The 57671-nt window shown below is 29.8% G+C and carries 54 protein-coding genes (1 of these 54 running past the window's edge); 5 read left to right on the top strand and 49 right to left on the bottom strand.

Annotated features, from left to right (window positions below; translation table 11 throughout):
- The 8 genes from G324_RS07975 to G324_RS0103965 all read right to left on the bottom strand — a co-directional run.
- On the bottom strand, positions 1–1485 hold the 5' portion of the coding sequence (locus G324_RS07975; protein WP_162146888.1) for an ABC transporter ATP-binding protein. It extends 348 nt beyond the left edge of the window; the window shows 1485 of its 1833 coding nt (coding positions 1–1485); it begins with the start codon at positions 1483–1485; its stop codon lies off the left edge, out of view.
- Positions 1486–1741: 256 nt separating this feature from the next.
- Positions 1742–2965 carry a helix-turn-helix domain-containing protein gene (locus G324_RS0103995; protein ID WP_025725110.1) on the bottom strand — a complete coding sequence of 408 codons (1224 nt, stop codon included), beginning with the start codon at positions 2963–2965 and terminating at the stop codon, positions 1742–1744.
- A 115-nt stretch (positions 2966–3080) separates the two neighbouring features.
- Positions 3081–3722, bottom strand: a complete 642-nt coding sequence (gene nth / locus G324_RS0103990) for an endonuclease III (RefSeq protein WP_162146887.1) — start codon at positions 3720–3722, stop codon at positions 3081–3083.
- On the bottom strand, positions 3723–4334 hold the full coding sequence (locus G324_RS0103985) for a DnaD domain protein (protein ID WP_025725108.1): 612 nt from the start codon (positions 4332–4334) through the stop codon (positions 3723–3725).
- A gap of 3 nt (positions 4335–4337) precedes the next feature.
- Positions 4338–4994 (bottom strand): ribonuclease III, encoded by a 657-nt coding sequence (gene rnc, locus G324_RS0103980; protein ID WP_025725107.1) that lies wholly within the window; start codon positions 4992–4994, stop codon positions 4338–4340.
- A complete protein-coding gene (plsX, locus tag G324_RS0103975; RefSeq protein WP_162146886.1) occupies positions 4987–5991 on the bottom strand; it encodes a phosphate acyltransferase PlsX in 1005 nt (334 codons plus the stop codon). Before plsX ends, rnc begins: the two co-directional genes overlap by 8 nt.
- 29 nt (positions 5992–6020) lie before the next feature.
- The gene (locus G324_RS0103970) at positions 6021–7970 is read right to left on the bottom strand and encodes an ATP-dependent DNA helicase RecG (protein ID WP_025725105.1); all 1950 of its coding nucleotides are present in this window, start codon (positions 7968–7970) and stop codon (positions 6021–6023) included.
- Positions 7971–8327: 357 nt separating this feature from the next.
- A complete protein-coding gene (locus G324_RS0103965; protein ID WP_025725104.1) occupies positions 8328–9473 on the bottom strand; it encodes a hydroxymethylglutaryl-CoA synthase in 1146 nt (381 codons plus the stop codon).
- A gap of 105 nt (positions 9474–9578) precedes the next feature.
- Here G324_RS0103965 and G324_RS0103960 point away from each other — a divergent pair, with 105 nt between their 5' ends.
- Positions 9579–10805 (top strand): hydroxymethylglutaryl-CoA reductase, degradative, encoded by a 1227-nt coding sequence (locus G324_RS0103960; RefSeq protein ID WP_025725103.1) that lies wholly within the window; start codon positions 9579–9581, stop codon positions 10803–10805.
- Between the two features lie 25 nt (positions 10806–10830).
- Here G324_RS0103960 and G324_RS0103955 read toward each other — a convergent pair whose 3' ends face one another.
- The 12 genes from G324_RS0103955 to G324_RS07260 all read right to left on the bottom strand — a co-directional run bounded on the left by G324_RS0103955 (position 10831) and on the right by G324_RS07260 (position 20841).
- Positions 10831–11817 carry an aromatic acid exporter family protein gene (locus G324_RS0103955; protein WP_025725102.1) on the bottom strand — a complete coding sequence of 329 codons (987 nt, stop codon included), beginning with the start codon at positions 11815–11817 and terminating at the stop codon, positions 10831–10833.
- The gene (locus G324_RS0103950; RefSeq protein WP_025725101.1) at positions 11817–12803 is read right to left on the bottom strand and encodes a chorismate synthase; all 987 of its coding nucleotides are present in this window, start codon (positions 12801–12803) and stop codon (positions 11817–11819) included. Before G324_RS0103950 ends, G324_RS0103955 begins: the two co-directional genes overlap by 1 nt.
- Positions 12796–13578, bottom strand: coding sequence for a shikimate dehydrogenase family protein (locus G324_RS0103945; protein WP_025725100.1), 783 nt, complete (start codon positions 13576–13578; stop codon positions 12796–12798). The genes G324_RS0103950 and G324_RS0103945 overlap by 8 nt, the downstream gene beginning before the upstream one ends.
- On the bottom strand, positions 13575–13829 hold the full coding sequence (locus G324_RS0103940; protein ID WP_162146885.1) for a chorismate mutase: 255 nt from the start codon (positions 13827–13829) through the stop codon (positions 13575–13577). Before G324_RS0103940 ends, G324_RS0103945 begins: the two co-directional genes overlap by 4 nt.
- The gene (gene aroA, locus G324_RS0103935; protein ID WP_162146884.1) at positions 13826–15070 is read right to left on the bottom strand and encodes a 3-phosphoshikimate 1-carboxyvinyltransferase; all 1245 of its coding nucleotides are present in this window, start codon (positions 15068–15070) and stop codon (positions 13826–13828) included. Before aroA ends, G324_RS0103940 begins: the two co-directional genes overlap by 4 nt.
- Positions 15070–16068, bottom strand: a complete 999-nt coding sequence (gene aroB / locus G324_RS0103930; protein ID WP_035357334.1) for a 3-dehydroquinate synthase — start codon at positions 16066–16068, stop codon at positions 15070–15072. Before aroB ends, aroA begins: the two co-directional genes overlap by 1 nt.
- The gene (locus G324_RS0103925; RefSeq protein ID WP_162146883.1) at positions 16043–16882 is read right to left on the bottom strand and encodes a prephenate dehydrogenase; all 840 of its coding nucleotides are present in this window, start codon (positions 16880–16882) and stop codon (positions 16043–16045) included. The genes aroB and G324_RS0103925 overlap by 26 nt, the downstream gene beginning before the upstream one ends.
- Positions 16879–17901, bottom strand: coding sequence for a 3-deoxy-7-phosphoheptulonate synthase (aroF, locus tag G324_RS0103920; RefSeq protein ID WP_162146882.1), 1023 nt, complete (start codon positions 17899–17901; stop codon positions 16879–16881). The genes G324_RS0103925 and aroF overlap by 4 nt, the downstream gene beginning before the upstream one ends.
- A 271-nt stretch (positions 17902–18172) precedes the next feature.
- Complete coding sequence (locus tag G324_RS0103915) at positions 18173–19024, bottom strand: DegV family protein (protein ID WP_025725094.1); 852 nt, start codon at positions 19022–19024, stop codon at positions 18173–18175.
- Positions 19014–19556, bottom strand: coding sequence for a large conductance mechanosensitive channel protein MscL (gene mscL, locus G324_RS0103910; RefSeq protein WP_025725093.1), 543 nt, complete (start codon positions 19554–19556; stop codon positions 19014–19016). Before mscL ends, G324_RS0103915 begins: the two co-directional genes overlap by 11 nt.
- A 74-nt stretch (positions 19557–19630) precedes the next feature.
- Positions 19631–20074, bottom strand: coding sequence for a 23S rRNA (pseudouridine(1915)-N(3))-methyltransferase RlmH (locus G324_RS0103905; RefSeq protein WP_035357372.1), 444 nt, complete (start codon positions 20072–20074; stop codon positions 19631–19633).
- The gene (locus G324_RS07260) at positions 20071–20841 is read right to left on the bottom strand and encodes an MBL fold metallo-hydrolase (protein ID WP_162146881.1); all 771 of its coding nucleotides are present in this window, start codon (positions 20839–20841) and stop codon (positions 20071–20073) included. Before G324_RS07260 ends, G324_RS0103905 begins: the two co-directional genes overlap by 4 nt.
- Positions 20842–21007: 166 nt before the next feature.
- Here G324_RS07260 and G324_RS0103895 point away from each other — a divergent pair, with 166 nt between their 5' ends.
- Positions 21008–24250 carry a hypothetical protein gene (locus G324_RS0103895; protein WP_025725090.1) on the top strand — a complete coding sequence of 1081 codons (3243 nt, stop codon included), beginning with the start codon at positions 21008–21010 and terminating at the stop codon, positions 24248–24250.
- 85 nt (positions 24251–24335) lie between these two features.
- Here G324_RS0103895 and G324_RS07690 read toward each other — a convergent pair whose 3' ends face one another.
- The 3 genes from G324_RS07690 to G324_RS07245 all read right to left on the bottom strand — a co-directional run bounded on the left by G324_RS07690 (position 24336) and on the right by G324_RS07245 (position 28590).
- Positions 24336–26351, bottom strand: coding sequence for an HD domain-containing phosphohydrolase (locus tag G324_RS07690; RefSeq protein ID WP_025725089.1), 2016 nt, complete (start codon positions 26349–26351; stop codon positions 24336–24338).
- A gap of 189 nt (positions 26352–26540) precedes the next feature.
- Positions 26541–27440 (bottom strand): HD domain-containing protein, encoded by a 900-nt coding sequence (locus G324_RS07250; protein ID WP_035357331.1) that lies wholly within the window; start codon positions 27438–27440, stop codon positions 26541–26543.
- A 1-nt stretch (position 27441) separates the two neighbouring features.
- Complete coding sequence (locus G324_RS07245; RefSeq protein WP_051457524.1) at positions 27442–28590, bottom strand: CCA tRNA nucleotidyltransferase; 1149 nt, start codon at positions 28588–28590, stop codon at positions 27442–27444.
- Positions 28591–28703: 113 nt separating this feature from the next.
- Between G324_RS07245 and G324_RS0103875 the strand changes: the two genes are divergently transcribed.
- A complete protein-coding gene (locus tag G324_RS0103875; protein ID WP_162146880.1) occupies positions 28704–29297 on the top strand; it encodes an IMPACT family protein in 594 nt (197 codons plus the stop codon).
- Here G324_RS0103875 and G324_RS0103870 read toward each other — a convergent pair.
- The 9 genes from G324_RS0103870 to G324_RS0103830 all read right to left on the bottom strand — a co-directional run bounded on the left by G324_RS0103870 (position 29277) and on the right by G324_RS0103830 (position 36148).
- Entirely contained in the window at positions 29277–29492 is a 216-nt protein-coding gene (locus G324_RS0103870; protein WP_025725087.1) for a DUF1146 family protein, read from the bottom strand. The genes G324_RS0103875 and G324_RS0103870 overlap by 21 nt on opposite strands.
- Positions 29492–30118: a uracil phosphoribosyltransferase gene (gene upp, locus G324_RS0103865; RefSeq protein WP_025725086.1), complete on the bottom strand. Its 627-nt coding sequence runs from the start codon at positions 30116–30118 to the stop codon at positions 29492–29494. The genes G324_RS0103870 and upp overlap by 1 nt, the downstream gene beginning before the upstream one ends.
- Before the next feature lies 1 nt (position 30119).
- Positions 30120–30560 carry a ribose 5-phosphate isomerase B gene (gene rpiB, locus G324_RS0103860; protein ID WP_025725085.1) on the bottom strand — a complete coding sequence of 147 codons (441 nt, stop codon included), beginning with the start codon at positions 30558–30560 and terminating at the stop codon, positions 30120–30122.
- A gap of 81 nt (positions 30561–30641) precedes the next feature.
- A complete protein-coding gene (gene typA / locus G324_RS0103855) occupies positions 30642–32468 on the bottom strand; it encodes a translational GTPase TypA (RefSeq protein WP_025725084.1) in 1827 nt (608 codons plus the stop codon).
- Positions 32469–32562: 94 nt separating this feature from the next.
- Positions 32563–33111, bottom strand: a complete 549-nt coding sequence (locus tag G324_RS0103850; RefSeq protein WP_025725083.1) for an L-threonylcarbamoyladenylate synthase — start codon at positions 33109–33111, stop codon at positions 32563–32565.
- Positions 33108–33956 (bottom strand): peptide chain release factor N(5)-glutamine methyltransferase, encoded by an 849-nt coding sequence (gene prmC, locus G324_RS0103845; protein WP_162146879.1) that lies wholly within the window; start codon positions 33954–33956, stop codon positions 33108–33110. Before prmC ends, G324_RS0103850 begins: the two co-directional genes overlap by 4 nt.
- Positions 33953–35017: a peptide chain release factor 1 gene (gene prfA / locus G324_RS0103840; protein WP_162146878.1), complete on the bottom strand. Its 1065-nt coding sequence runs from the start codon at positions 35015–35017 to the stop codon at positions 33953–33955. The genes prmC and prfA overlap by 4 nt, the downstream gene beginning before the upstream one ends.
- Positions 35018–35028: 11 nt before the next feature.
- On the bottom strand, positions 35029–35595 hold the full coding sequence (locus G324_RS0103835) for a chromate transporter (protein WP_025725080.1): 567 nt from the start codon (positions 35593–35595) through the stop codon (positions 35029–35031).
- Positions 35585–36148, bottom strand: coding sequence for a chromate transporter (locus G324_RS0103830; RefSeq protein ID WP_162146877.1), 564 nt, complete (start codon positions 36146–36148; stop codon positions 35585–35587). Before G324_RS0103830 ends, G324_RS0103835 begins: the two co-directional genes overlap by 11 nt.
- Positions 36149–36242: 94 nt before the next feature.
- On the opposite strand from G324_RS0103830, the gene G324_RS0103825 reads away from it, so the two are divergent.
- Positions 36243–36677 carry a Dps family protein gene (locus tag G324_RS0103825; RefSeq protein WP_025725078.1) on the top strand — a complete coding sequence of 145 codons (435 nt, stop codon included), beginning with the start codon at positions 36243–36245 and terminating at the stop codon, positions 36675–36677.
- 45 nt (positions 36678–36722) lie between these two features.
- On the opposite strand, the gene dnaB is transcribed toward G324_RS0103825, so the two are convergent.
- From dnaB to G324_RS0103780, 9 genes are all read right to left on the bottom strand, one after another.
- Positions 36723–38072 (bottom strand): replicative DNA helicase, encoded by a 1350-nt coding sequence (dnaB, locus tag G324_RS0103820; protein WP_025725077.1) that lies wholly within the window; start codon positions 38070–38072, stop codon positions 36723–36725.
- Positions 38069–40534, bottom strand: coding sequence for a 50S ribosomal protein L9 (rplI, locus tag G324_RS0103815; RefSeq protein ID WP_162146876.1), 2466 nt, complete (start codon positions 40532–40534; stop codon positions 38069–38071). The genes dnaB and rplI overlap by 4 nt, the downstream gene beginning before the upstream one ends.
- Before the next feature lie 156 nt (positions 40535–40690).
- Positions 40691–40930, bottom strand: a complete 240-nt coding sequence (gene rpsR, locus G324_RS0103810) for a 30S ribosomal protein S18 (RefSeq protein ID WP_025725075.1) — start codon at positions 40928–40930, stop codon at positions 40691–40693.
- Positions 40931–40944: 14 nt separating this feature from the next.
- A complete protein-coding gene (ssb, locus tag G324_RS0103805) occupies positions 40945–41388 on the bottom strand; it encodes a single-stranded DNA-binding protein (protein ID WP_025725074.1) in 444 nt (147 codons plus the stop codon).
- 2 nt (positions 41389–41390) lie between these two features.
- Positions 41391–41678: a 30S ribosomal protein S6 gene (gene rpsF / locus G324_RS0103800; RefSeq protein WP_025725073.1), complete on the bottom strand. Its 288-nt coding sequence runs from the start codon at positions 41676–41678 to the stop codon at positions 41391–41393.
- Between the two features lie 98 nt (positions 41679–41776).
- A complete protein-coding gene (locus G324_RS0103795; protein WP_025725072.1) occupies positions 41777–42238 on the bottom strand; it encodes a CinA family protein in 462 nt (153 codons plus the stop codon).
- Positions 42235–43326, bottom strand: coding sequence for a S1C family serine protease (locus G324_RS0103790; RefSeq protein ID WP_162146875.1), 1092 nt, complete (start codon positions 43324–43326; stop codon positions 42235–42237). Before G324_RS0103790 ends, G324_RS0103795 begins: the two co-directional genes overlap by 4 nt.
- Position 43327: 1 nt before the next feature.
- Complete coding sequence (locus G324_RS0103785; RefSeq protein ID WP_025725070.1) at positions 43328–44083, bottom strand: serine protease; 756 nt, start codon at positions 44081–44083, stop codon at positions 43328–43330.
- Positions 44080–44838 carry a TatD family hydrolase gene (locus G324_RS0103780; RefSeq protein WP_162146874.1) on the bottom strand — a complete coding sequence of 253 codons (759 nt, stop codon included), beginning with the start codon at positions 44836–44838 and terminating at the stop codon, positions 44080–44082. Before G324_RS0103780 ends, G324_RS0103785 begins: the two co-directional genes overlap by 4 nt.
- A gap of 185 nt (positions 44839–45023) precedes the next feature.
- Between G324_RS0103780 and G324_RS0103775 the strand changes: the two genes are divergently transcribed.
- Positions 45024–46130 (top strand): AI-2E family transporter, encoded by a 1107-nt coding sequence (locus G324_RS0103775; protein WP_025725068.1) that lies wholly within the window; start codon positions 45024–45026, stop codon positions 46128–46130.
- A 380-nt stretch (positions 46131–46510) separates the two neighbouring features.
- Here G324_RS0103775 and tuf read toward each other — a convergent pair whose 3' ends face one another.
- The 8 genes from tuf to rpoC form a co-directional block, all read right to left on the bottom strand.
- The gene (gene tuf / locus G324_RS0103770; RefSeq protein WP_025725067.1) at positions 46511–47698 is read right to left on the bottom strand and encodes an elongation factor Tu; all 1188 of its coding nucleotides are present in this window, start codon (positions 47696–47698) and stop codon (positions 46511–46513) included.
- An 86-nt stretch (positions 47699–47784) separates the two neighbouring features.
- Complete coding sequence (gene fusA, locus G324_RS0103765) at positions 47785–49857, bottom strand: elongation factor G (RefSeq protein ID WP_025725066.1); 2073 nt, start codon at positions 49855–49857, stop codon at positions 47785–47787.
- A 17-nt stretch (positions 49858–49874) separates the two neighbouring features.
- Complete coding sequence (gene rpsG, locus G324_RS0103760) at positions 49875–50345, bottom strand: 30S ribosomal protein S7 (protein WP_025725065.1); 471 nt, start codon at positions 50343–50345, stop codon at positions 49875–49877.
- A 58-nt stretch (positions 50346–50403) separates the two neighbouring features.
- A complete protein-coding gene (gene rpsL, locus G324_RS0103755; RefSeq protein WP_025725064.1) occupies positions 50404–50832 on the bottom strand; it encodes a 30S ribosomal protein S12 in 429 nt (142 codons plus the stop codon).
- 225 nt (positions 50833–51057) lie between these two features.
- Positions 51058–52173 (bottom strand): GGDEF domain-containing protein, encoded by a 1116-nt coding sequence (locus G324_RS0103750; RefSeq protein ID WP_162146873.1) that lies wholly within the window; start codon positions 52171–52173, stop codon positions 51058–51060.
- A gap of 61 nt (positions 52174–52234) precedes the next feature.
- Positions 52235–52507, bottom strand: a complete 273-nt coding sequence (locus G324_RS0103745; RefSeq protein ID WP_025725062.1) for a GNAT family N-acetyltransferase — start codon at positions 52505–52507, stop codon at positions 52235–52237.
- A 436-nt stretch (positions 52508–52943) separates the two neighbouring features.
- Positions 52944–53540: a hypothetical protein gene (locus G324_RS0103735; protein WP_025725061.1), complete on the bottom strand. Its 597-nt coding sequence runs from the start codon at positions 53538–53540 to the stop codon at positions 52944–52946.
- Positions 53541–53656: 116 nt separating this feature from the next.
- A partial coding sequence (gene rpoC / locus G324_RS0103730) for a DNA-directed RNA polymerase subunit beta' (protein WP_025725060.1) occupies positions 53657–57671 on the bottom strand: 4015 nt, incomplete at its 5' end.

Here is a 57671-nt window from a genome sequence, read left to right as displayed (position 1 = left end):
AGATAGTGTTGTACCTTTTTCACCAACCATCGTTTCATAACCTTTTTTAAATGTATGGATATCATTATCTAGTGCTGCTGTTTGAGCTGCACTAATAATTTTATCTTTACTTGCTTGTCTATTTGTAATGGCTATATTTTCATATACACTTCTTGAATATAAAAACGGATCTTGTAAGACAGCACCAATTGCTTTTCTAATGTGTTGCTTTTTAATATCACTTAACTCGGTACCATCAATCGTAATGGAACCTTCATAAGGATACATACGCATAAGTAAATTAATAATAGTTGTTTTACCACTACCTGTTTTTCCAATAAATGCAACCGTTTGTCCGGGTAATATTTCAAAATTAACGTCTTTTAGTAAATAGTTTTGGTCATCATCAAATTTAAAACTTACATTGTTAAATATAATATGTCCTTTGATTTCAGGTTCTAATGTACCATCAACTTCATATTCTTGTTTTTCTTCAAAAATATGATTAATTCTTCCAATTGCAACAAATGCTTTTGTAAATTCATTAATAAGTCTACCTAGTCCTCTTATTGGCCACACAAGAAGTCCAATAAGCATGAGTGATGCTACAAAACTAGCACCGTCCATCGTTCCATTTCGAACAAAGGAAATCGCTAATACCGTTACAAGTGCATACTGAGTCATTGATACAAAATCCATGCTTCCCCAATAAAATGCGACTACTTTGTTTGCTCTAATATTACTGTTTGTAAATTGTAGGTTTTTTTCTTCCATTTTTTCAATTTCAAAAGGTTCATTAGCAAAAGCTTTAACAACTTTAGATGCAGATATATTTTCTTGAATAGTTGTCATCATTTCAGATTCATCATGTTCAACTTTCTCAAATATCTTTTCAATCTTCATAAAATAGAAAATTGATGAGATTGCATATAATGGTATAACTGCCAAACAAACCCACATAATTGTTGTATTAATATAATACATTTGGAATACACCACTCAGTAAAGATGAAACAAGACCAACAAGTTGCATCATTTGTAAAACGATAAATCCTGTAGTGGTTTCAACATCTGATGTGACTCTTTGTATCAAGTCCCCACTATCTGAATTGTTATGATATTTGTAACTTAAGTTTTGAATATGATCATATAACCTAACTCTTAAGTTTTTAGCAATATTTTCTTGAATTTTACCTCTTAAATATAATTCAAAATACATCATTAAATATCTAATTGCTTGGAAAAATACAAGTGATATTGCAATCAATAATATAATTTCTATTACATTACTTCCTGAATCAAAAAAATTAGTTACCACTTTAGGTAAATTAACTGGTTTTATATTAGGATTTAATGGATCTAATTCTACATATAGTGTTCGAATTAAATACTGAGTAAATAGTGGTACATAAGAATATGTGAACCTATGAAAAATGGTTAATAATATGAGTACGATATAGCCCCATATATGGCCTTTAGCTAGTTTCATTAGTGATATAAATTTCATGAAAGTTCTCCTAAACTGTTAATTTTAAAAGAAAAAGAGGGCATATGCCCTCTTATAAATTACATATAAAAATATGCTTAAATAGATGAAGGGCATAATAAATAAAAATTGCCTTCATTATAGTTTCTAAGTAATTATGATACCTCGATCTATAATGAAATGGTGGTTTTTTGTAGATTTCATTTTTACCTCCTTCTTCATTTTAAAAAATATATTATTTTTCTAATCCTTAATATTGTATCACAGTTTTTTTAATTTAACTTAAAATAGTCATTACATCCATCATTTTTCTAAAAGCTAGTTGATTGAGTGTTGTTGCATCCTTATAAAAGCCTTGTTGGGTAAATGTTTCATTGCCTTCTTCATACCAAAACATTAAGTAATCTAATCTGTCAGGAATATCATGTGTTTTTAATACTTGATTTTTTATAAAGTTGGGTCCTTCATGATCTTTATTATAATATTTACTTTCTAAGTATTTTATTATCACCTCTAAATTTATATTTATATTTACTGGATGATTTTTAAGTAACTTTTCTAAAGATCTATGATTTCTTAATTTATTTAAAGTGAATAGTGAAAGCTCAAAATATAATATATCATGAGTTTCTTTATCCTTTAAAATTTGATAAGCCTCATCATATTTCATATTTAAATAATGATGTTTCGCCTTTAAGAAGTCTTCTTGATGTTTTTCAAAATGTCTTGAGTTTTCTAGTTTTTCAACTAATTGATCAAACGTTAAAAATGGTAAGAAATATAGTAGATACATATATTTAATATCATGGGTAATATGGTAATGTTCATCATTAATGAGTGATTTTCTTAATTTTTCATAATTTAGAATAATATATGTATGGTGATTCATCATACATGCTAATTTAATTAATTGAGACTTAATTAAAATACTTAATTTGTTATGATCATATTTATCTTTTGACATTTGAAGTGTTTCAAATGCATCTTTAATTCTGCCATCATTAATTAATATTTGACTAGTTAAATATAAATAAAACATTAATTCTACGTTATTAAAATTCTTAATATATGGATTTAATTTAAAGTATTCTTTTTTAGCTTGTTTAAAATTTTTTATAGAAACTAAGTATCCAAAATAACAAAGTTTACTGTAATAATCAAATGCTTTGAATTGTGTTTCATCCATTAAATTAGATGTATTATAAAAAAGTACTTCAATCATATCATCCATTAGTGTATCTGATTTACTTTTATCCAGTGATAAGTCTATATTATATTTTTCTTGAAACTGTAGTAGATATTTATCTGATGGTCTAATTAAATTGTTTTCAACTTTAGATAAATAGCTTATACTACAAATGTTTTCTGCCCCTTCTTCTAGTGTTAAACTTAACTTTAACCGATGATGTTTTAGCATTGAACCTATATTATCAGTTGTATATCTGGGTAAATGCTTCCTAAGTCTAATTTGATTTTGTAAATATTTTGTATGTATAAACATGTTTTTAATATCCCCTTTGTTAATTTTTTTATATTATAAAGGAATCATGTTTTTAAATCTAGCAGTTTTTTCATGGAAATATAAAAAGGTGAATATAATCATTTTTTGATTATATTCACCCTTTAATTTCATTTTTAAAAAATGGACATATTGACTGCATTTTACATTCATCACACTTAGGTTTTCTAGCTGTACAATGATAACGTCCAAAGAAAATTAGTTGATGGTGTAGCTTATGCCAAAGTTCTTTGGGGAATTGTTTATTTAATTTCATTTCAACTTGATATGCATCATCACTATCAAGTGCCAAACCTAATCTTTTTGATATTCTTAAAATATGTGTATCTACTGCTAGTGCAGGTACATTAAAGGCATTAGATAAAACTACATTAGCTGTTTTTCTACCAACACCTGGTAAGGATTCTAAACTTTGTCTGTTATTTGGTACCTCACCATTAAATTCTTCTACTAATTTTTTTGATAAGTTAATGATATTTTTTGCTTTTGTTTTATATAAACCAATGGATTGAATGATTTGCATCACATCATTAAGCTCTGCATTCATTAGCTCATATGGTGATTTATATTTACTAAATAACTCTTTAGTAACTTTATTTACTGCGATATCTGTTGTTTGAGCAGATAAGACAACAGCAACTAAAAGTTCAAAGTTATTTGTAAAATCGAGTTCGGCTTTTGCATCTGGAAAAAGTTCTTCTAAATAGTTACTAAAAAATATTCTTTGACTTTTGGTCATTTATATTGCCTTAAAAATTGCATCAATGACTTGATCAGCTTTTTCATCAATTGGGTTACTTTTGAGTTTTTCTCTATTTAAGTTTCTTTCTAAAAATTTAATTGAAAATCTTCCTGATGGTCCTAATTCTTCTATTTTAGAAATAATTGATTCATGGGTATAAAGGGATTCATCATACCAAGAACGAATAATTTCTAATTCCATACTTGATAATGCTTTGCCTAGATGTTGTTCTAACATTTCAATAGTCGTTGAAATCTTAGATTCATTCTTTTCTTGTTTGATTTGTTCTAAATCAGATTCATATAATTCTGTAATTTTTTTAAATGTTCCTGTTAAATCAAAAACCTCAACTTCCTTTTCATTTCTAGTCTCTAGATTTAAATTTAAAAAACCTTTATTAATTAATTTATCTACTGCTTTTCCAATATCATTACTAGATAGTTCGATTTTTCTTGAAATACTTAAAATTGAAAATGTACGTCTTTTATAATTTTGGAAGAGCGTCTTTAAAACAACCACTTCATTAGGGCTTAATTTTAGTCTTTTACTTTCTTTAGTTAATAGTGCATCGATTTCTAGAAAATGATCTTCATATAGTTTTTGAATCATGGGTTATACACGCTCCTTAACCACTTTTGATAGAGCTTCTTTAGCAGCATTTTGTTCGGCTTCTTTTGTTGAAGATCCATTACCATAACCAAGTAAGATGTCTCCTTCAAGATAGACCTCAGATTTAAAGGTTGGTTTATGTGATGGACCACCGGTTTTAAATGTTTTATAGGTTAAACTTTTTCTTTCAAGTTGAATAAATTCTTGAAGCTGTGTTTTATAATCTTTTATATTTTCAACTAATTTTAAATTAGGAATCACAACATTTAAAAAAACTTTATACGTTTCTTTAAAGCCTAAATCTAAGTACATTGCTCCAAAAAGCGCTTCAAAAGCATCTGCTATCATACTAGGCTTTGGAGTGGTTTCTCCATTACCTAGTTTCATATAGTTAGTCAAATCTAATTTTTGAGCATACAAAACAAGTGCTTCTTCACGCACACTTTGAGCACGTCTTTTTGTAAGAATACCTTGATCAGATAAATCATTATTAAATAAGTATGTACTCATCATTAATTCAATTACTGCATCTCCTAAAAACTCTAATCGCTCGTTATGTTCTGTTTGATTTTCATGTGCATAAGATGTGTGGGTGAGTGCTTTAACATATATTTCTGTGTTTTTAGGTTTGATGTTTAGTTTATTAAATAACTCATTCATCTTTGTTTCCCAAAACCTTTTTAACTTTACCAATTACATCTTGACTAACCATAGTTTTTGCTTGTCTAATTGCATTCATAAATGCATATGCATTACTTGAACCATGTGCTTTAACTACAACTTTATCTAAACCTGATATTAATGCTCCACCAACTTCATCAGCAGACATTGATTTTTTAAAATTTTTAAGTGGTTTTTTTAAGAATAATACAGCTGCAAGCTTTGCCCAAAAACTTGATTTTATTTCTCGTTTTAATATTTGTCCTAAAGCCTTTGCAGTACCTTCCATAGTCTTCATTACAATATTTGCAGTAAATCCATCAGATACTATTACTTGTGCTTCTGAGGTTAATATTTCTTTAGGTTCCAAGTTACCATAGAAGTTTATTTCTGGATGAGCTTCTAATAAATTAAATGTTTGTTTATCTATTTCTCTACCTTTTCCTTTTTCAGTTCCAATATTAATAAGACCTACTTTAGGGTCTTTTACTCCGTAAACTTCTTTTAAAACAATCGTTGAAAACACAGCAAAATCTACTAAATGCTCAGGTTTGGCATCGATATTACCACCAGCGTCTAGTAGTATTGTTGGTTTACCAGCAACACTTGGAATCATCGGTGCAATCGCAACCCTACTCATTTCCTTCATAGGTCTTATCATAAAAAATGATGCAAAAATAAGTGCTTGTGTTGGACCAGCACTTACAAGCCCATCTGAAAGTCCTTCTTTGACGTGATTTATTGCCATTAACATAGATGTATCTTTATCTTCTCTTAATGTATGACGTCCAATATCTTTAACACCCATGTCAAAATATTTTGGTGTGTGAACAACTTTTAATCTAGGATGTTCAATCAAAAATGGTTTCATTTTTGACTCATCACCAAAGATTGTAAGTTCGATATCATCAAAAGTTTTTAATGCTAAAATTGATCCTTCAACGATTTCTTTTGGGGCATAATCTCCACCCATTCCATCGATTGCTAATTTTATCATATACATTACCTCTATTCTTGTTATATTGATTATATCACTATATTAGAAATTAGTTTTTTCAAATAGGTATATTTATCAATATTTTTTTTATAGTATTTTACATCAGGTATAAGTTCTTGAAGAATTTTTAAATCCGTTTTTAAGTCTAGATATTTAAAATTAAATTGTCCGCTTTGTGTAATAGATGAAAATACTCCTGGTCCTCTAAGTTTCAAGTCATATAAACTTAAATTAAATCCATCATGGTGCTCTAATAATAATTTTAATCTTTCGGTATCTGTTTTACTTGAAACAAAGTAACAACTTCCGGATTTATTACCTCTACCCACACGTCCTCTTAATTGGTGAAGTTGAGATAATCCAAAGTATTCAGCACCCATAATTATAATTGTAGTTGCATTTTTTACATCAATTCCAACTTCTATAATTGTTGTTGAAAGCAGTATTCCTTTAGGATTATTCATAAAATCATCCATTATTGATTCTATTTCTTCAAATTTTAGTTGTCCATGAATTACATATAAATCAGCAGAATTAAAAAATGGTTCGAGTTTAGTAAATATACTATGAATAGAATGTTTAATACCTGCATCCATTATTGCAGGTACTACAATAAAGCTTTGTTCAAATTTTATTTGTGTATCCTTTAAAATTGATATTACTTTATCAAATTTTTTATCATCTAATAAATAACTTTTTATTGGTGTTGTATTTCTTGGTTTTTCTTTAATATTTGACACATCTAAATCACCAAAAAAAGTTAGTGATAAACTCCTTGGAATTGGCGTTGCAGATAGATAAATTGTATCACCTGTAATTACTTTTTTAATTAAATTATCCCTTAAATCTACACCAAATTTATGCTGTTCATCAATTATAGCTAATCCGAGATTATTAAAAATTGTTTGATCAGAGGATAATATGTGCGTTCCAAAAATAATTTTTGTATCGCCTGTTTCTAATTTTTTTAATATGTCATTTTTATTTTTAATTGAAGATGTAAGTAGTTCTGATTTAATATCAGGAAAATGATTCTTAAAATTTTCATGGTGTTGGCGTACTAATATTTCTGTTGGCGCTAAAAATGCTACTTGATATCCTGCTGAAATCATACCAAGTGCAGCAATAAATGTAACAAATGTCTTTCCTGTTCCTACATCTCCTTGAATAAGTCTGTATGTAGAATAATTTTGTTTATAATCTATAAATATATCATTGGTGGCTTCTTTTTGATCTTTTGTTAAATTATATGGTAACTTCTTGATTTGAAGTTTAACCCAATTAATATCATAGTTAATAGGTCCTCTTAATTTCCTTGGTGCTAAACTTAAGTGGTATTTTAATAAATGTAAAAATGCTTCTTCATATTTAAACCGGTTATAGGCATCATTTAACTCATTATAATCATATGGTAAATGCATGGTTTTAAGCGCTAATTTTCTATCCATTAAGTTATGTTTTTTTATTAATTTTGTAGGAAGTGTTTCATAAATTTCAACTAAATGATTCAGAAATATATTTTTAATGATGTTTGAAAATTTAGGATCACTTATATTTTCCATTTGATAAATTGGTTTAATATCAGGAACTTTTAAATTTGTTGATATATAATCAACGTTTATTTCATTGTAAAAAAGGTTATATTTTCCTTTAACTATAACCTCATCTCCTAATTTAAGTTGTTTTGTTAAATAGCTCCGTCCAAATATTGTTAAATTAACTTCATGTAAATCACTAGTTAATATACTTGTATGTATAATATGCACCTTTTTATGAGTTACTTCTAGTGATTTAGATATCTTACCAATTATAGTAGCTGTTTCTAAATGATTTAATGAATCAAATGATTTAACACGAAAATCACTATATGATTTAGGTAAATAATTAACTAAATCATATATGGAATAAATTCTTTGCTGATTCAGATATTTAACAATTTTTGGACCTATTAGAGGAACGTCAATTAGTTCTTTTTTCATAGATAAATTATACTACAAATCACTAGAAATGATAAGGTTTCATTTTATATATCAAATTTATATTATTAAAAAATATAAGTGTATAATATAATTGAAATAATAAATATATACACTTTATTTATTCATAATTATTTGAATCTTTATGTTTCTGTGGAGATGAAATGTTTATTTCAAATGATTTGGTAATATATCTAAAAATATAAAGAAAGGGGATTTACCATGGCTGCTCCAGTAAAACCAGCTTCAAAACAAGCTCCGGCTCCTAAAAAACCAGTTAAGAAATAACTTCTAGTTATTATCGTATTTATGTTATTTAAATATATAAGCGTATACTTCTCCAGTATACGCTTATTTTGTTTAGATATTTATTTTATATTTTCTTTGGAAATTTAGAATACTTTCTAGTTGAACCCTTCCATGTGTATCTTTATCTAAGATTACTTCTTTAGGTGTTTTATTCGTTATTAAATACTCATACTCATTTATTTTAAGTTCTGTTCGTGAATCTAGTATTTTTTTATGTAACATAGGTAGTAAATGCGCTTTATAGTCACTAACCATAGTACCTACAAAAAATTCAGCAACTGCACCTGATCCATATCCAAACATACCTACCTTATCTGAAGCTTTTAAATTGCCAAACTCAAATAATGCAATGAGTGATAAGAAAAGGGAGCCTGTATAAATATTTCCAATTTCTTTGTTGTATATAATAGCTTTATCAAAATTATTAAATAGTTGTGGATAAGTTGACTTTTCTGCAACCAACTCTAAACTTCTTAATCCTATTTTAGAATATGGAATATGAAATGTAAGTGCACTAAAATCTGAGATTGATGATTGAGTTTTTGTTAAATAGTCATTATATGTTTTTAAAAAGAATTTTTTATATTGTTCGTTAGAATATTGGCCATCAACCATAGCATAATCAGATCCATCTGGTCTCCAAAAATCATAGATATCTTCCGAATAGATTCCATATTCATTTTCTAGTACCATTATATTGGGATCTTTTGATACTAATATAGATACAGCACCTGCACCTTGAGTTGGTTCACCTGGTGATTCTAGACCGTATCTTGCAATATCAGATGCAAGTACTAAAACCTTTGAATTTGGGTTTTGTAATATATGACCTTTGGCAAAATATAGTGCTGCAGTTGTTGCATAACATGCTTGTTTTAATTCAACTGCTCTTACATCATTTCTTAATCCTAATATACTAATTAAATGTGTAGCTGCTGATTTTGAATAGTCTTGACCTGTTTCAGTTGTAAATAAAATTAAATCAATATCTTTAATATCTTCTTTTGTTAAATAATTTAGTGTTGCATTTGCTGCCATTGATACAATATCTTGATTCATTGGTACAACACTCATTTTATTAGTAAGTAAGCCTTTAGTATATTTTTCAGGTTCGACATTTCTTGCATAAGCTAATGTTTTTAAATCTAAATAATACTTTGGGGCATAAAAAGATATTTTATTTATTCCTATTTTCATGAATTACTCCTCATTTGAGTTTAAAACTTGTATATGAAATTATAACATAACTCTAAAGGGTTTTATAGATTATACATGTTATAATATTTTATTATGAGGTGAACTATGGAAACTAAATTAAAGAGTTTTTACAAGAAAACTGTTAAAGAAAGAAAATCTGCATTAAAAGATTTAAATCTTTATGATGATAACTTTGATTATAAATTAGATGATGATTCTTTTAATCATCTAATTGAAAACTATATTACAACTTATGAGGTTCCAATGGGTGTTGCACCTGATTTTTTAATCGATGGTAAAATATATCATATTCCGATGGCCACAGAAGAACCATCAGTCATTGCAGGTGCATCACATGCAGCTAAAATAATTAAAAGAAATGGTGGTTTCAAAGTTCTATCACTATCTCGATTAATGATCGGACAAATTATCTTTAAGGATGTAAAAAAAGCTAAAGATTTAATAGATTATTTAGAGACCCAGAAAGATACTTTTAAAAAAATTGCATATCAGGCCCATCCACAAATTCATAAACTGGGTGGTGGTTTAATTGATTTTAGAGTTGAAGATAAATCTCAAGGGTTTGTTTGTTTATACGCATCAATTAATACCTTAGATGCAATGGGTGCTAATACTATTAACACTATATTAGAAGCAATTTCAAATTATATTATTGTTAATTATCCTACTAAAATACTTATGAGTATATTATCTAATTTAAATGTTAATAGTTTAGTAAGCGTTCGTGTAACAATTGACCCTAGAAACTTAAAGTCTAGCTCAACAATACATCATGATATCGCAGATGCGTCCACCTATGCAAGTTTAGATCCGTACCGTGCAGCAACACATAATAAAGGTATTATGAATGGTGTAACTGCATTAATGCTTGCTACTGGAAATGATACTAGAAGTATTGAAGCCGCTGCTCATTCTTATGCTTCAATTACTGGAAGTTATAAACCTCTTTCAAAATGGTATGTTGAAGATAATTTATTGATTGGTGAAATTACAATTCCACTTGCTTTAGGTACTGTAGGCGGATCTATGGGTATTTTACCTAAAGTTAAACTCAGTCATAAAATATTAAATGTTTCATCAGCAAAAGAACTTATGTTTGTTGCAGCATCTTTAGGATTAGCCCAAAACTTTGCAGCACTTTATGCACTCACTACAGATGGCATAAATAAAGGACACATGCGCCTACATGCTAGAAATATAGCACTAGAAGCAGGTGCAAGTAATGAAAATATGAATGACGTTGTAGAGTATATGTTAAATGAAAAATCTATTACATTAGAAACTGCTAAAAAATATATTAATAAATCTTAAACAAAACAAGTGTAAACATAATCGTTTACACTTGTTTTTCTATTACAAAGTCAGGATATCTATCATGAAATCTTAATTTTATATTTAAAAATTCTTCTAAGTCTTCTAATATATGAAACAATAGCGCTCTAGTTTCAAATTCTTGTCTATTTTTAGGTAATTTTTCATTTCTAAAATTATTTTTTAATTCCTTTAAACTTTTAAGTTGTTTGGTTGCATTATCGTCTGGTGCAATATCAGCAACTAAATCTTTTATATAGTTTGCAACAATTTGTTCAAACGGATGATGAACTTCTATTCTATCGACACATTCATACATTTTATTAATATAATTTAACTGGTTTCTACGCATATATAAATAGGCTAAGTATCTATGGTCATTATCAAATAATTTATCTTTATCTCCAAGTTCTGCTAAAAGTACTTGATTTGAAATTTTTTCATTTAAAAGTTCATAGTGCCTTAAATATTCCGGTCCATCTTCTTTTTTTATTAAATATAAATTTAACATATATAAATGGTCTTTTAACATTTGGTCTACTTCAATTAAAGATTTTTTCATACGTTGATTATAAAATTCTGGATAAAATAGATTGATTAATAAAGCTGAACCAACGCTAATTGAAATGATTCCAACACGTTCTAATATAAAAAATAAACTATGATCTTGTGCATCAAATATATGTTTTACTAATACAAGTGCAGGAATCAAACCTACATTAATTTTTAATACATATGATAAGTTGATAAATATTGCTAAAAATATAATTAATACCACTAAATGATATCCAAAAAAAATAAACATTACTGTTGATAATATAAGTCCCATTAATACATCTAAGTACCTATTGATACCGTCTTTTATAGTATCTTTTTTTGTTAGTGATACGCTTAATATACCAATCGTACCTACAAGAATATAGTCTTTTATACCAACAAAATATGCAATCAATCCTGATATAACAGCTACTATAACTAATTTAATTGTCGTATGTAGAATTTGTTTATACATTATTTATATATTTTACTCCATAAATATAGATCTGCTAAAACGATTGCTAAAGCATTTTCTAATACAATACCCACACGTCTTACAATGGCCGTATCATGACGTCCCCCGACTTCAAATGACTCTTCTGCATTCGTTTTTAAATTAAATGATTTTTGAGTTTTTGAGATACTACTAGTGGGTTTTACAAACACTCTAACAACAATATCATTACCATTTGAGATACCACCTGAGATACCACCTGAATGATTTGTTTTAGTTTTACCTAAACTATCTATATATACATCATTAAACTCTGATCCATACATATTTACACCGCTAAATCCAGTTCCTATTTCAACACCTTTAACTGCAGGAATAGAAAACATGATTTGACCTATTTTAGAATCTAATTTTTCAAACATTGGTTCACCTAAACCAATATCTACGTTTTTAACTTTTATTTCAACAATACCACCAACAGACTCTCCAAGTTCATGTACACTTTTTAAGTATTCATCAATTTTTGACATATCCTTTAGGCTTCCAACTTGAATAAGTTCATGACTAAATTCATATGGAAGCATTTGTTTTGCTAAGCTACCTGCAACAACTATAGGTGCAGTAAGTCTACCAGAAAAACGACCTCCACCACGGTAATCATGAAACCCACTATATTTTTTATATGCTACATAATCAGCATGTCCTGGTCTAGGTTGAGTAACTAAATGTTCATAATCTTTTGATACTACATTTTCGTTTGGAATCATTATATGTATTGGTGACCCTGTTGTAAATTCATTAAAAATACCTGATGTTACTTTAAAGTTATCCTTTTCTACTCTAGGGGTTGTTCCTATTTTTCCAGGTCTTCTTAAAAGTAAATCATGATGAACTAAATCCCAATTCAACTTTATACCCGGTAACATTCCATCTATAACAACACCGATTGCTTCTTGATGACTTTCACCATATAAAGTTATTTTAAATAATGTGCCTATACTATTCATAAAAGTTATCCTTTATATTTTTTATTAACGATTCATTTATGTTTATATTTTCATTAAACCAAAGATTTTGAGCATAAAGTGCTTGGATTATAAACATCTCTAATCCATTATAGCTTATTTTTGCTTGTTGCATAAGTTTAGTTTCTAAAGGATTATATATCATATCAAATACAATTTTTTCTTTAACTAAATCATCATCCAAAGGACTTTCGTAAATATTTGGATACATACCAACAGGAGTTGCATTAATTATTACATCAAATTTTAGATTATTTAATTCATTATAGTCAATTAGATTATCAAATTTTGAAGTTCTAGTTTTATTTCTAGTAACTATGTAAGGATTTAAATTTAAATCCTTACACACTTTATATGCAGATTTTGCTGCTCCACCGGTACCTAAAATTATGGTAGTTAATTGTTTTAACGGTATATTGGAAGATTCTAAAATATATTTAAAACCATCATAATCTGTATTATCACCAATAATTAGATTATCTTTTAAATAGATTGTATTTACAGCTCCAATACTTAAAGCTTTAGGTGTAATTACATCTAAATACTTCATAATTTGTTCTTTATACGGTATGGTAACATTAAATCCGTGCATTAAGTTTTTCTTTAATTTTTCTAAGTATTTTTGAACATCCTCTATTTTTTCTAAATCAATTAATTCATAATCTAACTTTCTATTTAAAGTTTTTGCAATAGCTTTATGAAGTTGTACTGATTTAGATTGAATGACAGGATGTCCAATTAGTCCAAATTTTTTCATTTTTCTAATCGTTTAGATATGTCCATAATTAATTTAAAGATTTCTTCATAATATGGCCACTGTTCTTTATTTAAAATTAACTCTTTTTTACTTTGAAGTACTTCTTCTTCTCTTTTAGGATCATAAATTGGTAGTTGATGTTCTTTTTTATATGCACCAATTTCTTTTACAACTTGAAATCTAAGTTCTAGTAATTTAACGATATCATAATCTAATTGATCAATTCTTTTTCTTAGTTCTTTAAGTGTCACTTATAAATACCCCCTAATTTAGTAAATTCTTCAAAAAAACTTGGATAACTTTTAGAAACGACAGTTTCATCATCAATTTTGATGTTGTTTTCACATTTGATTGATGCTATTGCCATTGACATAGCTATTCTATGATCTTTATAACTAGATACAGTTACATTTCCTTTAAAGGTGTCATTTCCATAAATAATTACAGAATCATCGGATAAATATTCAATTTTGGCACCTAATCTTTTCAAGTTAACAACCATTGCTTCTAATCTATCTGATTCTTTAATTCTTAGTCTTGAGGCATTAGTAATTACAGTCTCACCTTCAGCAAGTGCACCTAATACCATAAGTATTGGGCCAATATCTGGTGTTTGTCCAATATCAATTGTTATACCTTTTAGTTTTGAAGGATATACAATATAACCATCATTTAATTCTTCTATTTTCCCACCCATTTGTCTTACAAAATCAATCATTTTTTTATCGCCTTGTAAACTTTTCGGATTTAATCCTTTTAATGTGATTTTTCTGCCTATTAAGCCTGCTGCAATAAAAAATGCTGCTCCAGAAAAATCACCTTCTACATAGTAATTACCACTTTGATATTTTTGATTACCGAAAATGATGTATCCATCATTTACTTTATTTATTTTAATTCCAAACTTATTTAGCACATCAAGTGTTAAATCAATATAACCAACAGACTCTAAATGTGTTGTAAGCTCTATTTTAGAATCCCCTTCTACTAAAGGTAATGCATAAAGAAGGCCTGTAATAAACTGGCTACTAATATCACCTCTTAATGGGTATACACCATTTTTTAATATACCTTTAACAGTTAATGGTAAAAACTTATCACTTGGTCTTATAAATTCATATTTATCTTTAAATAGTTCTTCATATACAGAAAGTGTTCTATATGGTAGTTGATTACTTCCATTAAAGGTAATGCTTTTGTCTTGTAGCATTGCTATTGGTATTAAAAATCTTAGTGTTGAACCAGATTCAAAAGCATCTATTTGATTATTTACACAATGAATCTTGCTACCTGTAATTTTATTACCACTTATTTTTGCACCTAATGAAATGAGTGCATTTTTTGTTGCTACTAAATCGTCTGAATCAAGTATGTTTTCAATGACAGATGTACCTTCTGCAAGAGAGGCTGCTAATACATAACGATGAGATAGTGATTTAGATGAAACAATAGTAATTTCACCACTTAAATTTCTTGGAGTTATTTCTATCATTATAGTTGAACTCCTTTTTGAATGATTGGTTTACCAACATCCTTTAAATAGACAAATCTTAATCCATCTGAATAGTTCTTTTTGTCATATTGTATGTAACCTATAAATTGTTCTTTATCAAGGATTGGCTCTTTAATTAATTCTAGTCTTAACAATATCTTTTTTACTTCATCAAATAATAATGGATTGGTAACTTTACTTTTTATACCTAATTCTAGACTAAAAAGCATACCATAAGAAATTGCTACACCGTGCTTAATTGCATAGTCATAATGACGCTCGATTGCATGACCAAATGTGTGTCCAAAGTTTAAAAACATGCGTTCATTTTTTTCAAACGGGTCTTTTTTTACGATGTCTGCTTTAACTTCTATAGCCATTATTATTTCATTAATGGTAAGTTTATCATTTACCTTTAAATATTCATATAGTTTTGGATTACCAATTAATCCGGCTTTTAGTGTTTCTGCTAAACCATTTTTATACTCTACTTTTGGAAGTGTTGATAAGAATATTGGATCTATAAACACTTTTACAGGATTTTTAAATGCTCCAATAAGGTTTTTTCCTTGATTTAGATCAATACCGGTTTTACCTCCAATAGAAGAATCAACCATAGCTAGTAAAGTTGTTGGTATTTGAATAAAGTCAACACCTCTAAATAATGTTGCAGCTACAAATCCAGCTAAATCACCGACAACACCGCCACCTAAGGCGATAATTAAATTATTTTTTCTAATTTTCTTATCAAGTAGTTGGTTGATTACTCTTTCATAAGTTTTTAATGATTTAGATGATTCAAAGGGCTCGATACTAATAAAATGTAATGTGAAACTAGATAATTTTTTTATCATAAAATCTTTATATAGTTTGAATACATTATCATCTGTTATGATAAATATTTCTTTATAAGGATAAAAACTTCTAATTGATTCATCAATTTTATCCATTGTATCCTCACCTATTTGGATATCATATTGATTTAGATTTATTTTCATCAAACATCATTCTCCTTTGTTTGGATTTAATTAATTTATCTTTAAGTGATTTGGCATCACTTGATTGAATATCATATTTTATACTTTCTAATGTTTTAATGAATTCATCTGTCTTTTCAATTAATGCATTTTTATTATCTAAAAAAAGTTCTGTCCACATAGTTTCATTAATATTTGCTATTCTTGTTAAATCTCTAAATGAATCACCTGTTGCATCTTTTGTTTTATCTGAATGATCTATTAACATTAGTCCAACAGCTAGAAGATGTGTTAACTGTGAAGTATGTGCAATTAAATGATCATGTGCAGTTGCACTAAGGATTGTAATGTTTTTAAATCCAAAATCTTTTGCTAATTTTTTAAGTACTTTCAAATCATCAGGGGTATGTTTATTTGAATCTATAATTATAAAATTTGCACCCTTAAACATCGAAATATCTTTGTTAAAATATCCTGATTTTTCACGTCCAGCCATCGGGTGATGAGAAAGATAACGAACAGTGTTCGGAAGTAGTTGAAAAAGTGTTTCTAGTAAATGTGTTTTACTTCCTGATATATCTGTTACTAGTTGTGAATCAAAATACTCTAAGTATTTTTTTACAAAATCTATGTTTTGGTTTGGATACAGCGCTAAAATGACTAAATCTGCTGATTTTAAGTATTTTAGGTCGGTACCGAGAATAACCTTATCTTTTTTTGCATATTCTAGTACTTCTTCGTTTTTATCATAACCATAAACACTATAACCTAGATTGGTTAACATTTGAGCATAACTAGCTCCCATTAATCCGAGTCCAACAATAAAAACTTTCATCTATTTACTTGCTTAGTAAAAACTTTAGAAGTTTTTTCTAAGCGCTCCATCATATGTTCAAACTTATGTGGTTTAAGACTTTGAGCACCATCTGATAACGCATTTTCAGGGTCATGATGTACTTCAACAATAATACCATCTGCTTGCACTGCAAGAGCAGCTAGCGATAATGCCTCAATCATTTGCCATTTTCCAGCTGCATGGGATGGATCAACAAACACTGGAAGGTGTGATAATTCTCTAATAGCTAGTACTGCGGATATATCTAAAGTATTTCTTGTGTATTTTTCAAATGTTCTAATGCCACGCTCGCATAATATAACATTTTCATTACCACCAGCCATAATATATTCAGCACTCATCAACCATTCTTCAATGGTGTTACTTAATCCTCTTTTTAGCATCACAGGAACTTTTGTTTTACCTACAGCTTTTAATAAGTCAAAGTTTTGCATATTTCTGGCGCCTAATTGAATAATATCCACATATTTTATGAATTCATCAATATGCTCAGTTCCCATTAACTCACTAATAATTGCAAGACCATACTCATCAGCAACTTTACGCATCATTTTTAAGCCTTCTATACCTAATCCTTGAAATGCATACGGCGATGTTCTAGGTTTAAAAACTCCACCGCGTAGTATTTTAGATCCACTTTCTTTAACGGCTTTAGCAATAATTCTAAGTTGTTCTTCGTTTTCCACACTACATGGGCCACTCATAACAACAAATTCATTACCACCAATTTCTACACCATTTTTTAATGTGATTATTGTTGGCTCTTGTTTAAATGCTTTACTTGCTAGTTTAAAGGGGCTAGAAATTCTAGTTACACTTTCAACTCCAGGAAATACTTTTATTTGCTCTGGATCTAATGATTTAACATCACCTAAAATACCAAATAAAGTAACTGATTCACTTGAGGCATCCTTTATACCGAAACCTTTATCTATTAAATACTTTTGTAGACGAGAAATCTCTTTTTCATCTGCATCTATTTTCATTTTGACAATCATGTGTCTTACTCTCTTTCTATTTTAAAAACAAAAACTCCTTAAGGTATGTGCCTTAAGGAGTCATAAAATGATTTTTTTATGCTTGTTGGGTCACATTCCTTCATGTTACTTTATCTAACTAGAAAAAGGAATGCATTCTTGATTTGCAAATCCTTTTACATGTGATAGTAATAGTAATAATAGTTTGTTTTAAACATGTGTTTGCCCAACTTTCAATTCGTTGATGTAATTATACTAACATATTTTAAAATTGTTTACAATCGAAAAAATATTATTGTTTTAAAATATAACCAACAGAAATTGCTTTAGGGCCGCAATGAGCACCAACAACTGGCGTTAAATAATTACTAATTATTTGTCTATCTGGATATACTTCATGAATCATTTTTTTAATCGTTTCTACACCTTCATCATTGTGTGCATGTGATATAAATGTAATTACATCTTTATCTTTTGTATCTTCTAAATAAAGTTCAACAATACGAGCAATTGCTTTTTTTGATGTTCTAATTTTTTCTAACGTTTCAACTTTACCTTCTTGAGTTAAAGTTAAAACTGGTTTAATTTTTAAAAATGATCCTAGCGTTCCACTTAGTTTTGATAATCTACCGTTTTTCACTAAATAAAGTAGTGTATCAACAGCAAAATACATTTTATGATTATCCCTTATAAAGTTTAAAACATGTTTAATTTCCTCTATATTTGAGCCTAAATTAACCATATTTTGTGCAGTCATTGCCATATAACTTTCAGGATAAGCTAAAGTTTTAGAATCATATACATGCACCTTTAATTTTGTTTCTTTAGAAACTTGTATAATCGCATCATGTAGCCCCGATAGTGGTTTGGCAATCACAATTACTAATGCTTGTTTATATCCTTCTTTGTAAAGATTATTGAATGTTTTTAGCATGTGTCCTTGAGAAACATAACTTGTTTTAGGAATATTATCTGGTTCCTTTGTTAATCGACTATAAAAATCACTTGCACTAAGTTCAGTATAATCATCAAATGATTCAAATCCAAAGTTGATTTTACTTCTAAAAACATCTATGTTTTTATCATAATCTAAGTAATCAATCGCTGAATTTGAACAAACAATAACTTTAATTTTACTTGTCATTTTTCTTTAATAAATCCCTTATTTCAGTTAATAATAAAATGTCTTCAGGTATAACAACTGGTTCTGGTTTTGGAGGATTTTTTTCAAGTTCTAATTTTTCTAATCTTTCTTTTTCTTCCTTAATTAACTTTTGTTCCATTTCTTTACGTTTAATAAAGATATATAACACTAGATAAATTGTAAATGCAATAATTAAAAACTCAATAATAATTTGAATTAAATTTCCATATCTAATGTAGACATTGGTAAACTGCGAGATTCCGTCAATAACAACTTGGTTGCCCATATCATCTAAAATGGGTGTGCTTTTAATTAGAAGTTGTAGTTCTCTAAATTCAACACCACCTAATAAAACTCCGATCGGGGGTAAAATAATATCGTTAACTAAACTTGTAACAATTTTACCAAATGCTCCACCTACAATGACCCCAACAGCCATGTCAATGACATTGCCGCGCATAATAAAGTTTTTAAACCCCTTCATAAACCCATCCTTTCTTTGTTTCTTAGTTATTTTTATTTCTTGACTCATTTACTATTTCCTCCCAAGTATTTCATGTAGTTATTTCATATTATACACCTAAAAACGAAAGAAAACCATCCTTTTCACTTATGATAGGGATGGTTTTTAAGTATCATTTGAGCTCTATAAATTTGCTCTATTAATATAAGTCTCATGAGTTGGTGCGGATAGGTCATCTTTGAAAAGGATAATAATCGATTAGAAGCACTTTTAACATCTTGACTTAGGCCATAAGAACCACCAATAATAAACGTTATATTCGGTGTATAATTTGTAATTACTTTATCTAAGTTTTGTGCAAATGCTTCGCTTGTCATCTCATCGCCCTCTATGGCTAATGAAATAACATAACTATCCTTAGGTATTTTCGACAGTATTTTAATACCTTCTTTTTCCATACCGTTTAAATTAGGTTCATCACTCAATTCAATAATTTCAATATCTTTAAGTTGTTTTAAATAATCGTTCATTAATGACTTTAAGTTTTGTTGTTTGATTTTACCAACACAAATTATTTTTATCTTCATAGTTTGATTCCAGGCAGTGACTCTTGTGAGGCGTATATGATTTCCGTTTTTAAAATATCATCAAAATTATCAACAATCGCTTTTTCAATATCAAATGGGTCATTACACTCTTCGCTTACATGTGCAATAATCCATTTAGCCTTTTTATTTTGGATGAGCCTGTTCATTAATATAGCTGCTTCATTATTTGATAAGTGCCCATAAATACCTAAAATACGTTGTTTTAGCATAAATGGTCTCCTAGAATCAAGTAACCTTTTTGGATCGTGGTTTGCTTCTAATAAATATAAATCTGCATCTTTTAATACTTCATAATATGATTGGTCTACATATCCCGTATCCGTTAAGCAAACAAAACTTTTATTGTTCCAATCAAATCTAAATCCAACAGGTTCTTTTGCATCATGAGATAGTAATACTGGTAGTACATCAAATGATGCAAATTTAAATTTCTCATCTGCTTTAATTATATGTACATTCGGTAATAATGATTTTGTTTCATCACTTAAAGCATCAAGGGTGCCTTGAGTTAAATATACATCTTCAATTTGACCTGTTTTTAAAAATGCTAATAAGCCTAAAATATGATCACTATGTTCATGTGTCAAAAATAAAGTCTTAACTTGAGAAATATCTTCGCCATAAGCTTTCATTTTTGTAACTATTTTTTTGTAGCTAATTCCTACATCAATGAAAAAAGAAACAATATCGTTTTTTACAAATGTAATATTACCTTTAGATCCTGATGCTAATACAAATACTTCCATAAATTTCACCTAAGTATATTGTAGCATAATAAGACATGCAAAAAGAAGAGTTTTTAGCATGATATAAATATCATTTGTGGTAAAAAGTGGTTGCAATAAGTGCCAAAAAATGCTATATTATATGTGCTGTAATTTTTTAAACACAATTAAGGAGTGAAACGCATTCATGAATATACTAAAAAGATTCTTATCCGCAAAGAAAATCGCTATTTTTTTAATGGTGGCGGTTACTGCACTAACATTAGTAGCATGTGGACAAACAACTAAGGTTCCTTACGGTTCATTAGGAAATGATCCCTACTTAACAGTAGAAGGTTATACTGTAACAGAAAAACAATTATATGATCAATTAAGAACATCTTCATTAACTAGATTAAATCAATTCATTGATGAACAAGTTTTTAAGGACGTAGTTTTAAATACGTCAAATCTATCAGAATTTGAGGTTAAAGCATTTGAACAAGAAATCAATACAGCACTCTTCTCATCTGCAACGATCACAGCGAAACAAATAAGTGAATTCCCAGAAAGTGAAATTGCAAAACGTATACTTTCATATGCGGATTCATTTGTTATTACAAACCCAAGCGTAAGCGTTGATGATGTTATTAGCTATCTACAAACAGTTGTAGCTGATGTTATCGCAAGAGCTACTGCAGAAGGATTTGATGAAGACCTACCTTTTGTGTTTGGTTACTTAAATCAAGCTCAACATCAAACAATCGTTAATACAGTTATTAAGCAATATACATTGCCTGTATTAAAGAAAGTTTATGCAAATCAAGAATTAGGTAATGAGGTTGGTGAAAACCTACCTGGTGATATCAATGATAAAGATTCAGCTGCTTACATTTCCGAAGCACACGCTGTAACTTATTTTAGAAACAATATCGCAGGTAAATATGACACGACAGCACTTATTATTAAGTTTGATTCAGCAAAAGAACAAGAAATTGCTAGATTTAAACACGGTATTAAATCAAATGCACGTGGTGAATGGTTTAAATTACCAAATCTTGGCGACCAATCAGTTATTGATATTTTAAATGCTGGTTCTTCTCATGCTGAATGGCAAGACTACCATCAAGCAGTTGTAGATATTTTAGAAGATAACCTAAAATTAGTTCAAGGATCATTTGAAGTAATTGATTATAGAGAAGCTGCATATGCAACTTACTACAATAGTTATGTAATTAACTCAACACGTGATGCTGGATTATTACTTAATGACTTTACTGATAACAATCAATTATTAGATACATTCCTAGCAATCTATGATGAATTAAATGGTACAACATTATCAAATGATACTAGAGAAACTTTAGTTGAAAAATTAACTTTAGAATATACTAGTCCATTATTTACTGCAACACCTGAGTTAAGAACTCAAGTTTATGCAATGTCAACTGAAGTTTTATATGACAATGGTGATGGTGTTGATAAAGATAATAATCCTTATGCAAAACCATATTCACGTCAAATTCAATCTATTTCTGGAAACTCATATTTAATTTATGTACTAGAAGATGGACGTGCAGTTGATGAGAATGTTTTAAATGAAGAAAACAAAGATGAAATTAAATTTGAAGAAAATACAGAAGCTCAAGCAATCTTAGCAGATATTTACTCAAAATTAATTGAACAAAGATTAAATGCAACATATATTAATTCTAAAGTCACTGAAAAATATGAAAACGTTAAAATAGATATTTACGATCCAATTATTCGTGAATTATACAAAAACGGTGCATCATACAAAGGTTCAACTGGATTTAAAAATGATGATGTATTAGCTACAATTAATGGTACAGATTTAACAGTTGATGCATACTTTGAATTATTAGAGTCTACATTAGGTTTATCTACAGCCCTTGATTTAATCTTTATGGAAAAATTAAATGATTCTTACGGCAATAAAATTGAAGAAAAGGAAGAAGAATTTAGAAAACAATTAGAAACACAATATGTAAATCCATTCTTAGCTGACCAATATGCTTCTGCAGGTTTCCCAGCTAAAATCGGTTTAGAAAACTTCTTACTATTAGGTTTTGGTGCATGGGCACGTGATGGTAAGAGTGCTACTCAAGATGCTATTGATAAAGTATTTGTTCAACAAGAACTAAGAAAATTATTCCAAGAAGATCTAAGAGCACACTTCCCAGGAGATACTCCTTTAGAAAACATTTATACTAAGTTTGCTGATCTAGCAAATCACTTAAGAGATGTTGAAGTATCTATTGGTGCATCACACTTATTATTCCAAATCGATATTGACCGTGATGGTAAAGCAGATGATCCAACTAAGCTTGATGCTGCTGAACTTGCATTATATGAAACTTATGTATTAGAACTTACTGAAATTGTAAATAACCGTGCTAAATTGGAAAAAACAGTTGAAGCTGGTATTCAAAAAGTTGTTGACTCATATACAAACTCTACACGTTATGAGTTAACTATCTTAGATCAACCAGTACGTCCTGTAAGAGCTGATTTTGCAACTGTTGAAGATTATGAATTAGCAGTTGATGAGTACTTAGCAGACTTAGAAGCTTACCAAAACGGTTATAACAAAGAAGATGAATGGTTAAAATATAGAAAAGCTGGTATCCAATTAATCTATCAAGACTTAGGAAATATTAGTAACCAAACAAACTTCCCTAATGCTCAATCTAGATTAGATGAAGCATTCTATGAATACGCAATTAAACTTGCTAACCACATTAAAGATCAAGTCATTGATTCAACAGATGGTATCCCATCAAAAACTGAAATGGAAAATCGTGCTAAAGCAATTCTTCCATTATATGCACCAGCTGCAATCACAACTGATAACACAATCATAGTTGATGGAAACTCTGCTGTACGTAGTTCATTTGGATGGCATTTAATTATTGCTAAATCATATCAACATCAAGAATCAGCAATGTCTTCAACATTAACAAATAGTCAAAAAAATGCTTACACTTCTACTGTAGTAAATCCATTTAATGCAGAAGAAAAACTAATTGGCTATAATGAATTAGATCATGAATTAACATGGCAACAAATCTTAATTCATATTGAAGAATCTAAAACAGAAACTGGTGTTATTACATTACCAACAAATGTTAACTCAGCAATTACAAAATACTTTACACCGTTAATGTCAAACACAATGTATAACTCAAGTTATGTACAATTAGAAATTGCATTCTTATATATCTTTGAAGGCAATGTAGTTATTAGTGATAATCAAGATCAAAATACTAGACTTCAAGTATTAAGAAATGCAAACTTTAACCAATTCTTCAACTACTCATACTTTGAGGGTTATGATGGAACTGGTAATACAATCTATGATCAGGCACATAATGAATTCTATGCTGAATCATATGGCAATTTCTTTTCAATACTTAATCCAGAAGTTTAATTAACATAACTTCACTTAAACCACACAAATTAAATTGTGTGGTTTTTTTATTTTTTAACAAATAAAAAGACTACATAGCCATTAACTATGTAGTCTTTTTATAATCACTTAAATATTCGTTATATACTTCTAAAAATAGATCAACTAAGTAGGGGTCAAATTGTGTCCCTTTTTTATCAATTATCTCATTTATCGCTTCATTTTTATCAAATATATTCCTATATGGTTTATCTGATAACATGGAATCATATGCATCTGCAATTGCAATTATTCGTGCTCTTAATGGAATGTCTTCTCCAGCAATACCTCTAGGATAACCATTACCATCATAGTGCTCATGATGTGATAATATATCTTGAGCTATTTCTGCATAATCTGGTACACTAGATACAATTCTATAACCAATTTCACAATGTCTTTTTACTTGTTCCCAATCAGAAATTGTAAGGTCAGTAGGTTTTTGTAATATTTCATCATCAACACTAATGTTTCCAATATCATGTAATAATGCGACTGTTTCTAATAGTTTGAGTTCAGACTTTTTCATGTTTAGTTTTTCTCCAATAGCAAGACTCATTTGAATAATTCTATCAGAACGAAGTTTTTCATTTGGATTTTTATCATGAAGTGTCTGTAATATTGAATTGATAAAGTCTCTACGGTGTGAATGTTTTTCAAATAGTTTATGTTTATACATTCTTTCTTCGCTAATAGATAATATCTCATCTAGCGAATCTTTTTCATATTTTGTAGCAACACCATAAGATAAAGATATTTTTACACCTTCAAGCGTGTGATTTTCAATTTTTGATTCTAATTTATCGACAAAAATTTCCGCTTTATACTCATTCGTGTTAGGTAATAAATATACAAATTCATCTCCACCTATACGGAATAAATAATTATTACTATCGCTCACACATGATAATAAATTTGAAAACTCTATTATAATCTTATCACCCATTTGATGCCCCAAGGCATCATTAATTAACTTTAATCCATTGATATCACACGTTACAATTGAAAGTGGTGAATACTCTGGTGCACTAAATTTAAATAAATGTTCATGATATGATCTACGATTTAAAAGACCAGTTAAAGCATCATAATAACTTAGTTGTAAAATTTCTGATTCATGTTTTTTTTGTTCAGTAATATCTTTTACAAAAACTACTACACCAACAATATCTTTTCCCTTATATATTGGTGTAAAATGTTCTTCTAAGATTTTTCTTCCTTGAATCTCTATTTCTACAACTTTTAGTGATCCATTACCATTAAAAGCATCATTTATAGATTCTTTAATTGTAGATCCTATAATCTTATCTTTAATAATATCAATTAAATTATCTCCAACTTGAATATCAATATCGTATAATTTTTTAATTTGAATTTGATGAAATGCATTAAATGTTAAGTAATTAAACTTTTCGTCTAATACATAAATTTCAATTGAAGTTGAAGCATCTATTGAACTTTGAAGTAATATTTTTTGTGCCTTAACTAAATTTATTTGAGCAATTCTTTCTTTTTGGTTTTTCATAACTAATCCAATAATCATTGTAGTTATGGGAAATATAATTAGATAGATTACCCATAGATTTCTTAGGACATCTATATTGTTAGGTAAGAATAAGAATATTAAAAGTGTAAAAATATGAACAATAAGTCCAAACAATAAATATTCATAAGTTTTATTCTTAATTTTAAGTTTACTTGAATAATAACGCCATAATATACCTATTATTACACTCATAGCAATTGTTGATATACCTACAAAAAGACCAAAACCACCCAAATAAACTCTATAACCTATAGCAATCAAACCACCTATAATAGTTGATGTTGAACCAAAATAAAGTACACTAATTGAAAGTAGGATAGTTCTAGAATCAAAAACAAGTCCTTCAGAGAACTTAAAATTATTGCTCATAAGAATAATGGCTACCAGACCAATTAAAACGCCAGTTAGTATTTTACTAACCAATTTCTTAGTTTCTACTTGATAATTTGTAAGTGTATATAAAAAGACAACCGAAATTAATGTAAATATATTATTAAGTAGCGGTAGGATTGATAGTATTATTTCATCTATTTTCATAGTTTCTCCCTAATATGAAAATGCCTTGTACCTTAATTATATCAAAAGTCCTTTAACATATCATAAAAATAATATCATTGACATATATAATTAATAAAAGAACTCACACCGATTAAGTATCGTATGCAAGTTCTGTCTACCGTTTTTAATTAGTGTCAGTTTTTAATAAACTAACTCATAATAGAGTTTTTAAAGTTTAGGTTTATAAAATCTCATTTTGTCTAAAACAGCTAAGCTATTTGTAAATTCACCTGGTTTAGTTGAGTCTAGTGCATCTTTTAACTCTGTAAACTTAGAGTCTATTGAGTCTATATACCAAAGAAGTAAAGCTTCACCTGTTTGAGGCTTTTTAGGAGAACCAAAATTAAGAAGTCCATGATGTGAAACAATTAAATGTTTCAGTAATAATACTTCTTCTGTGTTTTCATATCCTAATTTTAGAGCTGATTTTTCGACCTCTAAACTTGCCATTACAAGATGGCCTAATAATTGACCTTCTTTAGTATATTCACCATCAACACCAGTCATTTCTTCAATCTTAGAAATATCATGTAAAATAGTCCCTGCATATAGTAAATCTGGATTTAAATAACTATAAACAGATAACATTGCATCAACCATTTTTAACATTGTAAATGTATGATAAGCTAAGCCTCCTACATAAGCATGATGAAATTTTGTAGCTGCAGGATGCAAATAGAAGTTTCCTTCATATTTATTATAAACATCACTTGTTACTTCAAAAAGAATTTTATTACTGATTTTATTTAAGTAAGATTCAATACCTTCTCTAATTTCATTTAATGGTAGTGGTGCATAATTATAAAAGTTAGAATAGTATTTATTTTTATCTTTTTGAGGTAGATCTGATGTTTCAAGAGGTGTGATTTTAGTTGCTTTATATTGAATAACATCTTCTCTATAAAACGGTTCTACTTCAAAAATAAATATTTTACCAATTGTAAGTAATTGATCATCTTTCATACCTAATTTAACATTAAAATGTTTTTTATCTTCTAGTGATAATGATGCATTACAGTAGTTATCACCTTTATTTATAGATTCTACTTTTCCAATAACAAAATCCATATTACACTTCCTTACTCTCGACGTATTTAGTTAAAGACTCTTTTGTATTAAGAACTTTTTTATTCAATATATCCGTAATCATTTCTTTTTTAATTTTCCCTAACCAAATACCTGCTTTTTTATTTTTGATATTCATAATTTCTTGGCTTGTAAGTGCAAGATCTAATTCTGATTTAATAGGTAGTTTTTCAAATCTATCTTGTATGCTACGGTTTAAATATTTTTGTTTGCCTAAATTAAAGTTTACTTTATTTGCAAGTAAGCAAATTTCTAATCCATACTGATATAATGCTTCATCAGATATTTCTTTTGGATAATTTAATGCTACTTCACTTGCTTTTAAGTACTTATTTCTATGTACATTAGAAAATGTCCACTCTACCGGGATTATACCTTTATTTAAAGTAAAACTTAGTGCAAAGAATGTATCAATAAATGGCATTTCCTCAAGTTTATTTACCCATAAAATGCCTTTTTCTAGTCCAGGTAGTACTTCATGTATCTTTGTATCAATTATGCTTTGAATCGCCATTTTCAAGTGTTTACCTTGTAGAATTTTAATGAGTTCTTTATGTACTCTTTCCATAGCAAGCTCTTTAATTAAGTGACGGTTATTAAGCATGGCTTCTTTAGTGTTTTCTTCTATTTCAAAGCCTAATTTAGATTGAAAATATAAAGCTCTTAATATTCTTAGGGCATCTTCATTAAAACGTGTACTTGGATCTCCAATTGCACGAATTAATTTATTTTCAATATCTTTTTGACCACCAACATAATCATATATATTTTGATATTCATCCATTAAAATACCATTAATTGTAAAATCTCTTCTATGAACATCATCTGTAACATTATCTGAGTATATTACAGAATCCGGATGTCTAAAATCAGATGTTGGGCCATCTGTTCTAAATGTTGTCACTTCAAATTGTAAATTATCATACAAAATTGTAACCGTACCATATTTTATACCAGAAGGTACTGCTTTAAAATGTTTCATGACCTCAAATGGTTTTGCATTTGTCGTAATATCAATGTCACTAAACTTTTCTTTCATTAAAAAATCACGAACTACACCACCTACTAAGTAAGCTTGATAACCGTGTTTTTTTAAATCTCTTATTAAATTTTTTGCTGATTTTATACTCAAAGTAATTTCCTCTAATTCTAATATATAATATACCTTTATTATTATATCAAAAAAACACATTTTCTTAAAGGATGGTGTGTTTTATGATATACTTTTTCATGAGGGTGATCTAAATGTATTACTTAGAAAAACAAGTAGAATCTAAAATAATTATTGATAGATCTGAATTTATTGGTATTTTAACTCCAATTTCAGATACTAAAGAAATACCAGAAATATTAAAATCTATTCGTAAAAAATATCCTAAAGCCAATCATTATGTCACAGCTTATGTGCTTGATAATACACAAGGTTCAAACGATGATGGTGAACCTTCCGGTACAGCAGGTGTACCTGTTTTAGAAATATTAAACGTTCATCAACTAAAAAATGTTTTAGCTGTAGTAGTTAGGTATTTTGGTGGTATTAAGCTTGGCGCTGGTGGTTTAATTAGAGCTTATGCTAAGTCTGCATCTGATGTGATAAGTCATGCCAGTTTACTTGAAAAAATACTGATGCATAATTATGAAATCACTTTTACTTATGACCTAATATCTAAAATAGATCATATATTTAACGATTATGTTACCGATAAATCTTACTTATCTGATGTTACCTATACATTGTCATTTAAATCTAATATGGAATTATTAGATGAACATGCCTATTTATTCAAGTCAATAAAAAACCAGGGAACTAAAGAAGTTTTAGTTCCCTGGAAAAAGTGATATTGTCTCTAATATAAATTTAGCTAACATATAACTTGTTAAAATTGAAATAATTAAATATGCTGCATTAATTTCAAATAGTCTATAACTTTTGAAATATTTTTCTATTTCTATAGCTTGAAGAATTCTAAATGTAATGAAAAATCCTAAAATAAATACGGACCAAAATATTAAATAAATAATATATTCATTCATTATTTTGTACCAAACAGACGATCGCCACAATCTCCTAATCCAGGTACGATGTAGCCTTTTTCGTTTAGTTTTTCATCCATTGCCGCTAAAAATATTGGTACATCTGGGTGATCTTTTTGAAGACGTGCTACCCCTTCAGGGCATCCTACTAAACCAACAAAGCGTACATCTTTAGCACCTCGTTGTTTTAACTCTTTAATCGCTGCAGTAGCAGATCCTCCCGTTGCAAGCATTGGGTCAACCACAATTACTACACCATCTATAATGTCTTCAGGAAATTTAGCATAATAAGTAACTGGTTCTAAAGTAGTCTCATCTCTATATAATCCGACATGGCCTATTTTAGCGCTTGGTATCATATCATGAATACCATTAACCATACCAAGACCAGCTCTTAGTATAGGAACAATCACTAATGATTTTTTAAGTTGTTTTGCAACTGTTTTTTGTATAGGTGTTTCAACAATGATATCAATTGTTTCTAAATCTTTAGTAATTTCATAAGTAATTAAAGCACCAATTTCACCAACATTTTCTCTAAAACTTTTTGTTGAGGTGTTTTTATCTCTAATAAGTGCCATTTTATGATCAATTAATGGGTGTGATAAGACAACAACTTTGTTCATTTTACTCACCCTTTTCCATATTTGCTATTTTTTCTACACGATTTGAGTGACGTGGTTCTTTATGAGCATTAAGGTAAGCATCTACAATTACTTTAGATTCTAATGCTGATTGTGTTCTACCACCAAATGCAATAATGTTAGCATGATTATGTTCTTTAGCAAGTCTTGCTGTTAATTCATCATAAACAAGTGCAGCACGAATACCTTCTACTTTATTTGCAGCTATACTCATTCCAATTCCAGTACCACAAATTAAAATACCAGCTTCTACTTCCTTATTTACTACAGCTTCTCCTACAATTTTTGCATAATCCGGATAATCAACCCTATCAACTGAAGTTGTACCATAGTCAACGACCTCATGACCTTTTAAAGTTAAATACTCGATAATTTCAGTTTTTCTATTAAATCCCGCATGGTCTGCGCCAATACCTATTTTCATAATCCACCGTCCTTATTTTTATTTATTATAACATAAAGTTATTATCAAAAAGTTAGTTACTATAAATCATTTAAAAAATAATTATTGATTGTCTTTATAATTAGCTCTTTTTCTTTCTTGAGCCGTTAAGTATCTTTTTCTAATACGTATAGATTTTGGTGTGATTTCAATTAATTCATCATCATTAATAAAGTCCATACAACCCTCTAAACTCATTTCAATTGGTCTTTTTAAGACAACTGTTGAATCTTTACCTGCTGAACGCATATTTGATAATTTCTTTTCTTCAACGACGTTAACAACTAAATCATTATCCTTATTGTTTACACCAACAATCATACCTTCATATACGGATGTTCTAGGTTCAACAAAAAATTGTCCACGATCTTCTAAGTGTCCGATTGCATATGCAGTTGTAAGTCCTGGTTTAAGTGAAATTAATGCTCCATTTACACGATTACCAACGGATTCTTCAATCAGTGGTCGGTAATCTAAGAAGATATGTGATAATACACCATAACCTTTGGTTGCAGTTAAAAATTGTGTCATTAAACCGATTAATCCACGTGATGACATATGGTAAATTAATCTAGTTTCATTCACCCCTTGATCCATTTTTATAACTTCACCTTTACGGTTACCTAATAATTCCATTACAGATCCTACATAATCATTTGGAGTATCTACTTGAACTTCTTCATAAGGTTCTTGTAAGATACCATCAATTTCTTTAATAATTACTTTAGGACGTGATACTTGGAATTCAAAGCCTTCACGGCGCATTGTTTCAATTAAAATACCTAAGTGCAATTCTCCTCTACCTGATACTAACCAGGCTTCTGAACCTTGTTCTTTTTCTACTTTTAATGAAACATCCTTTTGTGTTTCTTTAATTAATCTTTCTTGTATTTTAGAAGCTGTAACATGCTTACCTTCTTGACCAGCAAATGGTGAATTATTTGTTAAGAACGTCATTTGAACTGTTGGTTCATCAATATGAAGTAAAGGTAGCCTTGTTGTTTGTCCAACTTCTGTAATTGTATCTCCAACAAAGATATCTGATAAACCTGCGATTGCGACAATATCTCCAGCATGTGCTTCATTTGTTTCAACTTTGTTTAATCCACTATAACGATATAGTTTTTGAACTCTAAAGTTATCAACTAATCCGTTATGTCTTAAACATGATACAAATGAGTTTACCTTTAATGTTCCTTGAAATACTTTACCAATACCCATACGTCCAACAAATTCGTTATAGTCAATTAATGCTGGTTGGAATAATAATGGTCCATCGATATTCACCCTTGGACTGTCTACATGATTAATGATTGTATCTAATAAAGGTTTCATGTTTTTAGCTGTATTAAACTCTACATCAAAACTTGATAAACCTAAAAGACCTGATGCATAAATGATGGGAAATTCTAATTGTTCTTCTGTTGCCCCAAGATCAATAAATAAGTCAAATACTTGATTTACTGTCTTTTTAGGGTCAGCAAATGGTCTGTCGATTTTGTTAATAACAACAATCGGTTTTAAATTTTCTTCTAATGCTTTTCTTAATACAAACTTAGTTTGTGGCATAACACCATCTTTAGCATCTACTAAAAGTAGAACACCATCAACTAATTTCATAATACGTTCAACTTCACCACCAAAGTCAGCGTGACCTGGAGTATCCATAATATTAATACGATAGTTGTCGTATTCAATTGATGTTGCTTTTGCAAGTATTGTAATACCGCGTTCACGTTCAATGTCTATGTTATCCATTGCACGTTCTTGCATTGCTTGATTTTGTCTGTAATTTTCTGATTGTTGTAATAATTTATCTACTAACGTAGTTTTACCATGATCGACGTGAGCGATGATGGCGACATTTCTAATTTCCATATTTTTATTCATCCTTTTTTTAACCTTTATCATTTTATCATATATCTATAATAAAATTTAAAAAAAAGCCACATTTTATAATGTGACTCGAAAGTTATGTAAAAAATTATTTATTAAGGACATTTTGGATGTCTTTAAGTGTTACATCACCTTGTCTAATGATGATTAGTTCTTCTTTTGTAAAATCGATTACAGTTGAAGATGTTTCTGTTAATTTCAAATCATTAGGATATACTTTATCAACAAGATGTCCATAAGTTTTTAAAATTAGTTCATAATCATTTAAAGGTGCTTCATTTGATTGATTAACTGAAGTTGTTTTAAGAGGTCCTAACTTCTCAATTAACTCTAGAGCAAGTGGGTGATTTGGCATACGCACACCAATTGTCTTTTCACCAGAAACTTCAAAATATTGGGGTGTGCTATTTAGTATAATAGTTAGTGCCCCTGGCCAAAAGTTTTGAAGTATTATTTCAATGCTTTCATCCATTAAGCCAATTTGCTTAACTTGATCAATATTTGAAACTAATACTGCAATAGGCTTGTTAAAGTCTCTACCTTTAATTTCATATATTTTTTTTAGGCCCTCTTTATTTAGGTAAGGTGTACCCATACCATAAACTGTATCTGTTGGAAATATAATTATATGATTCATTTAAATAAATCCCCTATTAAAACAAAACTCATTCTATCTTTACCTTGTAGATCTTTAAGTTGTTTTATAATTGCATTTGGATGATACTTTAAAATCATTTCTTTTAACATGGCACTTTGAAACATACTATGTTCAAATCCAATAAATGCATTTGAATTTAAAAAGTTTTTAGATTCTTTTAAGATTATCTCATACGGTTCAAGACCTATTACGCCACCAAAAAGGGCTAAATTAGGCTCTTTTAATACAATGTCATCTACATGTTCATTGTTAGGTATATAAGGTGGATTTGCGATGATTATATCGTATTTTTTTGTAACATTAGAAAACCAATCAGATTGGAAGAAATTGACATTTCCACCAAGTTCATTATTATTTATCTTAGCAACTTCTAAAGCTTTAGTTGATACATCAATTGCATCCACATTTAAATTATCTTCTTCTAAAGATAATGTAATTGCAATATTACCACTACCTGTACCTAAGTCTAATACATCTACTTTTTTATTTGAAAAATACTGATCATATATCAAAAGTGTTTCTTCAACAAGCTCTTCAGTTTCACGTCTTGGAATTAATACATGTTCATTTACTTTAAATTTATAGCCGTAAAAGTATGAAAAACCGGTGATGTGTTGAACTGGTATATTTTCAAATACATACTTTTTATAACCTGATTCAATTAAAGATTCAATTTCTAAAGATACTTCAGTATTTAAATTTGCATAAAATTGGGTTGGGCTATAACCTGATAGTTCAGTAATTAACCATTTGATTGCATGTGGGTCTTTATTATGTTTGATGGTTAATTTTTCATAGTGGTCTACTAATTTTTGTAGTTTCACTTTTTTTCACCTTGTAGTAATTCTTTTTGGAATTCATTAATTAATGGTTCAATAATCAAATCAATTTTTCCATCCATAATTGCATCTAATCTGTTTAAGGTTAAACCAATTCTATGATCTGTTACTCTATTTTGTGGATAATTATATGTTCTAATTTTTTCACTACGATTTCCACGACCAATTAAACTTTTTCTAGTTTCGCCTTCTTTTTCTAGTTGTTCTTGTAAGACTTTATCGTAGATACGTGTTACTAATAATTTATACGCTCTATCTTTGTTTTCATGTTGTGATCTTTCTTCTTGAGATGTTACAACAACATTGGTTGGTATGTGTGTTAAACGTACTGCTGAATATGTTGTGTTAACTGATTGTCCACCGGCACCTGATGAGTTATATGTATCAAAACGAATGTCTTCCCATTTAACATCATATTCAATTTCTTGTTGTTCAGCTAGTGCTAAAACTACAGCGGTTGAAGTATGTATTCTACCTTGGCTTTCTGTTTCAGGTACTCGTTGTACACGGTGTACACCTGATTCATGTTTTAAGTAACTATATGCACCTTGTCCAGAAACGATAAATTCAATACTTGCAAATCCACCACTACTACCGTGTGAGATATTTACAACAGAAACCTTCCAACCCTTACTTTCAGCGTACTTAGAATACATTCTAAAAAGATCTCCTGCAAAAATATTTCCCTCATCACCACCAGCAGCACCCTTAATTTCAATAATAACGTTTTTATCGTCATCTGGGTCTTTTGGTATCAGTAATATTCTTAATTCTTCTTCTAATGTTTCTAAAGTGTTTTCTAGTTTTTTAGCTTCTTGTTTGGCTTCTTCAAGGAGTGTTGGTTCATCTTCCATATCTAATAAAACATGTACATCTTCTAATTCTTTTTTTAAACCAAGGTATTTATCATATGTTAAAACAGCATCCTCTAGATCCCTTAGTTCCTTCATTAATTTAGTTATTTCTTTTACATCTGTTATACCTGAGGCAAGTTTATCTTGTAATTCTAGGTATGTTTTTTTCATGACATCTAATCTATCAAACATATGTTTACTCCTTAAAATATAGAATAGCCGATGAGCCCTAATACACCTGCGATAATTATTAAAAATATTGGATTTATTTTTTTAAAAACAACTGATGCTAATAATACGACTGCAAATATCACAATACCTATATAATCTGCATCAAATTTAAATAATCCGTCCATACCACCAAAATTGGCTTGGATAAATACTGAGATTCCCGCAGATAAAATAAGGCCGATTGTAAGCGGGTTAATCCATGCTAAAGCCATTTTTGCAGCCTTAGTCGTTAATATTTTAGCACTAAAATAAGCGATTAATAAAATTATGATAAAACTTGGTAAAACAACGCCTAATGTTGCAAATACTGAGCCTAATAAACCATGTGTATTATATCCAACAAATGTTGCAATATTTATTGCAAAAGGCCCAGGTGTTGATTCTGCAATACCTATAAATTGATCGACTTGGATAATTGTTAAATAATGATTTTGAACTACCTCAGTACGAATAAGTGGTATCATTGCATATCCACCTCCAAAGGTGAATAATCCAATTTTAAAGAAAATGAAAAATAGCCTTATTAACTCAAATACCATTTTCTTCACCTCTTAAAAATACATATCCATAAATAATTGCACTAATAGCAGTTATTAAAATTAAATACACAATTGAAAAACTAGGAATAAAAAGTGATACAGCAAATCCAATAATCATTAAAACTACATTTGTAACTGTTATTCCTAATTGTTTGGTTAGTCTAAACCATGCTTGAAAGATTAATACAGAAACACCTGCGTTAATTCCTTTTAATGTATTTTGAATATATATATTTGCATTAAATGCCTCTAAAAATATTGATATTAAAATGATTATAATAAAACTCGGTAATACAACACCAAGTGTTGCAAAAAAAGACCCTAGAAACCCTCTTTGATGATGTCCTATATAAGTTGCACTATTTACTGCAAATGGTCCAGGTGTTGATTGAGATATACCTAGTAAATCTAACATAGTTTTACCGTCAATCCAACCCTTGTTTTCAACAAGTTCACGTTCCATTACACGCATCATTGCATATCCACCTCCGAAGGTGAATAATCCTATTTTAAAGAAAGTAATAAATATTTGAAAGTATGATGTTTTTGCCATATTTACCTCCGTTTGTAGTCATACGCCTGTATATTTTACCACAAATGAGGTTTTTTTGTTATACTATACTTATACAAATAAGGAGGTATATTTTATGAATAATCAGTTACATCAGGGATTAAATAAAGAGGTAGCTAATCTTTTTGTTTTATTTACGAAGCTACATCATTTTCACTGGTTTGTAGAGGGTAATCAATTTTTCATATTACATGAAAAATTTGAAGAACTTTATGATGAGGTCAATGAATTATACGACCAATTTGCAGAACGTTTAATCACTATAGGTGGTAAGCCTGCTTCCAAATTAAGTGACTACTTAAAGTTAACTACTTTAAAAGAAACTGATAACTTAGATTCTAACAAAATGGTTGGAGAGTTATTACAAGATTTAAAACAACTTGTTAAAGAATTTAAGGAACTAACTTCAGTTAGTCAAGAATTAGGAGATGAACAAACAGCAGATTTATTAATTAGTACTGTTTCATCTTTTGAAAAACATATTTGGATGTTTACAGCTTTTAATAAATAAGTTCTTAAGTAAAGAAAAACTCTGAAAATTTTCAGAGTTTTTTTATTAGTTTGACGGTTCTTCCAAATTAGATTGTTCCTGGAATCTAGAATATTGTGGTGTAAATATAAATTTAATATCACCAATACGTCCTTGACGGTTTTTCCTTACCAAGATTTCTGTTTGACCAGAGTTTTCACCTTCTGCTCCTTGGTTATAGTAGTCTTCTCTATGAATGAATATTACAATATCGGCATCCTGTTCAATAGAACCTGATTCTCTAAGGTGTGCTAAAGTAGGTTTTTTATCATCTGATTTTTCAACATCACGTGATAATTGAGAAAGTGCTAATATTGGTACTTTTAATTCTTTAGCCATTTGTTTTAATTCTCTTGATATTCTAGATACCGCTTCTTGTCTATTCGTGCTTTTATTTGAATCCACTGATATCAATTGTAGATAATCAATGACTATAAAGTCTAGTTTACCTTCTTGAGCTAAACGGCGACATTTCGCGCGAATATCATTTATATTTGATGATGATGAATCATCAAAATATATATTATAGGTGTTTAATCTTTCAGTAAAAATCTCAAAGTTACGCCATTCTGTAGCTGTTAGATATCCGGTTCTTAGTTTTGAGTTTTCAATATTTGAAATGTTAGATATCATACGGCTGACTAATTGATCATTACTCATTTCCAGTGAAAATATTGCTACCCCTGCTTTGCCACCTTTATTTTTAGCAGCAGCATTGAGGGCAATATTCATAGCAAGCGCAGATTTACCTACAGCAGGTCGTGCTGCTAATATAATAAGTTCTTCTGGTTGAAGTCCATTAATGAATTTATCAAGTGTTTTATATCCGGTTGTAAGTCCAGTGACCTCACCTTTATTATTTTGAAGAAAGTGAAGTTTTTCACTGACACTTTTAACAATTTCGGATAACTGGGTAAATTGTCCTACTTTTCTACGTTGAGATAAACTTAAAATAGCTTGTTCAACTTTATCTAAATATTCTGCAGAATTTACATCAGTTGTTAATCCTTGAGTAGCTAATTCTTGGGTGACTTTAATGACATCTCTTTTTAGAGAAAAATCTTTTACAATTTCAATATATGTCTCTAAATGATCAATTGAAACAGTATATTCAGATAACTCTAATAAATATAGTAAACCACCAACTGTTTCAAGTTGAGACTTATGTTCTAAAACAGATTTTACAGATGTATAATCAATAGATTTACGTTCTTTAAATAAATCTTTCATTGCTTGAAAGATTAAAATGTGTTGATTTAAATAAAAGTCTGTTTCTCTTATTTCATCAAATATATTTGGTGCTGTTTGTTGATCTAAAAAGATAGCACCTAAGACAGATTTTTCAGCATCAACCGCATTTGGAATGCGACTTGTCATGATTGTTCTCTTCTTTCGATAATGTTTACTTCAAAGGTTGCTTTTACACCCTTATCTAAACTTACAACTACAGGATAAATACCTGCAGACTGAATGTCTGTTGCAAGTTCAAGTTTCTTTCTATCAATTACAACACCATGTTTTTCTTGGAATGCTTCAACGATTTGTTTTGTTGTTACAGAACCAAATCTTTTACCATCAACACCAATTTGAATTGTTAATGTGACAGACTTACCATCAATTTCTGAAGCTAACTTTTTCATTAATTCTAAATAATTTTCAGCCTGTATTCTTTCTTGTTCTTTCTTTTCAGTTAATTTCTTAATGTTTTCTTCATTAGCTATAACAGCTAATTTAGATGAGATTAAGTAATTTGCATAACCTCCAGCAAGTTCAATAATTTGATCCTTTTTACCTTTACCTTTTACATCTTCTAATAATATTACTTTCATAGGTGTATTGTCTCCTCCATATTCTAATTCTAAGATATGCTTTAATTGGTTATAAGCATCATCTACACTGACATCTTTAATTTGTGTTGCAGCACTACTTAAGTGACCACCGCCACCCATTTCTTCCATTAAGACTTGAACATTGACTGCTCCAAAACTTCGCGCTGATACAGCCACTTGGTTTTGTTCAAATAATACTATTGTAAATGATGCATCTATACCTTTAATATCAAGCAATAATTCTGATACTTGTGCTATAAATGTTCTATCTTTATATTGTTTATTTGTTTTAACAATCGCAAATCTATCTAGGAATATTTCAACATGACTAAGCAGCTCGTTTTGTTCTATAATTCTACTTAAGTCATTTCTTAGCCATACTTTTACAAGCATTGCATCCGCACCATAATCTTTTAGCTTAGATGCTACTTCAAATGTTCTTACATTGGTTCTATAAGTAAATGTATTTGTATCAAGAATTAATCCACCATACATAATGGATGCCTCAAAAGGGTCTACCTTAATATCTTTAGCATAAAAACTAAATAGTTCCATCATAAGTTCAACTGTCGATGATGCGCCTGGATCAATGAATGTAAAGTCTCCTTGAATAGATGTTTCATTGCCACGATGATGGTCTATGACTCCTATTTTAAATTTTTGTTCTAATAACTCTTTACTGTGTACAATTGTAGGATTTTGAGTATCTAGTACTAATAGTAATGTATCTTTAGTTTTTTTATTTAATGCATCATTTGTAGTGATTACATGTTTAATTACAGGATGATCGTTTTGTTTTAAATAATTGTATACTTCAATAGTCGTTTGATCTAACTTATCCTCATCTATAATTAAATAAGGTACAGTATCTGGTGATGCCAGTGACATTTTAAGTGCTGCAATCATTGAACCAAAACTATCTAGGTCTGTTTGATCATGTCCCATGATATATACTTGATCTGATTTATCTATTATCTCTTGGATCATTTGTGCAGCTAATCTTGCATTTGTACGACTTGATTTTGTAATGGATTCTAATTTTGCACCAAAATATGCAATTTTTTGATTTTGGATGTTAACAACTGCTTGGTCACCACCACGTTTTTCAGCAAGTTCAATTGCATTTTGGGCATAATCTGATAATTCATCATATTCTAAATCCCAGGATGCAATACCTACTGATAATGTAACTCTAATTCCATAAGAGGTTGAAATATCACGAATCGTTTCTAGTATTTCAAACTTGTTTGTCATCATTTCTTCTAATCTTTTACGTTTAAGTAACATCACCATACGGTTATCACCATATGGTTTTAAATATCCACTATATTCTTCAACCCAGTCAGCGATTGCAGATAAATATTCACCCTTAATACTTGTTTGTTCTGAGATATCAAAATTTGTCATATTTTCTTCAAAGTTATCTAAGTTCATAATACCAATTGCAGGTAAATTATTTTGATACTCACGCTTAACTGCTTCTCTTGAACTTACATTAAATAAGTAAACTACTTGAAACTCAGATTTATATATGACTTCATATTTTTGTTCGTGAATTGAAATAGTAATAGGTGTTTTATCATCACCTTGTAAAAAATCAGATAGTGCACTTGAAACTTCACCAATAGGTCTATCAACAATGCGCTCTTCAAAAATAACTTTTGCATAGTTATTTACCCATTTAACTTCTTTTAGATTTTCATCAAAAACCAAAATACCAATAGGTAGTTCGTTAAAAGCATCATCACCAACCTGGTTAACTCTAGGGGACAGTTTGCTCCATCTAGCTAGACGATTTTGTAGGTTGTTAATATATCTTTTATAAGAATTTGTAATTGCAAGAATAATTGATAATAAAGCTAAAAAAGTTGCAAACAAAAGGGCTGCAAACGTAATGATAGAAATATTAGAAATATGGTCCAGTGTTGTAGTTAGTAGCCTTAAAGCTAATAAAATAATACTAAGAACCCAAATAGTTATTGCACTAAAAGTAAATATTTTATGTTTCATAGTACCCCTTTCTTTACTATAAAATTATATCATATTTTGTATTGTTATTGAACAAATCTTATACTTTAGAGATATTTGAAGGATATGTATAAAAAAAACAGAAATCATTATGTAATTTATACATTATAGATTTCTGTTTTGAATTTATTTATTTTATTATTCTTTTACGAATGGTAGAAGTGCCATATGACGCGCACGTTTGATAGCTACCGCTAATGGTCTTTGCCATTTTGCAGATGTACCAGTTACACGTCTTGGTAAGATTTTTCCACGTTCAGTGATAAATCTTTTTAGTAGTTCTACATCTTTAAAGTCGATGTGTGTGAATTTGTTTTGAGTAAAGAAACATACTTTTTTACGTTTTTTAAATCCACCACGATTTTTTCTGTCTTGCATAGTTAAATTCCTTTCTAAAATGGTAAATCATCATCTGCAACCAAGTTTTTAGCTGTTTCATACAGTTCATCTTGGGCATCATTTTGACGATTGTCTTCATATCTATTTCTAGATGGTTGTTGGCTATCAGGTTGTGAATTTCTAGATTCTAATAATTGAACACTGTCTGCAACAATTTCTGTTATATAGACTGTACGTCCATCACTATCTTCATAGTTTCTAGTTTGGATTCTTCCATCCACACCTAATAAGTTTCCTTTTTTTACATAGTTTTTCATGAAATCAGCAGTTGATCTCCATGCAACGCAATTGATAAAATCTGCTTCTCTTTCACCGCTAGCTGAAGTAAAATTACGATTTACGGCCAATGTAAAGCTCACAACAGAAACACCTGATTGGGTGGATCTTACATCTACATCTCTTGTGATTCTTCCTACAAGGACGACTCTATTAATCATAATTATTCTCCTTCTTTTACTTCGATATTACGGATAACTGCTTCCGTAATTTGAACAACACGCTTATATTCAGCAATGCCTTCTGGTGTTGTTTCAACCAACATCCACACATAGTAACCTTTTCTGTGTTTGTTGATTTCATATGCTAAATCTTTTAATCCGATTTCTTTTAAAGCTAAGATTGAACCACCGTTACTTGTAATAACGTTGTTTAAGTTAGCAATTAAAGCCTTTAATTTCTCAGGATCTAATTGTGGATTAGCAATGTACATCAGTTCGTACTTTTTCATTGTTTTCTTCCTCCTTTTGGACATCTTGGTCATTTCTGACAAGGATATTTTATATTTTGTCGCATTTTACATGCCTTTTAATTATATCACCATTGATGCTAAATAGCAACATGATTTTTAAGAATTTCCTTTAGCATTTTTATTGCTTTTTTAACTGTTAATTTAATGTTTTGTTCTCTTTTATCTTCTGGATAAAATTCAATATCTTCTACATATAATAAGTTATGAATCATTACACCGATAAAGGCTTTATTAGGCTCATGTCCACTTGAATAGCCAGTAATAGATACAGTAATATCTGCACCAGTTATTTCTTTTAAGTTTTGCGCCATTAATCCAGCAACTTCTCTTGAGACTACACCATTATTTTCGATATAGTTTAAATCAATATTTAAATATTTTGATTTTGCCTCATTGCTATATAATACAAACCCCTCTTTATAGACTTTTGATGCATTATATAATCTTACAAGTTCATAACTTAATAATCCACCTGTCATTGATTCAACAAATGAAATTGTCAAATTGTTTTTAATCAAAGTATTTAATATATTTGTCATGGAATAATAACCTCTAAATTTATTTGTTCATAAATGTTTGTTTCTTTGTTTTTTCTTGAAACTAAAAACTCGTAGGTCCGACCACTTTCAATACCGTTTAAAGCGGCACCTAATTGCTCATTATTTGTCACTCGAATACCGTTTGCTTCTAAAATTACATCATATTTTTCAAGAATTCCAAAACTTGCTCTGGTTTGATTGACAGTCGTTACTACAACACCTGCTAAACCATTTTTGACATGATCTAGTGGGTTAAAGCCTTTAGCTTTATCACCATATCTGGCAATATAATCATCTGTAACAAAATCTATGTAACTCATAATAACAATACCCAATTTAGGTGTAACTTGGCTAAGGCGTCTTTTAATGACCTCGGCTACTTTATTAACATGAATTGATTCATTAATTAGATAAACTGTTTCACCGTCAATAACTTCAACACGTTGCGTGTTAATTCCAATAAAAGTGCCATCATAACTAAATAGTGGTCCACCTGAGTTACCAGGATTGATGTTTGCACTATGAGAAACATAAGTTTGTGATAAGTCTGTAATGATTCCTAAATTTGTACTTAGGTTTTGATTTATTTTATCTACAGGTGTTCCAACACCGAATACAAATTGACCCACCTTTAGTTGAACTTGAATTGCTTGTTCTTCATTTAGTGGTAAAATTTCTATTAATGGATAATCATAACTACTTTCAAAACGTACAATTGCAATATCATCATTATCTGTTTCACTATCTAATGTATATGCATAAATATCACCAAATTCAATGTTGCCCTGATTAGTTACTACCTCTACATAAGACATTGCTGATACTACATGATAATTTGTTACAACATAATAGTAGTATTTATCATCCTTAGAAGGTTCTTTATCATATATTAACCCAGATCCTAGTCCAACTTCAAATTCTAATTGATAACCAATTAAACTAACTGTACTATCCTTTAATGAGGCAACTAATTCTTGATATTCTAAAGAAGTTGGTTTATCTCTTAATTGATGTTCAATTTCATCAGCCATACAACCTGTTAACATGATTAAAGAAAAACTAATGATTATGAGTAAAATCTTTTTCATATTACAAATATCCTTTGACGAGCTCAATGACTTGATTAATATGAATTGCCTCATTAATTAAAACCTCTGGTCTTCCACCAGCAACTGTTGAATAAGATACGTTAATACCTATAAGTTGTCCTGTTTCTTTTAAGTATAAAGGAGAACCTAAGGTGCCAATATTTAAGTTTGTGCCATGTACAATACGGTTATCAAATACACCCATAATTATTGCAGGATTTGTTGGATAATTAAAATATCCATTAGATATTGGTGTTGCAATTGAAAATATTTCTAAACTATCTAAATTAGTATCTTCTATAAGTGGTTCTAATGTAATAGGTGTTAAGTTTTTATTTGATGTAAAACTTATTAGTGCAATATCTTCGTCTTTATCATAATTAAGTTTAGGATTTAATACAACTGCAACCACATTTTCAGTAGGACTTATATTTACTGTTAATGTAATTGTATTTTCAACAACCCATTGGGTTGTTAGGGCATAATATCTATGGATTAAAGTGCCTTCTTCTTTTTTAACAATCACACCAGATCCTCGTCTTGTTTTATTACCAGTGTCTGTTGCATATAAATTGTTAATAGAAATACCAGATTTCTTTTTTTCTTGGATAAGGTCTATAAAACTTACCTCTTCTAAAGTAAGTTCTGGTGCATATGCAATTGGTTTATATTGTTCAATATATTCATCAACTGCAACACAACTTGTTAATAACAATAAACCGATTACTAATATAAATAAATGTTTTACTTTTTTCATAATATATTCTCCAGTTTAAATAATTTTATTGCATTTTCTGTTGTAATTTTATCTACAATTTTTTCATCAATATTTTTAAGTAATGCCACTTCTTTTAAAACATAATTCGTATATGCTGGTTCATTTTTTTTACCTCTAAAAGGTATAGGTGCTAAATATGGTGAATCTGTTTCAAGTAGTAAGTGTTTTAAATCTATTTTTTCTACTACCTCTTTTAATTCTTCTGCTTTTTTAAATGTTACAACACCTGATATTCCAATATAAAAACCCAAATCGATTGCTTTTAGGGCATCTTCATAGTTAGAAGAAAATGAGTGAAATACTCCGGTTATTTTTCCTTTATATGGCTTTATGATTTCATATGCTTCATTAAATGAGTTTCTTGTGTGAATAATTATTGGTAGCCTATATTCTATAGCAAGCTCTATTTGTTCTTTAAAATACTTTGTTTGTAGTTCTAGATTATCTTTATTCCAATAAAGATCGATTCCTGTTTCTCCAATAGCAACTACTCTTTTGTGAAGTAAGTATTTTTCTAAATCTTTTACATTACCTTTTAGTGTTGTTGGATGTATGCCTACTGTTGCAAACATATTATTATATGTGTTTGCTAATATAAAGCTACGCTCATTATGAAAAAAATCCATACCTACAACAATTATATGAGTAACATTATTTGAAATAGCATTTTCTACTATCAAATCTAATTTATCTTCAAACTCTTTCATATTGATATGTGCATGGGTATCTATCATAAAAACACTTCCTTTTCCACTTAGTAAATTATATCATATTAGGAATATTGTTTGGTTTTAAACGAATAAATAGTGGTGTTTTAATATGCTTTATACTTAAATTCTCACACATTTGGATGAATGACTATATATGAATAAAGTGTTATAATATATTTGGAAAAAAATTACGAAGGAAAACCTATTACATGAAACAGTTTAAAAATATTATGACCATTATCATTTTAAGTTTGTTAGCTTTATTTTTATTTCATAGTCTAAATGCTTTATATCCTGGTAACATTATTGAAAAAACGTTTAGCGGCTTATCACTGGTTGTTACACCTGTATTAATTGCTTTAATACTTGTTTATCTACTAAATCCATTAACAGATAAATTTATTACTAAGTTTAAAATTAAAAAAAGTGTTGCAATACTTTTAACAATTACTTTAATTATACTTTTTACAGCAGCTATAGTATTATTTAGTGTATTTTTCTTAATTGATCAAAGTAAATCTTTTATTGAGACAATTTCAAGACCAGAGTTTTTAAATGAAGTGGAATTTTGGTTTGTTGATAATAATTTAGGTGAGGTATATGCCTATATATATGATTTGGTTTCAAATTTTGATTATAGCAGTCTTTTAGGTTCTGCATCTAATTTAATTGGTGTTATCATACAAACTGTTACTGTTATTGTTTTAGTTCCTATATTCTTATGGCACTTTTTAAATTCCAAAGAAACAATGCTCAATAGCATTGATGAAAATATACCAAAGTCATGGCAAAAACATGTTATGCCTATAGCAATTAAATCTAATTATTTAGTTGCATCATATTTTAAATCTAAAATTATTAGTATGATTGTATTATTCTTTATGTTTGTAGTTGTTTATTTAGTATTAGGATTACCTATTGGTTATGTGATATTATTTTCAGTACTTATTGCAGTATTAGATTTAATTCCTTACTTAGGTCCAACCACTGGTTTACTTATTCCAATCATATATATATTTTCAGTCGGTCATGTGAATTTATTTTATATTAATAATCTAGAGTTATCTGCTCTTTGGGGAAATATAATATTAATTGTATTAAATACAGTTATTCAGTTTATTCAAGGTAATATTGTTATTCCAAAACTAGCAGGTGATGAAATGGGTATACATTCTGCACTTATCTTAGTGTTCATGTTATTTTTTGGTTCTATTTTAGGTGTATGGGGTATTATACTTTCAATTCCACTAGGTGGTATTATAATGGTTATTTGGAAACATATACGAACTGAGTTACTTGATAAGGTTAAAGAATAAATAATATATAAATTTATAAACATCTCTAAGATAATTTTCTTAAAGATGTTTTTTTTTATAGGAAATTTACTGATTAAAAAAGGGGTCTTACCTATAATAAGAGTTTGCCATAACTAATACTATAAGGAGAGCCTATGCATGATAATATCATAAAAATATACAACTTAGAATCTATTCATAACAAAATAGAATTTTTTATTGTGTCATTTTTTTTACGATAGATATGTCCATAAAATTTTTTAAGGTTTGAAACTTCTAATTTTTAATTTATCCCCCAAATGAATTGTTTAAAAATAGTATGTCATCCTAAATAGTTATATGCTAAAAAATTATATAAATAAAAAAGGACCTTCCAATAAGGAAGATCCAAATTTTAATAATTAGTCAGCAAGAATTTTAACAACTGTACCTGATGCAACAGTTCTTCCGCCTTCGCGAATAGAGAATTTTGTTCCTTCTTCTAATGCGATTGGGTGAATTAATTCAACTGTAACTTCAGCGTTGTCTCCTGGCATAACCATTTCAGTTCCTTCATTTAAAGTAATAATACCTGTAATGTCAGTTGTTCTGAAATAGAATTGAGGACGGTAGTTTGAGAAGAATGCTGTATGACGTCCACCTTCTTCTTTACTTAACACATAGATTTGTGCTGTAAATTTAGCGTGTGGTTTAACAGTTCCTGGTTTAGATAATACTTGACCACGTTCGATGTTTGAACGATCAACACCTCTTAATAAAGCACCGATGTTGTCTCCAGCTTCAGCTTGGTCTAATAATTTTCTAAACATTTCAACACCTGTAACAGTTGTTTGTTGAGTATCTTTGATACCAACGATTTCAACTGGATCACCAACTTTAACGATTCCACGTTCAACACGTCCTGTAGCAACTGTACCACGACCTGTAATTGTGAATACGTCTTCAACTGGCATCATAAATGGTTTGTCAGTAGCACGTACTGGTGTATCAACATAGCTATCTACAGCAGCCATTAAGTCATTAATTCTAGAAACCCATTCTGGTTTACCTTCTAATGCGCCTAATGCAGAACCTTTGATAACTGGAATATCATCACCTGGGAAGTCATATTCTGATAATAATTCTCTAACTTCCATTTCAACTAAGTCTAATAACTCTTCGTCATCAACTAAGTCAGCTTTGTTTAAGAATACTACTAATTTAGGTACCCCAACTTGGCGTGATAATAAAATATGTTCACGAGTTTGTGGCATTGGGCCATCAGCTGCAGAAACAACTAAGATACCACCATCCATTTGTGCAGCACCTGTAATCATGTTTTTAACATAGTCAGCGTGACCTGGGCAGTCTACGTGTGCGTAGTGTCTTGTATCTGTTTCATATTCTACGTGGGATGCGTTAATTGTTATACCACGAGCTTTTTCTTCTGGTGCTCCATCGATTTGGTTATAATCTCTTTTTGTAGCTAACCCTCTTCCTGCAAGTACTGATGTAATTGCAGCAGTTAAAGTAGTTTTACCATGGTCAACGTGACCGATTGTTCCAACGTTAACGTGTGGTTTTGTTCTTTCGAATTTTTGTTTTGCCATAACGCAAAAGCCTCCTATAATTTTAATTGAATATAATAAGCTATCATATGATATTTTATCATATTACTATTTGTTTGTGAAGTGGTTTAGTTTGAACCACGTTTTTTAATGATTTCTTCTTGAATACTCTTAGGAACTTTATCAAAGTGGTCAAATTGCATAACGAATGTTGCACGACCTTGAGTATTTGATCTTAATGATGTTGCATAACCAAACATTTCAGATAGTGGTACGAATGCACGAATTGAAATTGCATTTCCTCTACCTTCTTGGCTTTCTAAACGACCACGACGGCTAGTTAAGTCTCCAATAACGTTACCTACATAATCATTTGGTGTAACAACTTCAACGTCCATGATTGGTTCTAAAATAACAGCGCCCGCTTTATTTTTAGCATCTTTAAGTGCCATACTTGCAGCGATTTTAAACGCCATTTCTGAAGAGTCAACATCATGGTAAGAACCAAATTTAAGTGTTGCTTTAACATCAACTACAGGGAATCCTGCAATAATACCGCCAGCTAAAGCTTCTTCTAAACCTTTTTGTACGGAAGGAATGTATTCACGAGGAATGACCCCACCAACAATTTTGTCAACGAATTCAAATCCTTTACCAGGGTTTGGTTCAAAGTCGATTACAACGTGTCCATATTGTCCACGTCCACCGGATTGACGAACAAATTTAGATTCAACTTCATTAGATAATGTAAGTGTTTCACGGTAAGATACTTGAGGTTCTGTAACGTTTGCTTCAACTTTGAATTCACGTTTCATACGATCTACTAAGATATCTAAGTGTAATTCACCCATACCTGCGATAATTGTTTGACCAGTTTCATTGTTTGTATAAGTTTTGAATGTTGGATCTTCTTCAGCAAGTTTTGCTAAAGCTTGTCCCATCTTATCTTGGTCATTTTTAGTTTTTGGTTCAACAGCTACTTCAATAACTGGTTCTGGGAAGTTCATTGATTCTAAGATAATATCGTCATCTTGTCCTGCAAGTGTGTTACCTGTTGTAGTTACTTTTAAACCAACTGCAGCAGCAATATCACCTGCATATACTTCATCAATTTCTTGACGAGTATTCGCATGCATTTGTAAGATACGACCAAATCTTTCACGTGTACCTTTTGTTGTATTTTGTACATATGATCCACTCTTAATTGATCCAGAATATACTCTGAAGAATGTTAATTTACCAACAAATGGGTCTGTCATAACCTTAAATGCTAAAGCAGTAAACGGTTCTGAATCATCCGCATGACGATAAACTTCAACTCCATCAACAGTGTGTCCTAATACTGGTGGAATATCAAGTGGTGATGGTAAGTAGTCGATAACAGCATCTAATACTTTACGAACACCTCTGTTTTTGAAACTTGATCCTGACACAACAGGGAAGAATTCTACAGCTAATACACCTTTTCTGATTGCACGTTTTAGTAATTCTACTGAAACTTCTTCACCTTCAAGGTATGTAACCATTAATTCATCATCAAACTCAGCAACAGCTTCAATCAGTTCATTTCTTAAATCGATTGCTTGTTCTTCTAAGTGAGCTGGAATTGGAATGTCTTTTGTTGTCTCATTTGCATCACCTGAATATTCAACAGCTGTCATTGTAACTAAGTCAATGATACCGTTAAAATCAGTTTCTGTTCCAATTGGTAATTGGATTGCATTAGCTTTAACACCTAAACGGGTGTGTAAAGTTTTAATTGCATGTTTAAAATCTGCACCAATTTTGTCCATTTTATTTACATAAACAATTCTTGGTACTTTATATTCGGTTGCTTGACGCCAAACTGTTTCAGTTTGAGGTTCAACACCCGCTTGAGCATCGATAACTGTAACCGCTCCGTCTAATACACGAAGTGATCTGGAAACTTCAACTGTAAAGTCTACGTGTCCTGGAGTATCGATAATATTTACTCTGTGGTCTCTCCACACAGAAGTTGTTGCTGCAGAGGTAATTGTAATACCGCGCTCTTGCTCTTGAGCCATCCAGTCCATTTGAGAAGCACCATCGTGAGTCTCTCCTGTTTTATGGATTTTACCGGTATGATATAAAATACGCTCAGTTGTGGTCGTTTTACCAGCATCAATGTGTGCCATGATGCCGATGTTACGAGTCATTTTTAATGAATATTGACGTGGCATAGTTTTATCTTCCCTTCTTACCAGCGATAGTGTGCGAATGCTTTATTCGCCTCAGCCATCTTGTGTACATCTTCACGCTTCTTAACTGCGGCACCTGTGCCTTGAGAAGCATCTAAAATTTCTTTTGCTAATCTTTCTTCCATTGTTTTTTCATTGCGCTTCTTAGCATATTGAACTAACCATCTTAATGCAAGGGCTTGACGTCTTTCTGGTCTAACTTCAACAGGTACTTGATAGTTTTGACCTCCAATACGGCGTGCTCTAACTTCTAAGATTGGTGAGATATTATTTAAGGCTTCATTGAATACATCAATAGCTTCACGACCAGTTTGGTCTTGGATACGATTTAACGCACCATATAATATACTTTGTGCAGTTCCTTTTTTACCATCTTCCATAATTGTGTTTACGATTCTCGTAATTAATTTGGAATTGTAAATCGGATCTGGTAATACATCACGTTTTACGATATGTCCTTTACGTGGCATATTGTTCACCTTCTTCCTTTACTAGATTTTTCATTTTATTTTTTGTAATTTGTTATGATTACTTTTTAGCTTTTGCGGCTTTTGGACGCTTAGCACCGTATTTGGATCTACCCTGCATGCGGTTTGCAACACCAGTAGCATCTAGTGCACCGCGAACGATATGGTATCTTACCCCTGGTAAGTCCTTAACACGTCCACCACGTACAAGTACAACGGAGTGTTCTTGTAGTGAGTGCCCTACACCTGGGATATACGCTGTTACTTCAGTTCCGTTTGATAATCTAACACGCGCATATTTACGTAATGCAGAGTTAGGTTTTTTAGGAGTCATAGTTGTAACACGTGTACAAACACCACGTTTTTGAGGAGAATTGTAATCAGAATCTTCTTTCTTTAAACTGTTGAATCCATAGTGTAATGCTGGAGATTTAGATTTGTAGTTCTTATCAGAACGGGATTTGTTAATTAATTGTGATATGGTAGGCATTTTCTAACTTCCTTTCTAGAAACACACTTCCAAGTGTTTCAAATTTGATTTTTTGGCCTTATAAAGCCAAGATGTCTGAATGAAATGTCTTATATATTTCATACCTTTTATATTATATATTTTATGGAGTGTTTTGTCAACTAAAAATAATTTATTTGACATATTATTTTCAAATTATGTTAATGTATAAAAATAAAATAAAGTGCGATTATTCTCGCACTTTACTCACTTTTTAAGATTTTTATTACGGTACATCATATTATCAATCATATTAAAGAAGTCTATAGCTTGTAAGTTTGATTCTTTTTCATAAATTTTATAACCGTATGTAAACTCTATTTTTAATTCTTTTTGACTTTCATTAAACTCATTAAAATTTTCATTCAATTTATAAATATAGTTTAGAATCTCTTTTTCATTTGTGATTTCTGTAATGATTAAAAACTCATCACCACCATAGCGTGCAACAAAATCAGACTTCTTTGAATGATCCATAAGTAGTTTTGCTGTTGCTTTAATGACCTCATCCCCAATGCTATGCCCTAATGTATCATTAATTGTTTTTAAATTATCTAAATCAATTAAAATTGCCGAAAATGTTTTACCTTTTTTAGCATCATTTATTTTATCTTCAAGATAATAATCTAGCTGTCTTCTATTAAATAGGCCTGTTAAATAATCAATATTCGCACGATTATTTTGAACAAATAAAAATAATACAAGTGCAGAAAAGGTAAGTGCATTAGGAATTAAGGCATAACTATAATATATCAATTGTAGAAATACAGCTATAACAGGTATAATACCAAAGCTAATGTATGCGATTAAATGATTATTTTCAATTCTATTATGTCTTGAAATAAGTAAAGATGTAACTAATGAAACTAATAAAAATGCTGGTAAATATGCCAATAAATTAATGGGTCCACGGTGATAATAGTTTTGACTATCAATATAATAAAACCAACCAGTAAATTGTGTAATAATAAGTATTATAAAATACATGGTATAGATAACTTTAAATTTATTGGTAAATTTCTTTAGTCTATCCAGGTTTGAGTATATTTTGTAGTGAATATATCTAAACCAAACAAAGCCAATAATTGGACTTAATCCGTAAGTCACAAAATTTCCAATTCTGGTTAATATTGGATAGATTGGATTTTCTATACCTTCAAAGCGAGACAATATATCTCCAATCAATACAAAAAATATCACTAAGACTATGACATTAAACATCTTATCATTAATACGCTTATTACCAAATTTATGATTTGATATAAGAATCGCACTGAGTATAAAAAATGAATAGAAAAATAAAGCTAGATTTATTGACTGCATAGATTTCTCCCTAACCTATGTATGACTTACTTCCGTTATTTTATCATATATTTAAAAAATGTTACTTTTTTCTATAAATATCCTCATATTGTGGGTCTTTTTCAAACAATTTATGAACATATGGGCATATTGGATCGATTTTCTTGTTTTCTAATCGAGCAAGTTTTACAACCTCATCAACTAATTTTTGAGCAATTCCCTGACCTCTTAATATAGGATCTACAAAGGTGTGATCAACTGCAATATAATCACTAATATATTTATATGTAATAAAAGCTATTGTTTTTCCTTCATCACTTGTCAAATAGAACTTTCCCTTTTCGTGATTAAACATCCTAACGCCTCCTTTTTTTAATATACTTCTATTATAATACATCTAGTAATTTTTATTCATTTTCATAGTATTTTAAAATTTAATCATATATAATTAATTATTCTAAAAAAGTGAGGTGTTTCTATGGATAACCTTATAGATGTCTTAATTGTTATATTCGTATCAGGTATAATTAATTATTTTATAAGTCGATTGTTTGTTAAGAAGAATATGTTTTATGTTTTTATAATCCCAGCAATTGTTTTAATTATTTCAGGTTTAATTTTCTTATATGCCTTTTTTGGTACCACAAACTGGGGTAGCCTGATATTTTTAATATTAGCCTTTATAGGTTTATTTATATTCACAGGCACTATTTTAAGTTCATTGATACTCTTTTTCCAATTTAGGAAAAAACTTTAAATATAAAAAAAGCATTCAGGTGAATGCTTTTTTATTACTTAAATCTTGGTTCAGCTAATGTGTAATCAAAGTTTATTGTTAGAACGCCTAATATTATAAGCGTTTGAACATAAAATAGTACGCCATTAAATATTATTTGATGTAATCTAATTATATCTTGTGGTAGATTATTTATTAGTGATGTTACTATAAATGATACAACTAAAGATATAAATGATATTAAAATATATACAATTGTTAAAGTTTTACCGATATTAGTAATTCTTTTATAAAAACTAAGTAAGAAGAGATATAAAAGTATAGGTGCAAAACTAATTGCTTGTACGATTAATACTTTCTCAGCTAAAGTATCTACTTTAAATCCTAAACCAAGCCATGTCGTAAATAGACTACTAAACGGGGATACTAATAGTAAAATACTTGAAATGAGTATAAAGATATTTGATTTGTTATCAATTACTATTAGAAGTATTCCAATTAACATAATAAGTACTGTTATGATGCTTACATACATTCTATACTCAATTGAAAAACTTAAAGAAACATCCATAAATGATTCAACTATTTTGCTAAGCATCTTAATAATATAGGAACTACCTATCAGTAAAAAACCCCATGATTCTTTTTTCATTCATTAACCACCTTTGTTGAGTTATTAGATTTATTTTGCAATAATATTATAGCATATAAAGTAAAAAGATAGCCGTCTATGAATACAAACGACTATCTTTTCATTTAAATTATTATTTATTCAAAATCATCATAAACTGGTTTTTGAGGTTCTGGTTTATCGTAGTTGAAATAGCTTTCTTCTAAAATACCAGTTCCCGCTGGGATTAATCCACCAATAATGACGTTTTCTTTTAATCCGTGAAGCTCATCTTTTTTACCTTTAATTGCAGCATCTGTTAGAATTCTTGTTGTTTCTTGGAATGATGCAGCAGATAAGAATGAATCACTTCTTAAAGATGCTCTGGTAATACCAAGTAGGATTGGACGACCAACTGCTAAACGACCACGTCTTTCGAAAACAGCTTTGTTTTCACGTTTAAATTCATCAATTGATACTTCTGTTCCTGGTAGTATTTCTGTATCACCTTCGATAATTACCATAATACGTCTTAACATTTGACGGATGATAACCTCAACGTGTTTATCTGAAATTTCTACCCCTTGTGCACGGTATACTTTTTGAACTTCTTCTAAAATATAGTTAGAAGTAGTTTTAACATCTGTTACACGTAATAATTCTTTAGGGTTAATTGATCCACTTGATAATCTTTGACCAGCAACAATGTCTTGGCCTTTTTTAACTAGGGATTCAATGTTTGGATCTAGTGTATATTTATACTCGTTATTTGCCTCATCAACAATCGTAATGCTAAATGATCCACCACGACGGTTAATTTCTTTTACTTTACCATTAACTTCTGAAATGGTTGCTTTACCTTTTGGATTACGTGCTTCAAATAATTCTTGAATACGCGGTAACCCTTGAGTAATATCGGCACCAGCAGCAACCCCTCCGGTATGGAAGGTACGCATGGTTAACTGAGTACCAGGTTCACCAATTGATTGAGCAGCAACAACACCAATAGCTTCCCCTACTTCAACGTGTTTATTCGTTGCAAGGTTAATACCATAGTCTTTTGCACAGATACCATGACTTGATGAACATGTCATAATTGATCTAATCTCAACTTTTTCGATTCCTGCTTTAACAATCTTTTCACCAATTTCTTCAGTGATAAGTTCGTTTCTTTCAACAAATACTTCTCCAGTTTTTGGATCAATAATTGTTTTAGATGCAAAGCGACCATAAATTCTATCAAATAAAGGTACAACTTCTTTACCTGATTCATCTTTGATTGCTTCTACAAAGACACCATGGTTTGAACCACAATCATCTTCAACAATAATAACATCTTGTGAAACGTCAACTAAACGACGAGTTAAGTAGCCTGATTCAGCAGTTTTTAATGCGGTATCGGTAGAACCTTTTCTCGCACCGTGGGTAGAGATGAAGAATTCAGAAACTGTTAAGCCTTCTCTAAATGATGATTGAACAGGAACTTCAATAGTTTCCCCTTTAGGGTTATTCATGAGCCCTCTCATCCCAACTAATTGGGTGAAGTTTGAAACGTTACCACGAGCACCTGAATCACTCATCATAAAGATATTATTATCTTGATCGAATTCTTTCATAATACCTGATTGGATATCGTTTTTAACATTTGTCCATTTATCAATAACTAGTTTACGGCGTTCTGAATCTGTTAGTAATCCATCTTCAAACCATTCGTCAATTAATGCGATTTGTTCTTCTGTTTCTTCAAGCATTTCTTTTTTCTTTGAATAGACATTGATGTCTGCATAAGAAATTGTAATACCGGCAACTGTAGAATACTTAAATCCTAAGTCTTTTAATTTATCTAACATTTTTGATGTTTCAGAAATGTGGAATAGTTTAAAGACTTGTGCAATAACCATCGATAAGAAACGTTTTTTAAACGGATCTGGCACTGGCATATTTTTTAGTGCTTCTTTAGGATTTACACCCTTTGGTATAAAGTAAATATCTGGAGTTTTTTCACTTAGGTTCGACATAGTTGGTTCATTAATATATGGGAATGTTGGAGGTAGAATTTCATTAAAAATAATTTTACCTAAAGTCGTTACTAAGTACATATTTTTTTGTTCATCTGTAAAGGTATCTTTTACACTTAAAGGATTTAAGATAACTCTTGTATGTAGAGAAACATCTTTATTTTCATAAGCGATTTTTAACTCATCAATTGATGAGAAGAATTTACCTTCATTACGATGTAAATGTTGATGTTTTTGGGCTCTTTCTACATCGCCTTCAAAGTCTCTATAAATAGATTCTTCAATAGTTAAGTAGTAGTTACCTAAAACCATGTCTTGAGAAGGGGTAACAACCGGTTTACCATCTCTAGGGTTTAAGATGTTGTTACTTGCAAGCATTAATAATCTTGCTTCTGCTTGTGCTTCTGGTGAAAGTGGAACGTGAACAGCCATTTGGTCCCCGTCAAAGTCAGCGTTAAACGCAGGGGTAACAAGTGGGTGTAGACGGATTGCTTTACCATCAATTAATTTTGGTTCGAAAGCTTGAATACCAAGTCTATGTAGTGTAGGGGCACGGTTTAGTAAAACTGGATGTTCTCTAACTACTTTTTCAAGTGCACGCCATGTATCATCATCACGGCGTTCATATTTAGCATTCGCATTTTTTCTTTCAGCACCATGTGTTAATTGTAATTCTCTTAAGATAAATGGTTTAAATAAAGTAATAGCCATTTCACGAGGAATACCACATTGGTACATTTCTAAGTCTGGTCCAACAATAATAACTGAACGACCTGAATAGTCCACACGTTTACCTAATAAGTTTTGACGGAAACGACCTTGTTTACCACGTAATAAGTCAGATAATGATTTTAGGTGACGGTTACGTTCAACAGCAGCCTTTTTACCACGTTTCGCATTATCAAATAATGCATCAACCGCTTCTTGTAACATACGTTTTTCGTTTTTAGTAATTAAGCGTGGAGCCATTTGTTCTTTTTGTTTCTTTAAACGGTTGTTTCTATTTAAGATTCTACGGTATAAGTCGTTTAGGTCAGTTGTTGCAAAACGTCCACCATCTAGTGGTACCATTGGACGTAAATCTGGTGGAATAACAGGAATAACATCCATAACCATCCACTCAGGTTTGTTATCTGATTGGTTAAATGCCTCAACTACTTCTAAACGTTTAATAATACGATCACGTTTTTGTTTAGAACTTGTCTTTAGACGACGACGTAAGCTTTTTACTTCTTTGTCTAAATCTAGTTCTTGAAGTAATTTTTTAACAGCTTCTGCACCTGTTAAGGCTTCAAATCTGTTACCATATTCTTCAACTAACTGTGAGTAATCTTGTTCAGATAATATTTGTTTTTTAGCAAGAGGTGTATTATTACCAGGGTTAATTACGATATAACTTGCATGATAAACAACTTCTTCTAATTGTTTTGCTTTAATACCTAAAAGTATAGCAAGACGTGAAGGAGAGTTTTTTAAGTACCAAGTATGTACAACTGGAGCTTCTAAATTAATGTGTCCCATTCGTTCACGACGTACTTTAGACTCAGTAATTTCAATACCACATTTTGGACAAACTTGCCCTTTGTTTACTGTTTGTTTTTTACCACAAGCACATTGATAATCTCTTGTTGGTCCAAAGATTCTTTCATCAAATAGACCACCTGGTTCAGGTTTAGATGTTCTATAGTTAATCGTTTCATGGTTGATAACTTCACCATAAGACCAGTTTCTAATTTCATCTGGACTTGCTAGTCTAATTTTAAAGTGAGTAAAAGCTTTTGAACCATAAGTTTTTCTAATTGGTTCAATGTGTTTTTGATATCTATCTTCAACATTTGAAGTAACAACAACTTCTTCATCTTTAAATTCAACTTCATACTCTGAATCAGCAAGTAATTGTTCATTATAAAGTTCAAATAAGTCATTAATTTCTTTTAGTAAAAACTCATCATCTTTAAAAACATGATAAAGTGTTTTTTTGTCGAATTTAACTAAGACTTCTAAATCTTTAATACCTACAGTTTCTAAGACATTTACAACTTCATTTGAAAGTGATAAGTCCTCAATACTTCTTGGTAATTTATAATAGATTAATGTTGGAAGTACTTCGTTAAATGAATCTGATAATAAACTTTGAAGTTCTCTTAAGTTGAAT

It is taken from the genome of Acholeplasma granularum ATCC 19168, from assembly GCF_000526235.1.
Taxonomy (GTDB): domain Bacteria; phylum Bacillota_I; class Bacilli_A; order Acholeplasmatales; family Acholeplasmataceae; genus Acholeplasma; species Acholeplasma granularum.
Note: the sequence above shows the minus strand (reverse complement) of the source record. Positions and strands in the feature narration are given on the sequence as shown.

Coding starts and splice junctions, on each gene's coding strand:
- fusA (WP_025725066.1), bottom strand. CDS start 49,857: ATGCCACGTCAATATTCATTAAAAATGACTCGTAACATCGGCATCATG.
- G324_RS0103780 (WP_162146874.1), bottom strand. CDS start 44,838: ATGATAGATACCCATGCACATATCAATATGAAAGAGTTTGAAGATAAA.
- G324_RS07690 (WP_025725089.1), bottom strand. CDS start 26,351: ATGAAAATAGATGAAATAATACTATCAATCCTACCGCTACTTAATAAT.
- upp (WP_025725086.1), bottom strand. CDS start 30,118: ATGAACAAAGTTGTTGTCTTATCACACCCATTAATTGATCATAAAATG.
- dnaB (WP_025725077.1), bottom strand. CDS start 38,072: ATGACAAGTCGCATTCCAAATGCGGTTGATGCTGAAAAATCTGTCTTA.
- G324_RS0103850 (WP_025725083.1), bottom strand. CDS start 33,111: ATGAATCATATAATTATATTTCCAACAGATACAGTTTATGGTATGGGT.
- G324_RS0103960 (WP_025725103.1), top strand. CDS start 9,579: ATGGAAACTAAATTAAAGAGTTTTTACAAGAAAACTGTTAAAGAAAGA.
- prfA (WP_162146878.1), bottom strand. CDS start 35,017: ATGTTTGATAGATTAGATGTCATGAAAAAAACATACCTAGAATTACAA.
- G324_RS0103795 (WP_025725072.1), bottom strand. CDS start 42,238: ATGACAAATATATTAAATACTTTGATTAAAAACAATTTGACAATTTCA.
- ssb (WP_025725074.1), bottom strand. CDS start 41,388: ATGATTAATAGAGTCGTCCTTGTAGGAAGAATCACAAGAGATGTAGAT.
- G324_RS0103750 (WP_162146873.1), bottom strand. CDS start 52,173: ATGCAGTCAATAAATCTAGCTTTATTTTTCTATTCATTTTTTATACTC.
- G324_RS0103785 (WP_025725070.1), bottom strand. CDS start 44,083: ATGAAAAAAGTAAAACATTTATTTATATTAGTAATCGGTTTATTGTTA.
- typA (WP_025725084.1), bottom strand. CDS start 32,468: ATGAATAAAAATATGGAAATTAGAAATGTCGCCATCATCGCTCACGTC.
- G324_RS0103745 (WP_025725062.1), bottom strand. CDS start 52,507: ATGTTTAATCACGAAAAGGGAAAGTTCTATTTGACAAGTGATGAAGGA.
- rpiB (WP_025725085.1), bottom strand. CDS start 30,560: ATGAAAATAGGTATTGGCGCAGACCATGCGGGATTTAATAGAAAAACT.
- rpsR (WP_025725075.1), bottom strand. CDS start 40,930: ATGCAAGACAGAAAAAATCGTGGTGGATTTAAAAAACGTAAAAAAGTA.
- G324_RS0103965 (WP_025725104.1), bottom strand. CDS start 9,473: ATGAAAATAGGAATAAATAAAATATCTTTTTATGCCCCAAAGTATTAT.
- G324_RS0103735 (WP_025725061.1), bottom strand. CDS start 53,540: ATGAAAAAAGAATCATGGGGTTTTTTACTGATAGGTAGTTCCTATATT.
- G324_RS0103950 (WP_025725101.1), bottom strand. CDS start 12,803: ATGAATAGTATAGGCACATTATTTAAAATAACTTTATATGGTGAAAGT.
- G324_RS0103830 (WP_162146877.1), bottom strand. CDS start 36,148: ATGGCAAAAACATCATACTTTCAAATATTTATTACTTTCTTTAAAATA.
- rplI (WP_162146876.1), bottom strand. CDS start 40,534: ATGAAACATAAAATATTTACTTTTAGTGCAATAACTATTTGGGTTCTT.
- G324_RS0103790 (WP_162146875.1), bottom strand. CDS start 43,326: ATGAAAAAGATTTTACTCATAATCATTAGTTTTTCTTTAATCATGTTA.
- G324_RS0103775 (WP_025725068.1), top strand. CDS start 45,024: ATGAAACAGTTTAAAAATATTATGACCATTATCATTTTAAGTTTGTTA.
- G324_RS0103945 (WP_025725100.1), bottom strand. CDS start 13,578: ATGAAAAAATTTGGACTAATTGGACATCCTGTCATTCAATCTAAATCA.
- mscL (WP_025725093.1), bottom strand. CDS start 19,556: ATGAGTCAAGAAATAAAAATAACTAAGAAACAAAGAAAGGATGGGTTT.
- plsX (WP_162146886.1), bottom strand. CDS start 5,991: ATGATAAAATTAGCAATCGATGGAATGGGTGGAGATTATGCCCCAAAA.
- G324_RS0103825 (WP_025725078.1), top strand. CDS start 36,243: ATGAATAATCAGTTACATCAGGGATTAAATAAAGAGGTAGCTAATCTT.
- tuf (WP_025725067.1), bottom strand. CDS start 47,698: ATGGCAAAACAAAAATTCGAAAGAACAAAACCACACGTTAACGTTGGA.
- G324_RS0103995 (WP_025725110.1), bottom strand. CDS start 2,965: ATGTTTATACATACAAAATATTTACAAAATCAAATTAGACTTAGGAAG.
- G324_RS07250 (WP_035357331.1), bottom strand. CDS start 27,440: ATGGATTTTGTTATTGGAAAAGTAGAATCTATAAATAAAGGTGATAAC.
- G324_RS0103895 (WP_025725090.1), top strand. CDS start 21,008: ATGAATATACTAAAAAGATTCTTATCCGCAAAGAAAATCGCTATTTTT.
- G324_RS0103985 (WP_025725108.1), bottom strand. CDS start 4,334: ATGATTCAAAAACTATATGAAGATCATTTTCTAGAAATCGATGCACTA.
- G324_RS0103925 (WP_162146883.1), bottom strand. CDS start 16,882: ATGAAAGTTTTTATTGTTGGACTCGGATTAATGGGAGCTAGTTATGCT.
- G324_RS07260 (WP_162146881.1), bottom strand. CDS start 20,841: ATGGAAGTATTTGTATTAGCATCAGGATCTAAAGGTAATATTACATTT.
- rpsL (WP_025725064.1), bottom strand. CDS start 50,832: ATGCCTACCATATCACAATTAATTAACAAATCCCGTTCTGATAAGAAC.
- rnc (WP_025725107.1), bottom strand. CDS start 4,994: ATGAATGAGTTATTTAATAAACTAAACATCAAACCTAAAAACACAGAA.
- aroF (WP_162146882.1), bottom strand. CDS start 17,901: ATGATTGTCAAAATGAAAATAGATGCAGATGAAAAAGAGATTTCTCGT.
- G324_RS0103875 (WP_162146880.1), top strand. CDS start 28,704: ATGTATTACTTAGAAAAACAAGTAGAATCTAAAATAATTATTGATAGA.
- aroB (WP_035357334.1), bottom strand. CDS start 16,068: ATGAAAATAAATCTAAATCAATATGATATCCAAATAGGTGAGGATACA.
- G324_RS0103915 (WP_025725094.1), bottom strand. CDS start 19,024: ATGACAAGTAAAATTAAAGTTATTGTTTGTTCAAATTCAGCGATTGAT.
- G324_RS0103835 (WP_025725080.1), bottom strand. CDS start 35,595: ATGGTATTTGAGTTAATAAGGCTATTTTTCATTTTCTTTAAAATTGGA.
- G324_RS0103955 (WP_025725102.1), bottom strand. CDS start 11,817: ATGTATAAACAAATTCTACATACGACAATTAAATTAGTTATAGTAGCT.
- G324_RS0103870 (WP_025725087.1), bottom strand. CDS start 29,492: ATGAATGAATATATTATTTATTTAATATTTTGGTCCGTATTTATTTTA.
- aroA (WP_162146884.1), bottom strand. CDS start 15,070: ATGATAGAAATAACTCCAAGAAATTTAAGTGGTGAAATTACTATTGTT.
- G324_RS0103905 (WP_035357372.1), bottom strand. CDS start 20,074: ATGAAGATAAAAATAATTTGTGTTGGTAAAATCAAACAACAAAACTTA.
- nth (WP_162146887.1), bottom strand. CDS start 3,722: ATGACCAAAAGTCAAAGAATATTTTTTAGTAACTATTTAGAAGAACTT.
- rpsF (WP_025725073.1), bottom strand. CDS start 41,678: ATGAAAAAGTACGAACTGATGTACATTGCTAATCCACAATTAGATCCT.
- rpsG (WP_025725065.1), bottom strand. CDS start 50,345: ATGCCACGTAAAGGACATATCGTAAAACGTGATGTATTACCAGATCCG.
- G324_RS0103970 (WP_025725105.1), bottom strand. CDS start 7,970: ATGAAAAAAGAACTAATTGACGTTCCTCTAATAGGTCCAAAAATTGTT.